This window comes from Candidatus Amarolinea dominans (assembly GCF_016704685.1).
Lineage (GTDB): Bacteria > Chloroflexota > Anaerolineae > SSC4 > Amarolineaceae > Amarolinea > Amarolinea dominans.
Window position 1 is genome coordinate 1 of record NZ_JADIZS010000001.1, and the last position, 57,671, is coordinate 57,671.

Below are 57,671 nucleotides of genomic sequence, written 5' to 3' on the forward strand. Positions count from 1 at the left end.
ATCCAGTTCGTGAGAGCGCCTTCGAAATCATCAGAGTAAGTGGTATTGGGTACCTGGCCTGCTTGCGGGCAGAGACACCCGTCGGTATTGTAGCCGGACACGGGCTCCAGGTTCATTCCCACGGCATCGGTTTGCATCCTGAACTTCCTGGCGATCGGCCGGTGTGATACCGGCCGTCCCGACCAGACTAAGGCAGGCCTGGTACAGCAAGGTTGTACAGATCGCCGTAAAGATGCCACCGGAGGCCAAGCGGTTAGTCTGCACATCGTAGTAGATTTTGTTTTTGGGCGATGCCGAGAGCCGTGACGGTTCGACCATTGAATGAGCCTCCATCGGTCATGAGAAAGACGGCCTTACTTTTGACGCCGCTGTTATAGTGAACGCCCCGTTATCACCAGTGCCGGTTTAGTAATAGACACTGGTCATCTTATCCAGATGCTTGAAAGGCGGGGATTTTGCATATTGCGGATGGCGCCACCGCCGCCAATATCTTCACCCAACAACCAGCGCACCGGCGCCGTGTCGTTACCGGCGCCATTGGTAAGATCAACGAACTCGCCCCTGAGATCAGAGAAGGACTCATTGATGGCGCCGGATTGGTAGTAGTAAAGAGGCCCGGATTCATGCTGGGTCACACAATGCCGATAATTCGTGTGCGAGCACGTCGTCGGCCAGTGCATAACCGACGGCGTCACCATACCCATCTGGCTTCCATTTCCAGAAACGCGTTGTTGTATGGGCATGCGCCTGGCCACGTCGGCGGGCAATAATGGACACTGGAGATCCAGCGACATGCCGGCGCCATTGATGCTATCCCGACCGTAGTAGCCTTATAGAAATCATACGTGTGCCCGGCGCGCCGCGAGCGCCCACCGCATGCGTATCGCCTCCGCTGCCCGTAGGATTGGACTCGTTGCACACCAGGGTTCCTGAAGTAGCGTCGAGCTGTGATTGGTGTTGCAAGTCAGGCGGTTGCGCGGTGTCCACCTGGTTGAAATGGGGCAGCACGATTCCGCGCTGGGCATCCACCAACGCAATTCTCGGATCGGCGCCAAGTCGTGAGTTGTCACCTCCAATTGCCAGACCAGAGATGTCATACCATTTCCGGGCGCCCTTAGGCATCGGATTGTAAATCCACAACGTTGGCGTGATCGTCACGAAGAGGTGTCCGTGGAGCAGAAGCCATATTCCTTGCCCAGGATGCCGAACGCCTTCATGGGCCGCGTCCAGCACTGATCGCAGGTTCTAATGACACCGCCGGTCCCAGCAGGATTTCGCCGCTGACCGAGTAGACATGGCTCTCTGCGTCCAACTCGACGATGATCTCTCCGGCCAGGATCGGAATGCCGGCATGAACTTGCTGAAAGCGTACAGAACAGCCCGTCTCGCTTGTACGCACGTGCCTGACATGCAGTTCTTGAGCCGGATCACTCCCAAACCAAACAACGTGCCGTACTGTTGCAGGAAGGTGAAACTTGGCAGCCACAGGCTCCACGATGACCTGGCCGTCAGGTGCGGCCCAGTCAGAAAATGAGCAGGATCGGTGCCGATAAACCGCAAGTAGCCGGTTTGCGGGTGTATGTCCAACCGGATGGTACCGTCGGTTTTGACGTTGCAGTTGCTCGACCCGCAGCGGATCGAAAGGGGATGCAGGCCCTGGACATACCCAGGCCACTGCGGTCATCGGGCGGTGGGCCTCCGGAACAGAGCGAGCCCGGTTCGACAGTGCCATCGTCAGCCCAAACAACCGGCGGGGCGCCTGGGACGACAAAATTCCGCAGGTGGGGAGAGTACAAACACCAGCGTAAGGACAACAGTCAGAATCACAGAATGGGTTTTCATCGCAAACTCCTTTTGATAGAACAAATTACGAAGGGTTCGTGAAGAGCAGGTTCCGCATTTTGCCGAGAAAACGCTGAGACACGAGAAGTCATATTTTCACGAACCCTAAACACACACCGTGACCACCCCACGGATCAGTTCTTGGGTGGCAATTCTCTCGGCGTGATGAGGCGGACGCCTTCGCCGATCAATACCTTCGCCAAAATGGGGGTAAGTCAAATGTGAACTAAACGGGCTTTCGTAGTAAAGTTGTTGTTGATAGTTTACGAAAATCACAACACAAGGACTAGCGAAAGCCCATGCCTGATATTGTAGCACGTTTAGAGTGTATCGAATCATTAGTGACGGCGACGACGCTGCGCCAACTCAGCCGCATCATTGCGGCAGTGTTGGCCATGACAGGGCGGGTGACCATGCTTGGCATCTCGCGCTGGGCCGGTGAAGGGGGCAGTTATCGCACGGTACAGCGTTTTTTCTACACGGTAGTGCCGTGGGCGACGTTGTTTTGGGCGTTTTTCCGCCAGCATCTATATCGGCCAGACGATGTCTACATCATGGTTGGCGACGAGGTGGTGGTGAGCAAAGCGGGGCACCACACCCACGGGCTGGATCGTTTTTTTGCGGGGGTATTCGGCCGTGTGATTCCCGGCCTGGCCTTTTTCAGTTTGGCACTGGTCAACACCAAAAAACGCCGCTCATCTCAGCTGCGGATCGAGCAAGTCGTGCGCAGCGAGGAAGAAAAAGCGGCTAACCGTGCCAAGACAGTCGCTAAGCAGACGCCCAAACCGGCTGAGCCGCGCAAGCCGGGCCGCCCCAAAGGCAGTAAGAACAAAGCGGCAACCGAAATCACCCTGTCGCCGGAACTGCTTCGCATCCAAGCCATGCTGGAAGCTCAACTCAAACTTATGGGCAAATTGATCCCTCTGACCTATCTGGCCCTGGACGGGCATTTTGGTAACCGTTTTGCCCTGCACATGGTGCAGCAGTGCAAGTTACATCTGATTTCTAAGCTGCGCTCCGACTCGGCCTTGTACTTACCTTATACTGGCCCCTACAAAGGGCGTGGGCCGCACCGCAAATACGGCGACAAGCTGGATTACCAGAACTTGCCAGTCGAGTACCTAAAACAAACGACCGTTGACGGCCAGATCGAAACTCGCATGTACCATATTCGATGCCTGCATAGAGAGTTTAGCCAGCCGCTTAATGTCGTGGTTATCCTGAAAACTCATCTGCAAACGCAAGCCTACGCCCATGTCACCCTGTTCAGCAGCGATCTCACGCTCGCCTACGACAAACTGGTTGACTATTATTGTCTGAGATTCCAAATCGAGTTCAACTTCAGGGACGCTAAACAGTATTGGGGCCTGGAGGACTTCATGAATGTCTCCGAAACCGCCGTCACCAATGCCGCCAACCTCTCTTTGTTCATGGTCAACTTCTCCCAGGGCTTACTGCGCAATCTCCACGACACAGACCCAGATTGCAGCGTCCTAGACCTTAAAGCGCACTATCGCGGTGCCAAATATGTGACCGAGACCATTAAAATGCTTCCCGAAAAGCCCGAGCCAGTTTTATTGGCCCGCATCTTCAGTAAACTAGCCGCCTTGGGCCGCATTCATGTCGCTCAACCTACCCCCAACTCGCCCTAGCTGGCGGTGCTCCCCGCCCACGCTCACCACCGCCTCGCACTCCGCCAGCACCTGCCGCGCCTCGTCCAGATCCGGGTAGCGCAGCTTCGCCATGATCTCCACGGCGCGGCGGGCGAAGGGCAACGCCTCCGCGGGATGGCCCTGGCGGAGCAGCGCCACGGCGATGCGCTGGCAGTCGAACCCCACCAACTCCGCCCGGCCGAGCTTCTCGGCCAGCGCCAGCGCCTCGCGGGCCAGCCGCTCGGCCTCGGGCCACTGCTCCCGATCGAGCGCCAACTCGGCCAGGTTGCCGGTGTAGGTGGCGACCCCTTCGCGGTCGTTGATCTTGCGCGCGATGCGCAGCGCTTCGCCGTAGTCGCGCTCCGCCGCGGCGTAGTCGCCCGCAAGCTGCTCGGCTCGGGCGAGACTGTTGAGGCCGATCGCCACGTCCTCGCTCTCCGCGTTGAGCGCGCGCCACAACGCCAGCGCTTCCTGGTACGCCGCAATCGCCGCGGCGTAGTCCTTCGCCAACCCGTGGCCGAGGCCGCGCAGGCGGATGGCGGAGGCGCGTTCGCGCGCGCCGGCGCGGGCGGCCTGCCAGTGTTCGGCGGCCCGGTCGGCCCAGTGCAGCACCTCCGCCGCCTGCCCGCGCAGATAGCACATGTATCCAGCCCCATCGGCGCGCCAGCCCGCCTTCGACCAATCCTGGGCCGCGACTGCCTTAGCTTCCGCCTGCTCGAACAAGGCCAGCCGCTCGTCCCAGCGGCCGAAGAAGTTCAGGAAGGTCGCGAGCGCGTCGCACAACGTTTGCAGGCGGTCGTTGGGGCCGGCCAGGAAGAGCGGCAGGGCCGCGGCGACCGTGGGCCACTCGGCCTCCAGCGCGGGGAAGCGCTCGTACTTCTGGTAGCCGTTCTCCAGCGCCAGCGCGTAGGCCCGGTCGGTCAGCCGGCCGGCGGTCGCGGCCACGGCCTCGGGCCGGCGGCGGCGCAGAAAGTGCGCGGCCAGCGGGGGCAGCAGGAAGGTCGCGCCGTCGGGGCTGGCGACGACCAGGGCGCGGTCGGCCAGGTCTTCCAGCGCGGTCAGCGCGGCCGGCTCAGCCAGCCCGGCCAGGTCGGCTACCCACGGCACCTTGGCCGGCTGGGTGAAGTGCGTCAGCGCGGCGAGGACTTTCGTCTCGCTCTCGCTGAAGCCCTCCACCAGGTCGCCGAAGATGTATTCCAGCGGGTCGTTGCCCGCCGGCGCGGCGCGCAGGAAATCGCAAGCCGCGGCCACGGTGCGGCACTGCCCCCGGCCCAACTGCCCGGCCGTCCACTGGATCAGCAGCGGGTTGCCGTGCGTCAGCTCGTAGAGCGCCTGCCGCTCGGCCGCGGTCGCACGCGCCAGGAGGCGGTTGCGCTTCGCCAACTCGTCCAGCAGCGAGAGCGCGTCAGCCAGCGCCAGGCGGTCCAGCCGGATGGCGCGCGCGTCCACGTCGCTGCGCCGCCGGCTGGTGACGATGGCTTTGTTGCCCTCCGGCAGGCGGGCCAGGAACTGGAAGACCCGCATGCGTTCGGTTTCGTTCAGCGTCTCCAGGTTGTCAATCACGATCAGCGCGCGCTGGCCCGCCAGCGCGCGGCGCACCGTGTTGGCGCGCTCGGCCGGGTCGCTCCTGGCGATGTCGGCCTGCCCCAGCTCGCGGGCCAACTCGGCCAGCAGCGCCATGTAGTTCGGCAGCATGAAGTCGGCCAGCGGCTGCTCGCCCGCGGGGGTCAGCTCGCGTACCTTGGCCGAGAGGAAGATCCTGGCCGCGAAATCTTGTGCGGGGGCCAGGTGGCCGGCGCGCACGGCCAGCGCGGTCTTGCCGATGCCGCCGGGGCCGTCAATCAGCGCGCCCCAGGTGCGCGCCTCGGGCGAAATCGCCTCGGCAATGCTCTGCAGTTCCGCTGCGCGGCCGAAGAAGTAGGGCTGCGAGGGTAAGGTGGAACGGAGGGGAGGCGGCGGCGAGGGTGGGACAGGCGGCGGGGATGCGAGCGCCGCACGTCGTTCCAACTTCAACCCCACCGTTTGCAGTGTGTGCAGCACGAACTGCGCGGCGTTGCGCGCGGCGGTCGCCTGCCGCGCGTCCTTGTCCATGCCCTTGTTGCCGTCCGCCCAGTCGCAGATGGCCTTGACGAGGATCCAATCCACCTTGCGGTCCTGGCAAGCTACGTACAATCCCGCGCCCTCCATCTCGCCGCCGATGGCTTCTCGCTCGAACTTGATGAGCTGGTCTCGAAAGTCAACGTTATCTACCAGCTTGTCGCCCGAAAGAACCAATCCAAAGCGCACCTTGAGCCCCTTGGAGGGTTCGTCTTCTTCATCTTCTTCATCTACCTGGTAGAGGTCAGCGCTCTGAAGCAGGTTGTACAAATCGGTGGAGGCGTGCGGCCGGTCGCCGCGCGGGATGATATCGATCCGACCCTCCTTGTCCACGCCAACGCGTTGCAAGTCGTACAGCATGAGTTGTTCAGAAACTAGAACATCGCCGATGGTCTGCTTCTTTTCGTTGACCCCGAAGGCGATACCGACCATGATCACCGCTGAAGGCGAAAGGGCTTCGATACCCTTTCCAATGGTCTCTTGGGAACCTCCTGGGCCGCTCGTCCCCTTCTGGGATTGCACCATGAACACGCGAACGTCGTTCACGATACCCAGGTCATGATAGACTCGGCCGTTAATCGTCTCGGGCCGCGCCTTCTGGCCAGTTGCTGTGAGAAACACCCTGAAGACGGCTTGAGCCTCGACTTCGGTGACAGTCACGAGCAACACATCAGCTTGCGGTGTCATGGCGTTCCCTCCTGGCACGACCAGTCCGCGCCGGCCGCCCACAGTGCCTTGAGCTCGGTCTTGAAGAAGTCATACCAGCGGCCGTCCTGCACGCGCAAGAGATAGCGCGGCATGGACTCCGTGGTTACGCGGAAGCAGTAATGCTCCAGGTAGAGCGCGCCGGCGCCGGTGTCGGGGTTGGCGGCCAGCGCGCCGTAGGCCAGCGGGTGTTGGATGGTGCGCACCTCGACGCGGCCGGGCGCGGCCTGGCGCAGGTCGCACAGCAAGTCCAGCACGTAGAGGATCTCCTGGCGCTTCTTCTCCAAGTCGCGGCGGGTGTAGCCGCGCGCGACGGCCATCTCCAGCCCCGCGCCGTCCGGGTGCACCAGCAGGACCCGGAGCCGGTGCCCGCGCTGGAGCTTGCGTTCGAGCAGCGGGTAGTTGCTGGTCACGGTGCGGTGCAGACTGACGCCCACCAGCCACAGCTCTTCAGCAGTTTCGAGATCGGACTTGTAGCTGGGCGGAAACTCCTCGCGGAAGAAGTCGTCGAGCGATCGCTCCCGCTGCTGCAGCAGCTCGTCCATGCGGTGGCGGTTGCCCAGGCTCGTGATCGCGAGCAGCGCCAGCACGGCCAGCGTCAAGGGCGCGAGCAAGGTCGTGGGGGCCACACCCACCAGGTTCAACACCACGAACGCGACCGCGGCCGCGATGGTCAGGTAGAGGTCAACGTTTTCGCCCTTGCGGAGGTCGTTCCAGATGCGGCGTAGGGTCAGCATGGCAACTCCTTTCGGTGTGGACACGGGTCGCGTCGGTAGACGGGGGTAGTTTACACCACGAACGGGGGAAACGCGAAATGTCCTTACGCCTGCTGAGCCAATTTCCGCTTGACGCGCCTGTAACGCGGCGCGATAATGACCCTGTGATGCCATCTGTGCACTTGGAACTGATTTGGAGGATAACAAATTAGCGCCATGACCCAAATGCCCGTTCTCGAAACCGCACGCCTCCTGGTTCGGCCTTTTGTGCTCGAAGACCTGCAGGACGTTTATCAACTCCTCGATGTTGAGTTGAGCCAGGCAGATCTCCGTACCGATAAGATGGAGACGCTTACCGAACGCGCCCAGTGGTTGCAGTGGGCGGTGCTCAATGACGCGCAACTCGCGCAGCTCCACCAGCCGCCGTATGGCGATCGCGCGGTGGTCCTCAAGTCAACGGGGCAACTGATCGGCGCTTGTGGCTTTGTGCCCTGCCTGGCCCCCTTTGAACAGTTGCCTGGCTTCGCCCCTGGCGACCGTTTGGGAGGCGCCAGCCTTTACTCAACGGAGTTTGGCCTATTCTATGCGATTTCCCCAGCCCATCAGCGCCACGGCTACGCAACGGAGGCCGCGCAAGCGCTGATCCATTATGCGTTCCGGTATCTGCGGCTCCGGCGTGTGATCGCGACGACGATGGATGACAATGTCGCTTCGATAGGGGTGATGAGAAAGCTGGGCATGCGGATCGAGAACAATCCGTCTCCCGAACCGCCGTGGTTGCAGGTGGTGGGCGTTCTTGAGAACCTCTGAATAGTGATCTGTGAGGTGAAAGGACATGGACACCAAGCTCATGGTACGATATGCCATCCGCGAGACCCTTGGTCTCCTCGGCATGGGCGTAGCACTGTTCTGGCCCGCCGGGCGGCTGGACTGGTGGCCGGGCTGGGCCGCGCTCGCGGTCATGGCCGCCTGGATCGCGGCGATGGCCATCACCCTCATCCGCCTCAACCCAGGCCTGCTGGCTGAGCGCCTGGGGCCGCGTAAGGGGGCAAAACCGTGGGACACCGTTATCATGAGCCTTCTGGGCCTGATTCAGTTAGCGCGCTACATCATCGCCGGACTGGATCAGCGTTATGACTGGACAGGCGGCTTGCCTGCGGCGGCGCAGCTTGCTGCGTTGGCCCTGTGTGTGCTGGGTTATGCCCTGGTGGTCTGGGCGACGGCTTCCAACGCGTTCTTCTCGCAGATTGTGCGCATTCAGTCTGAGCGCGGCCACACGGTCGTCCGTGGCGGCCCGTACCGCTACGTGCGGCATCCGGCCTACATCGGCGCAATTCTATTTGAACTGGCTGTGCCGGTTTTGCTCGCTTCCTGGCCGGCTTTGATCATCAGCGGCTTGAGCGTCCTCCTGCTCATCCTCCGCACGGCACTCGAAGACCGCACCTTGCAGGTGGAGTTGATCGGCTATGCCGGCTATGCGCGCCAGGTGCGTTATCGCCTGTTGCCGGGCATTTGGTAGGCGAGAGAGAAACGCTACGCTAACAAGGAGTGACCTATGTCATGGCAAACGCAACGCCTCGCCGATCCCCTCCCCTGGCTGCTAGACGCGGATACCCGCCGGCGCCCTACAAATTAGAAGACGAGCGGGGGGTGAATGCGGGGGGCTTCGCTCGGGGGGGGGGGGAGCAAAAGGGGGGGCGGAGGGGCGGCCAATCCATGGCTAGCGAACCACGAACACCCGGCAAACTCCGGGCGGGCTTTATCCCGCCAGCGGGCGGGCGTTCAAGAAGATCCGCCCCAAGAGGGGAAGGGCTCGGTGCAGTTCCCACTTGGCCAGCCATTGCCCAAGGACCTGATTCGCCGGATCGTCGAGTTCAGGGTCGAACAGAGCACCGGCAAGGCCTCGAAATAGGGCGCGATCACTCACATGCTACGGATGTTTGGAGCGCGAAGGCGTTTGGAGCGCGAAGCCACGAAGGTTCGCGAAGGACACGAAGCGCGAAGGCCCTCGCCGCGGCGCGTCTCTTCGCGCCCTTCGTGCCACTTCGCGCCTTCGTGATCCAAACGTGCGAGCCCTTCGTGATCGCCTTCGTGATCCAAACGCCCGCGCTCCAAACGCTCGCGATGAGATACGCGTCGCGTCGGCAGACAGGGATAGTTTACTCCACGAACGAGGAAATTGAGAAATGCCCTTTCGTCTGCTGAGCCAATTTTCGCTTGACGCGCCTGTGACGCGGCGCGATAATGGCCCTGCATACCAATGGAGCCCAAACATGAGAAACCTACTCGCCGCGGCGCGTCCCTTCGCGCCCTTCGTGCTTCGCGCCCTTCGTGCCACTTCGTGCCTTCGTGCTCCAAACGCCTTCGCGCCCAATGCACCCACCCTGCGGGCCTTGCGTGTCCTGCAGGCCGTTGCCTGAGTCAGGCGCCGGGGTAGCCGCTGCTGGCTGCGTGCGCCGCGCCGCGGGCCGCGGCCACCGTTTGCACGTAGCTGTCGGCTTTGAGCGCGGCCAGCGGATCGAGCGGCACATTCATTTCGGCCCGCACTTGCCGCAGGAGGGGACGCACATCGGTCTGGAACGCGTCCGCCAGGATCAGATGACTGCCGAGGACGTCGCCGGCCTCTTGCCTGGCGCGCAGGGCGGCATAATCCACGATCAGGGCTTTGGCCAGGGCCGTCTGGCAGTTGAGGATGCTGAGGAGCATGGCTTCCAGCTTCGGCTCGATGTTGTGGCTCTGGTCAATCATGTAGGCCACATTGGCTGCCCCTTCGCCCGCGCTGACCAGTTCGCTGAAAATGACGAACAGTTCCCACGGGTTGGTGCTGCCCACGATCAGATCATCGTCCCCGTACTGCCGCGCGTTGAAATGGAAGCCTCCCAGGCGGCCCTCGTCCAGCAGCAGCGCCACGATGTGCGCCACGTTGGTGCCCTGCGCATGATGCCCCGTGTCCACCAGAACTTCAGCCTGCGGTCCAAGCTTTTGGCAGAGCGCGTACGCCATGCCCCAATCGGCCAGGTCGGTATGGTAGAAGGCCGGCTCGAAGAATTTGTATTCAAGCAACATGCGGCTGCCAGGCGGCAGGTGTGGATAGACCTCGGCCAGCGTCTCTTGCAGCCGGTGTTTGCGTGCGCGGATGCTATCCTGCCCGGCGTAGTTCGTGCCATCGGCCAGCCACACCGACAGGATGTCGCTGCCGGTTGCCTGCATGATGGCGCAGCACTCGATCATGTGATCTCTGGCGCGCTGGCGCACGGCCGCTGAAGGATGGCAGACGCTGCCGAGCATGTAGACATCGTCCTGGAAGAGATTGGGGTTGATGGCCCCTAGCCTGATGCCGAGTTCGCCGGCAAACTGCCTCAGGGCCGCCCAGTCAGCGGCCGTATCCCACGGGATGTGCAAGGCGACGCTGGGCGCGATGCCGGTTAGTCGGTTCATGTAAGCCGCATCGGCGATTTTTTCTTCGACGGTGCGCGCGGCGCCGGGCTGGGCAAAGACCTTGAACCGTGTGCCGCTGTCGCCGTAGCCCCAGGACGGGGTTTCGATGTGCTGCTGTTTGAGTGCGGTTTTCACGCGGGCCAGATCAAGGCCGCGGCCGGCAAGCGTATCGGCGAGGGCGGCGTACCCGCTCTGTGATTCTGGCATGGCTGCCTCCTGTCCTTAGTCGAGGTGAAACACTTCTTCCAGTTCCAGCATCGCCTCGTTAGGTAGGGTAACTCGATCAACTGCGTGACCCGTGCCAGGAAACGCGCGGCCGGCGCGCCATCAACCAGGCGATGATCGAAGGTCAAACTGAGGCTCAGCCGGGTTCGCGCCTCGATGCGGTCGTCAGCAACCACCACCGGCTTGCGTAACAGACGGCCGATGCCCAGAATGGCAGCTTGCGGCGGCGTGATGATGGGCGTAAAGGTATCCACCCCATGCAAGCAGCAGTTCACTCGCCAGCGGTGCGCTGCCTGACTGGCCGGGCACGGACAAGGACGCTGATGAGGAACGGAAAATCGTGGTCTCGTTATGCATTTAGCGTTATCCTCAAACTGTAACCATTCCGGTCGGCGCAGGCCGACCTTGCGGCGGAACGCCCCGTAGCCCCGAATTCATTCGGCGGCGGCTCGCCAGCGGTGCGCTGCCTCGGCCGGGCACGGACAAGGCACGCGGAGGAGGAACGGAAAATCGTGGTCTCGTGGGGCGTTTGGGGTCTTCCCCAGCTGCTGCCCGGGCGGGGGCCGCGGGGGCGGGGGGGGGGGGGAGGGGGGGGGGGGGGGGGGGGGGGGGGGGGGGGGGGGGGGGGGGGGGGGGGGGGGGGGGGGCCTTGCGCCTGACCATGTGATCGGCCATCGCCTGGCGTGCGGCAACAGGATCATGCGCGGCAATCGCGTCATAGACCTGACGATGGCACTCCCAGGCCCGCTCTAACTCGCCCGCCACCTGAAAGGTGCGCCGGCGGCTCTCGCGTAACAAATCCGTAATGGACGACATCAGGATCAGGAGGACCGTATTTTGGCTCGCCTTCGCGATTTCAAGATGAAAACTGGTGTCGAACTCCACATGCTCCTCGACATTTTCTGCATGAGGTTGGGCGATGAGTGCGGCCATGGCCGTTAGGCCTGCCGGGGTCGCCCGTTCTGCGGCCAGTGCAGCCATTTCCGGTTCCAGGATGGTCCGCACTTCGTTCAACTGCTCGAAGGCCAGTTCGCCGTTCTGCAGCATGAACAGGCCAGCGTCCAGCACATTCCAATGCGTGCGCGGGTTGACGGTGGAGCCTCGGCCATGCTCCACGTTCAGAATACCCTTCGCGGCCAGGGTCATCAAGGCCTCGCGCACCGCCACGCGACTGGTTTGGAACATGTCGGCCAGGTCGCGTTCAGGAGGGAGCCGGTTGCCCTCTGCGTAGTAGCCCTGCGTAATGGCCGACAGGAGCTGCCGGCTGATCTGTTCGCTTAATTTTTCACGCCGTAACGCCCGAAAGGTCGGTTCACACGTGGTCATACGCGCCTCCAGCGCCAGCACAGAGCGCCCGAACGAACGGTGCGCTTCGTCATTGTGCGAGTGGTCTGCTGTTTGTGTTATCATGTGGTATTACCAATTATTAATGCCATTATACCTGAGCCGCTGCGACCTGCCAAGTCCTCCCCGCATTGGCCGTCCTTTGCGTTGTAGCCCCTGGCACGCTATAATGGCGCCGAACGAGCGACAAAGCCAGCCATCTGTGACTTGGCCGGCCTTGTATCCGTCTTCTTTGCGCCCTTCGCGCCCTTGCGCCCTTGCGCCTTTGCGTTGAATAACGATCCCTACCCATGTGTCTGACCAGTGCAGATCATGCCCCTACCGGCGCCGGTGATGAATGGGTACCCGATGGAGGTGAACGATGACCCAAGTCTTGATCGTGGATGACCAGGAACAGAATCTCTACCTGCTGCAGGTGCTGCTGGGGACGTATGGCTACGCGGTGCGGTCAGCCCGCAACGGAATCGAGGCGCTGGAGATGGCGCGCCGCGAGGCGCCGGACCTGATCATCACCGATATCCTGATGCCCGGCATGGACGGTTTCGGCCTGTGCCGCGCGTGGATGGCCGATGAGCATCTGCGCCGTGTGCCGTTGGTCTTCTACACCGCCACTTACACCGATGCGCAGGACGAGGCGCTTGCCCTGAGCCTGGGCGCGGCGCGTTTCATCGTCAAGCCGGCCGAGCCGGATGCCTTCGTCGAGGCGGTGCGCCAAGTGTTGGCAAATCACGCCGCGCAGCGGCTGGCCCCGGACGAGGAGCCGCGCCCGACCGATGAACCTTTTTATCAGCAGTACAATCATGCCCTGATCCGCAAGCTCGAAGCCAAGATGGTGCAGCTCGAAGAGGCGAACCGCGCACTGGAACGCGACATCGCCGAGCGCAAGCGGGCGGAGGCCGAACGCGAGCGACTGCTGGCGCAGGTGCAGGCGCAGGCCAAGCAAATCACGCAGATCGTCGAAAGCGTGCCAGACGGGATGCTGCTGCTCGATGCTGCGGGCCAGGTACTGTTGACCAATCCGGCGGCGCGGCGTGATCTGGCCGTGCTGACTGGCGCTGAGATCAGCGCCCGCGTCACCGCCCTGGGCGGCCGGCCGCTCGCCGAACTGATGGCGCCACCCCCATCGGGCCAATGGCATGAACTGCACGTCGGCACTCGCACCATCGCGCTGACGGCTCAGCCCATCAGCAGCGCCGCGGCGCCCGAAAGCTGGCTGTTCATCACCAATGACATTACGGAGCTGCGCGACCAACAGCGCTATCGCCAGATGCAGGAGCGCCTGGCCACCGTCGGCCAACTGGCCGCCGGCATCGCCCATGACTTCAACAATATCATGGGCGCCATCATGCTCTACGCCGGGCTGCTCGAGAAGGCGCCCGAACTGGCCCCGCGCCACCAGCGCTACGCCGCCACTATTCGACAACAGGCCGATCACGCTGCCAACCTCATTCGTCAGATCCTCGACTTCAGCCGGCGCGCGCCCATGGAACGCAATGCCCACGACCTGCTCTCGCAGGCCAAGGAACTCGTCAATCTGCTCGCACGCACCCTGCCGGAACACATCAAGCTCAGCATCCGCTACGACCGCAACGAGTACATCGTTCAGGCCGACCCCACCCGGCTGCAGCAGGCGCTGATGAACCTGGCGCTCAACGCCCGCGATGCCATGCCGCAGGGCGGCCGCCTGACTTTCACCCTTTCGACCCTGACGCTGGCGCCCGGCCAGCCAGCCCCGCTGCCCGACTTGGGGCCGGGGCCGTGGGTGCGTGTGGACGTGGCCGACACGGGGACGGGGATTTCGCCGGAGCACCTGGCGCGGGTCTTCGAGCCGTTCTTTTCGACCAAAGCCCCCGGCCAGGGCACCGGCCTCGGCCTGGCGCAGGTCTACGGTATCATCAAGCAGCACGAGGGCGCCATTGACGTCACCAGCCAGATGGGCGTGGGCACAACCCTTACGCTCTATCTGCCGCTCTGCGCTGAACCGGCGGCCGCACCGGCTCCCGCGTCCGCCATGGACCTCCCGACCGGCAGCGAAACGATCCTGCTGGTGGAGGACAACGCGGCCGCACGCGCAGCGGTGGGCGAGGCGCTGGAGGGGCTGGGCTATCGGGTTGTGTCGGCCGGGACCGGTCACGAGGCGTTAGCCGCGCTGGCTGAGCCAGGGCACGGCGTGGCCCTGGTGCTCAGCGACATGGTGATGCCGGAGATGGGCGGGCTGGAACTCTACCGCCGGCTGCGCGCCGCGCACCCGGCGCTCAAGCTGCTCTTCATGACCGGCCACGCGCTGGCCGAGGGCGGCTACGAGGAGTTGGCGCAGGCCGGGGTGCCCTGGCTGCAGAAGCCCTTTGCCGTGGCCGACGTGGCCGCCAGGGTGCGGGCTGTGCTGGACGCGTAAGACCCTGCACCACCCACACCCGATTGACCACTTTTAGTAACTGCTCACCCTGCAGGCCGATTTGGACAGGATGAACAGGATGTACAGGATTCTTGCTCTGCGGTGTGCAAAACTACCGCCACGAGAGTTCGAATATCCTGTCAATCCTGTGAATCCTGTCTGAATTCCAGGCAGACCCAGCAGTTACCACTATTAGGAGGTTGCCATGGACGCCACCCATCTGCGGATCATCATCGGAGACGACGAGCCGGCGGCCGCCGAGGCCATCCGTCGCGCCTTCGAGGCTGCCGACATCGCGGTCGGGATCGAGACAGCGGCGGCACGCTGGCGCATACCGGCGAAACAGCCGTGGCCGCGCGGCCGCCGGACATCGCACTGCTACCTGAACCTGCCGGATGGCGGCGATCAGGCGCGATTGACCACCCCGCCAGACACGCCAGCGGCGGCCTGCCCGGTGCGTGGTGATGTACCAGGTACCGGCCACGGAGAGCCCGCCGTGGGAGGTATGAAGGCCCCACGCTGGACTACGTGGTCGAATCCGGCCGATGGTTCGCCGCCATGCAGCCATTGCCGTGGCGTACCTTTGCGTGCGAGGAAGCGCCGATCCACGAGCGCAAGCGCGCGGAGGAGGCGTTGCGAGAATCCGAGACGCGTTTTCGCCTGTTGACCGAACTTGTCTCGGATTACGCGTACGAGCTCCGCATCCGGCCGGACGGAACCCCGCGGGGCGAATGGCTGACCGAATCATTCACCTCCATGTTTGGTTACTCGTTAGAGGAAAATCAAGCGCGCGGCGGACTCTTCAGCATCGTCCTGCCGGAAGATCTGCCAATTGCGACTGAGCATTTCCAGCGCGGCGGCAGGAAAGGCGGACGTGACGGAAATGCGTTTTCGTGACGCGCGGCGGCGAGACGCGCTGGTTGCGCGATTATGCGCCCGGTGTGGGACGACGCGGCAAAAGGTAACCCGCATTTTTGGCGCGGCGCAGGACATCACCGAACGCAAGCGGGTGGAGGAAGCGATGACGACCGAGCGGTCGCTGCTGCGCACCCTGGTGGACAACCTGCCCGACTCGGTTTACGTGAAGGACCTCGCCGGCCGTAAGACCCTGGCCAATCCGGCTGACATCCGCAAAATGGGCGTCGCCTCGGCGGCGGAGGCGCTGGGCAAGACCGACTTCGAGGTCTTTCCCCCTGACTTGGCCGCAACCTTCGACGCCGATGATCAGCATGTCATCCAGACGGGCCAGCCCGTGCTCAATCGCGAAGAGCGCTTCATCCTGCCGGATGGCAGCCAGGGCTGGCAATTGACTTCCAAGGCGCCGCTGCGCGACCGCGCCGGCCAGGTGATCGGCCTGATCGGCATCGGCCATGACATCACCGAGCGCAAGCGGGCGGAGGAGGCGCTGCGTGAGAACGAGGCGCGCCTGCGCCATCTTCGAGCGCGCCAATGACGCCATCCACGTGGATAACGCCGATGACCAAATCCTCCAGGTCAATCCGCGCATGGGCGAGCTGACGGGCTACAGCCGCGAGGAACTGCTCACGATGCGCGTTTCGGACCTGCAAGCGCCGGAAGTGCGCGGACAATCCGGCAACGTCGTCAGAAACGAACTGGCGCGTCACGGGCATGTCGCGTTCGAAAGCCTGAATCTCCATCGCAGTGGGCGGCGCATCCCCATCGAAGTCAGCGTCGCGTGCATCGAAAGCGCCCAAGGCGACTTGTATGTGTCCATCGTGCGCGACATCACCGAGCGCAAGCAGGCGGAGGCCGAGCGGGAACGGCTGCTGGCGCAGGTGCAGGCCCAGGCCGAACAGATCGCCCAGATCATGGACACCGTGCCCGAAGGCGTGCTGCTGCTGGACGCCGACGGCCAGGTGCTGCTGGCGAACCCGGCGGGTGTGCGCGATCTGGTGACGCTGGCCGGCGCGGCCGTCGGCGAGCGGCTCACCCACCTGGGCGACCTGCCCCTGGCCGAGCTGTTCGCTGCCGCGGAGCGCGGCGGGCCGTGGCACGAAGTCCGGGTGGGCCGGCACATCTTCGAGGCCATCGCCCGATCGGTCAGCGCGAACAGCCCTGCGGCGGGACATTGGGTACTGGTCATCAACGATGTAACGCAGGCGCGCGACCTCCGCGATCAGCTCCAACAGCAGGAACGGCTGGCCGCCGTCGGCCAATTGGCGGCCGGCATCGCCCACGACTTCAACAACATCCTGGCGATCATCGCGCTGCAGGCGCCGCTGATCGCCCGTGCCCCTGGCCTGGCCGAGCGCGAGCGTGAGCGCCTGGCTATCATCAGCGAGCAGACCAGCCACGCTACGCGGCTGATCCAGCAGCTCCTCGACTTCAGCCGCCGCGCGGTGCTGGAACGGCGGCCGCTCGACCTGGGGCCGTTGCTGAAGGAGCAGGTCAAGCTGTTGGCCCGCACTCTGCCTGAGTCAATCGAAGTGACCCTGGTGTGCGAGCCGGGCGAGTACGTGGTGCTGGCCGATCCTACGCGGCTGCAACAGATGCTGATGAATCTGGCGGTCAACGCGCGCGACGCCATGCCCGCGGGCGGCACGCTGCGCCTGACCCTGGCGCAGCAAGAGACGGCCCCGCGGCCCGACCTGCCGGCCGGCCCCTGGGTGCGGCTGGCGGTGACGGACAGCGGCACGGGGATCGCGCCCGAAACGCAGGCGCACCTCTTCGAGCCGTTCTTCACCACCAAGCCGCGCGGCCAGGGCACCGGCCTGGGGCTGGCGCAGGTCCACGGCATCGTCAAGCAGCACAACGGCGAGATCACGGTGGACTCAGCCGTGGGCCAGGGGACCACCTTCACCATCTACCTGCCAGCCGTGGCAGAGGCCGCGCCCGCGCAAAACCCCGCGCCAGCTCCAGCCGCGGCGGCCGGCGGCGACGCGCAGTTGATCCTGATCGTGGAAGATAACGATGTGCTGCTGGACGCCATGTCCGACATTCTGGAGATGATGGGCTATCGCGTGACCAGCGCGGGCAACGGCGTAGAGGCGCTGGCCGTGCTGGCGACGCGTGGCGACACGATTGCGCTGGTGCTCAGCGACCTGATGATGCCGGTGATGGGCGGTGAGGCGCTCTTGCGGGCCATGCGGGCGCGCGAGCTGACCATGCCGGTGGTGATACTGAGCGGGTATCCGCTGGAGGGCGAGCTGGTGGGGTTGAAGACGCAGGGCCTGGCCGGCTGGCTTCTCAAACCGCCGGATTTGGATGACCTGAAGCGGCTGTTGGCGCAGGCGTTGGAGAGTCCGGCTCCACGGATGGCTGAGTAGTTACGAAATCCGGCAGATTCTGCGCGGCGGCCGGCGCCACTGAATGATAAGACCGCCATTCCCCCATCCCCCCATCCCCCTATCAGGAGAAGAACATGAACGCATCGCAAGCACTCCATGCCGCGGGCCAGTCGGTATGGTACGACAACATCCAGCGCGGCTTGCTGGACAATGGTGTCATGGCCGGCATGATCGCCCGCGAGGAGATTCGCGGCGTGACCTCCAACCCGACGATCTTCATGAACGCGATCACGAAATCGGCCGACTACGCGGACGGGCTGCTCCCGCTGGCAAAGGCCGGCCTCAGCGCGCAGGAGATCTTCTGGCAGCTTGCGATCGCGGACATCCAGACCGCCGCAGATCTGTTTCGCCCGCTGTACGACCAGAGCGGCAAGGGAGATGGCTTCGTCAGCCTGGAAGTCAGCCCGTATCTGGCGCATGAGACGGACGCCACGCTGGCGGAGGCCAGGCAGCTTTGGCAGCGCGTGGACCGCCCCAACCTGATGGTGAAAATCCCCGCCACGAAGGCCGGCCTGCCCGCAATCAGCGCCGCGATTGCCGCGGGCATCAACGTCAATGTCACCCTGATCTTCTCCCGCACCCGCTATGCCGAGGTGATGGACGCCTACTTGCAGGGCCTGGAGCAGCGCGTGGCCGCAGGGCTGCCGCTCGACTCGATCAGCTCGGTGGCGTCGTTCTTCGTCTCACGCGTGGACAGCAAGATAGATGCCCGCCTGCGCGACCAGGACGCTCACCTGCGTGGAAAGGCCGCGATTGCCAATGCCCGCCTGGCCTATGCCGACTTCAAGGAGGTCTTCGCCGCCGAGCGCTTCCAGACCCTCGAGGCCCGGGGCGGCCGTGTGCAGCGCCCGCTGTGGGCATCCACCGGCGCCAAGAACCCGGCCTACAGCGATGTGCTTTACGTCGTGGAGTTGGTCGGCCCGCAGACGGTCAACACCATGCCGCCGCAGACCCTGGCCGCGCTGCTGGATCACGGCCGGGTGCGGCCCGCCAGCCTGGAAGAAGACCTGGACGCCGCCCGCCAGACCCTGGCCGAACTGCAGGCGCTGGGGATCGTGATGGACGCAGTGACGGACGAGCTTGAGGACGAGGGCGTCAAGTCCCCGCGGACGCGTTCACCGCCCTGCTGGCCGCGGTGGAAACGAGCCGCCAGGCTGCTCGTTGAAAATGCCTTCACGGGGTAACTGCTGGGTCTGCCTGGAATTCAGACAGGATGTACAGGATTGACAGGATAGGTGGCTCTGCGCGCCGATTGTTCTCCCCACCACCAAACGAACATCCTGTTCATCCTGTACATCCTGTTCATCCTGTCCAGGTCGGTCTTATTATCTGGCGGTGCAGTTCAGCGCCGCGTCACGAGACGCTTGAGGGCTTGCCAGGCGCTTTCCAGGTTCATTTTCGTGTTGAACTCGAATTCGCCTTCGTAGTCGAGCAGCAGGGGGATGATGGGGATGGTGAGCTTGAGCTTGTGTTTGACATCGAGGCCCGGCGCCTCGATCAGGTCAGCGGTCTGACGCACGCTCGCCAGCAGCGGTTGATCCTGGATGTGGACAGCCTCTTGCTTGAACTCCAGCAGGGCCGCGCTGACCGGAGCCAGCCAATAAGCCAACTCATCATGCGTCAACGTCGCGGCGTCGAGCAGATCGAGCAGCGCGGCGACCTCGGCGGCGTGCTGCTCGTCGAGGCGCGCCAGGATCGGGCCGATGATGCGCTGTTCGCTCAGGTCGAAGCGCATCAGCACGGCGCCGAAGCCCTGGCGCAACGTGGCGTCCACCTGCTGCACCTGCGCCTGCACCTGGGCCAACAAACCGCGCAGTTCCGCGGCGCTCATCGGCGCACCGGGCTGCTGTGCGGCGCGCGGTCACCAGGTGCGCGGTTTCCACGGCTGACCCGCCCGCGCCAAAGACATTGACCATCATGCCGTTGTCGCCGATGATGGTGTTGGTCGCCTGGCCGATGTGGATTCGATACTTGGACCCGGCTGCCGGCGCCGGCGCGTGCAGCCACTCGATGATGCGCGCCAGGTCAGCGGGCGCGGGGAAGTCGGCCGGCGCCGGTGCGGCCAGGGGAAGAAGGACCGGCTGGCCCGCGCCGCGTGGTCCTCCCAGGTGGCGCAGCACCCGGTGATCGCGCAGCGCGGCCGGCGTCAGCAGCGCGATCACCGGCGCGGACGCGGCGTCAGGGCCGGGTTCAACCACGGCGACGCCCAGGGTGGTCAGCAGGGCGGTCAGACGCGCCGCGGCGTCCTGACCATCAACGGATGCAAAGGCAAGCATAACGTTCATGCCTCACCCCTGGCCCCCTCTCCCGTCGTGGAAAAGCACGCGGAGAGGGGGCGGCCCCCGGCCCCTCTCCCGCGAGCTTCGTCGGGAGGGGGGGTGAGGCACCCGTCTGGCCCCCTCCCGTCGGGAAAGCACGCGGGGGGGCCGGTCGTCAGGAGAGGGGTGAGGGTCTGAACGCTTACAGGCAAGCACTACGTTCATACGCGTTTCCTGCGCGAGCGCGGCGCGGGCTTGGATTCCAGCCAGCCGGCGATGTCGGTCCACAGTTCGGGCGCCTCCAGGACCTCGGCAAATTGCTGCACCCACAGTCGAATCCGCTGGCGGTCCAGATTGGGATGACGTTCGATCACCGCCTGGATATCTTCCATATCTTGGCGGCGGTGCGCCACGGCTTTCATCCGGGGGGGCCCGGCGGCGGGGCCGGCGGGCCCGGGCCCGGGGGCGGGCCGGCCGGCCCCCGGCGGGGGGGCGCGCCCCCCCCGCGCCGGGCGGCGGGGGGGGGGGGGGCCCCGCGGGGGGGGGGGGGGGGGCGGGGGGGGGGGGGGGATGATCACGCCTTGTTGCGACCACGCATCCAGGACCAGTTGCACTGCAGCCAGGGCGTTCATCAAGGGTCGGACTGTCGCGGATGTAGTCATGGCAGACTCTCCTTTAGTTTGGTCCAGCGGGCGCGTACGCGGCCGAGCTCGGCCTGCGTGTCAGCCCCACGGACCAGCCAGCCCATCAGCGATGCAAAATCCCAGATCGCTTCAGTCTGCTGCCAAAGCAGATCGAGCGGCGCCGCGCGGCGTTCCTGGGCTTCGAACTCCGCCACCGCTTGCCAGCGATCGCGGAAGAGAAGGGCCTCGGCGCGCGTCAGACGCGGCGTCGGTTGGTCCGCGGCGGCGAGGGTTTGGGCTGTGGACATCGCTTCCTCCTCTGGGTATGCAAGCTGCGAATGTACAGACTGCGGAAGTCTAGCCTTGCGCGGCGGCCAGATCGCGGCGCAGAGCGGCCAGGCGCGGCGCGTCCGGCTCCAGCGCGGCCGCGGCTTCGATATCAGCCTGCGCCGCGGTGAAATCGCCCTGCTCGATCTGCACGCCGGCGCGGTTGCGCAGCAGCATGGCGTTGGTTGGATCGAAGGCGAGGCCGCGACTGTAGGCCGCGATCGCCTGCTCCGGATCATTGGCGTCTGTGTCATCGGCGTGGTGATTGCCCAGGACGTTGCAGGCCCGGCCGGCCTGCTGGCGCAACCCGGTCGCCAGGCCAGCATCGACCTGGCCGGCCAGGGGAATGGCCAGCCGCACAGGTCAATCACCGCGGTGTGGGATCGGACATCAATCTGCTCACCATGAGCTTGATTGTAGCTCTCCATCAGCACGACCAGCAAAATCGCCAGCCGGGTCACGGTCTCACGCTCTTGATCGGCCAGGGCCTGGCTGATCTGGCCGGCCAGGGCAAACAGCGCCTGCGCCTCGTGCAGGACGGGGTGGTCGGCCAGGGCCTGGGCCAGGGCCTGGTCGGAGTCAACCTCCCGCAGGGCGGAGAGGGCCAGTGCCAGCGGATCCTGGGCGGCTGCGTCCATCTCAATAGCCGCGGTGATGGCGGTCAACACCGCGCGGCCGATTTCCAGATACTGGACGTGTTGATAGACCTCGAACAGCTGCACGGCGTCCGCGGCGGCGGCCAGGGCCTGGCGCAGGCGGGCGCCGCGGTCTTCGCCGGGCAAGCTCGCCAAATCACTCAGCAGAACCGCCCGGTTGTTCTGGGTCTGAGCGTAGTCGAGGGGCACGTCGCGCCGCATGTGCAGGGCTTCGTCGTAGGCGGCCAGGGCCTGGCGCAGGCGGGCGCCGCGGTCTTCGCCGGGCAAGCTCGCCAAATCACTCAGCAGAACCGCCCGTTGGGGCACCGGCGCTGCGCGGCGGGCCGCGCGCCATCACCAGCAGAACCGCCCGGTTGTTCTGGGTCTGGCGTAGTCGAGGGGCACGTCCGCCGCATGTGCAGGGCTTCGTCGTAGGCGGCCAGGGCCGGGGGCGGGCGCGCGGTTCGCCGGGCAAGCTCGCAAATCACGCAGCAGAACCGCCCGGTTGTTCTGGGTCGCGAGGCAGGGGCAGCCGCATGTGCAGGGCTTCGTCGTAGGCGGCCAGGGCCTGGCGCAGGCGGGCGCCGCGGTCTTCGCCGGGCAAGCTCGCCAAATCACGCAGCAGAACCGCCCGGTTGTTCTGGGTCGTCGCGTAGTCGAGGGGCACGTCGCGCCGCATGTGCAGGGCTTCGTCGTAGGCGGCCAGGGCCTGGCGCAGGCGGGCGCCGCGGTCTTCGCCGGGCAAGCTCGCCAAATCACTCAGCAGAACCGCCCGGTTGTTCTGGGTCTGAGCGTAGTCGAGGGGCACGTCGCGCCGCATGTGCAGGGCTTCGTCGTAGGCGGCCAGGGCCTGGCGCAGGCGGGCGCCGCGGTCTTCGCCGGGCAAGCTCGCCAAATCACTCAGCAGTAGCCCGGTTGTCGGGTCGCGGCGAGGGGCGGCCGCGTCGGGGTCTAGGCGGCCAGGGCCTGGCGGGGGTCTTCGCCGGGCAGCTGGCCAAATCACGCAGCAGATTGCCCGGTTGTTCTGGGTCGGCGCAGTCAGGGGCACGTCGCGCCGCATGCAGGGCTTCGTCGTAGGCGGCCAGGGCCTGGCGCAGGCGGGCGCCGCGGTCTTCGCCGGGCAAGCTCGCCAAATCACTCAGCAGATTAGCCCGTTTCGGGGGCGGGGGGCACGGCAGGCGGGCTTCTAGGCGGCCAGGCGGCGCGGCGGTTCGCCGGGCAAGCTCGCCAAATCACGCAGCAGAACCGCCCGGTTGTTCTGGGTCGTCGCGTAGTCGAGGGGCACGTCGCGCCGCATGTGCAGGGCTTCGTCGTAGGCGGCCAGGGCCTGGCGCAGGCGGGCGCCGCGGTCTTCGCCGACGACCAGGGTGGCCGCGGCCTGCAAGGCGTTGCCGCGACTCAGCAGTGCCTGCCCCAGGGCGCGTGGGCTGCCGCTGTGCTGCGCCTGCGCCAACACCCGGTCCGCCCAGCGCAGATACTCGGCGCCCAGGTTCTGGCTACGCAGCAGGTCGGCGCAGTTACTCAACAAGGCCTGGGCCGTGTCCAGGCTCTCCTGCAGCGCCCAGGTGAAGGCGTGACGCAGGTTGGGCAGGTCAGGCGCCATGATGTAGTAACGTTGGGCGTCGTCGGCTGCGGCCATGGCGGCCAGGTAGTGGCGGGCGTGGCGCTCGGGCCAGCGGTCGCGCTCGGTCGCACCTTGCTGTTGCAGGGCGAAGCCGCGCAGGATGGCGTGCTGCCGCCAGCGCCCGCCCGCTTGCCGGCGCAGCAATGAGCGGGCGGCAAAAATGTTCAACTGCGCCTGGGCCGCGACCTCGTTCTCTTCCCAGAACGCTGCGGCCGCATCGGTGGCGAAGTTGGCCTCGTAGGCCAGACAGCCCACGGCGCGGAAGTGGCGCTGAAGGGTTGCACCGTCCGGCGCGCGCCCCAGCGCGTCGTAGCTGTAGCGCAGGACGATCTCCAGCCGCCGCACGCGCGTCAGGTCATCGTCCAGCGGCGCGCCGTCCAGCGCCAGCCCCAGGGTCATGTCTGCTTCCAAGCGCGCCACAAGGCCGGCCCATTCGTCCGGGCCGTGGCTGGCCAGGTCGCCGACGGCAATCTCCAGCGCCAGCGGGTGGCGGCCCACGGCCTGCGCCAGGCGGCCGGCCAGGGCCGGGGAGAGATCGGGAATGACCTGAGCAACCAGCCCCAGGGCATCCGGCACGCTGAGCACGTCCAGTTCCATGGGTCGCCCCACATCCCGGGCCACACGTTCGTCACGCGTCGTCACCAGCAGGTGAGCATCAATCGGCAGAGCCGCGCGAATGGGCGTCAGTGCCGCGCGCTCCCAGACGTTGTCGGCCACCAACAACAGGCGGCCGTGGTCGGCCAGCAGGCCGCGCACGATCTCCGGGGCAAAGTGGGCGCCGGCCAGAGCGGCGGCCGGGTTGGCGCCGGGAAGTTGCTGGGCAGCCACGAACAGGCGGTAGGCCTGCACGTCCATGCTGTACGCGTAGGCGGCCACCCGGCTCAACTCCGGCCCGACGCTTTCGGCCGTGGTCATGTCGGGCGTGAGCCGCAGCCAGAGCACACCGCCAGGGTAATCCGCGGCGTACGCTTCGGCGTACATGGCGGCAAGGGTGCTCTTGCCCACGCCGGGCAGTCCGTGCAGCGCACCGCTGACCCCGCGATCTACGCCCTTGCCGATCACGGCTGTGCTGCCCGCGGTTTCCAGCGCGCGGCGTAGGTCGGCCAACTCCGCGCGGCGGCCCACGGCGTTCTCGGTCAGATTGCGCTGGAATTCCTCAGGGCGGCGCCACTGCAACGGCACCACGCCGAACTGATTGATGGTGATGCCGTTGTCGCCGATGGTGCAGTTTTGGGCGCTGACGACTAGGTACTTGATCTGCTCGCCGTCGGTCGCCAGGGCTTGCAGCCCAGGGGGCGCCTCACGGCCAAGTGCAATCTGCGCCCCCTGGGAAGACGGCGGAGCTGCGCGCGCATGGCGGGCCAGCCGCGCTTCTTGCACCAGCGCCAGCCGCGGCGATGCGCGCCTCGGCCTGCGCGTCGCCCGCCTGGCGTGTCACATCCAGCAGCAGTTGCAGGGTCTCGCGGGCGTCGGTCGTGATGAGCAGGTTCTGGCTTTGCAGCAGCGCCGCAGCCTCATCGTCCTCCGCCTCCACGAACTCGCTCACCGCCTGGCCGAGCGGGCTGTGCTGCAGCCGTTCCAGCGCCTGCTCCTGCGCCTGCTGCCGGCCGCGTTGCCGGTTGAACTTGCACGCCGCCTCGATGCCCAAACGCCGGCAGGCCGCCAGCAGGCCGATGTGCTGCTCGATGTCGCGGTTGTCGGGGTTATTCATGCGCAGCAGGGCCAGCACGGCCGCGCCCTGCTCGCCCACCAGTTCGCCCGCGTGGTCGGTGAGGAAGGCTTGCGACGCCGGCCAGTCGGGCGTCTGGATCCAGGCGATCAGGCGGGCGACCAGCGCTCGTCCGCCCTCGTCGCCCAACGGGGCCAGTGTGCGACGGGCCGCCTGTGCGGCCGCGCGCCAGGCGCGCAAGGCATACAACCGGCGGCCCAAATCCGCGGCCTCCTCGCCGCTGACGGCCGCGATCCTGGCCTCGGCCGCCGCCTCCAAGCGGTCGAGATCCTCATCGGCCGTGCCCGCCACCAGCCCCATCAGGCCGGCGGACTCACTAGCCGTCTCGAAAATCAGCAGCAGCCGCTCGTCCGCGCTCATCGCGTTCATGGCGGCGGCCACGACGCGGGCGGCCGGCAGATCCTCAATGCGGATACGGCGCAGCCCATCCAGGCGTTGACGGATGGCCGTCGCTTCATCCCCCTCGGTCGCAGCCAGGTGCGCGGCGGCCGTGCGTTCCAGGTCGTCCAGGCCGGCCTCATCCTCCCCGACCGCGAAGCTGAGCATGGCCGCCAGGTCTGGCACGTGCATGAAGGCTTGAAAACGTTCCTGCGCCGCCGCGATCTCCGCTTGCCCCGGTGCGGCCATTGCGGCGGTATTCGTAGGCGATGATGGCTGCATGAATGCTCCTTGCCGTCCAGCGGCGGTGATGGCGGAACGGGGGATGAGGGTATTATAACACAGGGGTTGGTGTAGGTAGAGATCAGAGATCAGAGATCAGAGATCGAGTTTCGTGGAAGAAGGGAGTTTTCGAGTCTCCAGTCTCCAGTCTCCGGTCTCCTGTCTCCGGTCTCCTGTCTCCTGTCTCCGGTCTCCGGTCTCCAATCTCCAATCTCCAATCTCCAATCTCCGGTCTCCAATCCCCGGTCTCAAATCTCCGCCAACACCCTCTCCAGCACCCGGATCGCACGCAAGTATTCCTCGATGACGATGTGCTCCTCCGGCGTGTGATCGAGGCTGGCATCGCCGGGGCCGTAGGCCGCGATGGGGCAGTGCCAGGCCGGGGCGACGACGTTCATGTCGCTGGTGCCGGTCTTGAGGAGATAGCCGGGCTGGCCGCCTTCCCGGCGGATGCCGGCCAGCAGGCTGCGCACCAGCGGGCTGTTCTTGTCGGCCACCCAGGCGCGCTCCTGGCCGGAGAAGCCCAGGCTGCACACGGCCGGCCCCGCGCTGACCCCCTGCGCCAGCCCGGTCAGCTCGCGCTCCAGGCCGGGGATGTCGGCCTCTGGCGGCAGGCGCAGACCGACGCGCAGGTCGGCCCACTCGCTCAGGCCGTCGGAACCGCTCGCCATGCTGCGCAGGCTGGGCAGCAGTTGGCGAAACGGGCCTTCGCGCTCCTGGTTGTAGTTTTTCGTGTAGCCAATGACACCCTGCCACCAGTGTACGGCCTGTTCGTTGACCCCCAGGCGGTTGCCCGCGCTGTGACCGCAAGGCCAGGCGACGTGCAGATCGGCCAGCAGGCGTCCTTTGTAGCCCAACGTCACCCGCTCCCAGCCGCTCGGCTCACCGATCAGGCACGCGCTGGGGATGCCCTCCGCCAGGAAGCGGTCGCGGATGTGCCGCGCCCCTTTGCTGCTGGCCGCCTCTTCCTCGGTCGCGCCGATCACCACGAAGCGCACGCCAGCGCGGGGGCCGATCCGCGCCACGGCCGCGGTGAACGCCGCGAGCGGGCCTTTGGCATCCACCGCGCCGCGGCCAAACAGCCTGCCGTCCTCCATGCGCACGGCAATGCGCCCGGGCACCGTGTCCTGATGACCGAGCAGCACGATCGTGACCGCCGCCGCGGGATCGCCCATCTCGCCCACCGCGTTGCCGGCCTCGTCCACGCAAGCCTTCGTGTAGCCAAAGGCTATCATCTGGCCGGTCAGGAAATCGGCATGAAGCCCTTCAGCGCCCGACAGGCTCTCGATGCCGAGCATGTCGCGCAGGAGTTGGACAGCCTGTGTATCGTTCATAGTGCAAGTTCCCCATTTTGAGTTCAGATGCGGACTCCGTCTCCCCTTGCGAAGGCTGGCTGCTCCCCACATCGTCGGGCAAGCCGTAACCGATCTCGACCACAAAGGCTCCTTACCCGGCGGGCCTTCGCAAGGTTGGAGCATGTCTGCCAGCGTCGTCCGGCCAGGAGACCGAACGACAGCCTTCCTCTTCCCCCCTTCCTCTTCCCCCCTTCTCCTCTGGGGGGGGGGAGGGGCCGGGGGTTGAGGTGAGGCCGCCGCGCGGAGAGGAGAAGGGGCCGGGGGTTGAGGTGAGGCCGCCGCGCGGAGAGGAGAAGGGGCCGGGGGTTGAGGTGAGGCCGCTAATCTCCACCGAGCGCCGCCGCGACGGCATCCACGGCCTGATCCAGTTCCGCTGGCGTCATGACCAGGGGCGGCAGCAGCCGCAGGACCGTGGGGCCGGCCGGGAGCGCGAGCACGCCCAGGGCTTGCAGGCTTTGCAGGGTGGGCGTGACCCGTGTGCGCAGCTCGATGCCGACCAGCAGACCGCGTCCGCGCACCTGGCGCACCACCGGCAACGACGCCACACGCGTCTGCAATTGTTCCAGGAGATACGCGCCCTGCACCGCCGCCTGGCCAGGCAGATCGCCCTGTTCCAACACATCCAGCGTCGCTAGGGCCGCTGCGCAGGCCAGGGGGTTGCCGCCGAAGGTGGAGCCGTGACTGCCCGCGGGCAATGGGCCAAAGCGTTCGTGCAGCAGCGTCGCGCCCATCGGCACGCCGCCCGCAATCCCCTTGCCCAGCGCCATCAGATCGGGCGTCACCCCATCGTGCTGGCAGCCAAACCAGCGGCCGGTGCGCCCGAAGCCGGTCTGCACCTCGTCCACGATTAGCAGCGCGCCGACATGTTGACATAACGTCTGCACACTCGCCAGGTAACCGGGGCTTGGCGGCCGCGCGCCCCCTTCGCCCTGCACCGGTTCCACGATGACGGCCGCGGTCTGATCATCCAGGCTGGCGGCCAGCGCATCCAGGTTGTCGTAAGGCACGTGCTTGAAGCCCGGCAGCAGCGGCTCGAACGGCTCGCGGTACTTCGGCTCCCAGGTCGCGCTCAGGCTGCCAAACGTGCGCCCATGAAAGCCTCGCTGCATGGCGATGATGCCCGGCCGGCCGGTCAGCAGACGGGCGAACTTGAGCGCCGCCTCCACCGCTTCCGTGCCGGAGTTACACAGGAAGGCGCGCGTCAGACCCGCCGGCGCCAGCCCCGTCAACCGCGCCAGCAGCGCCGCCCGCCGGTCGTTATAGAAAATCTCCGGGCAGGTGATGAGCGTCGCGGCCTGCTGCGCCACCGCCGCCGCCACGGCCGGATGGGCATGACCGATCAGCGCCACCCCCTGGCCGCTCGTGCAGTCCAGGTAGCGCCGCCCCGCGTCATCCCACACCCACACCCCTTCCCCACGCACCAGCGTCAACGGCCGCTTCGGATAGCAGCCGCTCGTGTGCCGGTTTTCTATTTCGCTCCACATTCCCTCACCCATGCCCCATTACCCCCTCAATCCCGGAGATCGGAGATTTGAGACCGGAGACCGGAGACCACTCGCCTTCCACGTACCCGATCTCCGATCTCTGATCTCCAATCTTCCTCCTTCATCCTTCAATTTTCGTTCCTTCTCCGGCCAGCGCGGCGCGCAGAGGCTCCGGCCGACGACCATCGCCAATGACGACCTGGGAAACTCCGCCCTGCAGCGCCTCTTGCGCGGCCAGCACCTTGCGCTTCATCTTGCCTTTCGCATAGTCATGTGCGTTTCCCAGGTCAGCCAGGCTGAGGTTGGTGAGCAGGCTCGATTCGTCCGGGAAGCGGGCGAGCAGGCCGGGCGCGCTGGTCAGTAGAATCAGGGTATCTGCGTGCAGCGCGGCGGCCACCGCGGCCGCGGCGCGGTCGCCGTCCACGTTGATCGCCTCATGATTGAAACTGAGCGCGGGCGGGGTCAGCACCGGGAAGTAGCCGTTGTCCAGCAGCAGGGTCAGCAGCCCGCGATTGACCTGCTCCACCTTGCCGGTGAAGTCGTCGCGCAGCACCTTCTGACGGCCGTTCTCTACGATGCGCAGGACATCCTTGCGCGTCCCGCGCAGCAGCCCGCCGTCCAGCCCGCTCAAGCCCACCGCGTTGACCCCCAGCCCTTGCAGGCGTTCGACCAGCCCCTTGTTGATTTGCCCACAGTAGGCCATCTCGAAAATTTCCAGCGTGCGCCGATCCGTGCGCCGGCTGACATGGCCCGAAGTCGAAGTGACATACTGCGCCGGATGCCCCAGCGCCGCGGCCAGCTCGTCGGTCGTCTCCGCGCCGCCATGCACCAGCACCAACCGCTGTCCGGCTCGCAGCAGCGCCGCCACATCCTCGCACAGCCCTGCCAGATTCAACCCCTTGCCGCCGCCAATTTTCACGACAATCATGTTCACATCCTCAACGAAGACCGGAGACCGGAGACCGGAAAAACTCCCTTCTTCCACGAAACCCGATCTCTGATCTCCAATCTCTGATCTCCAATCACACCGGATGCAACCCTGTAAATCCCAACCCCGCGGTCTCGTCCCAGCCGGCCATCAGGTTGAGGCACTGCACGGCGCTGCCGGCCGCGCCCTTCACCAGGTTGTCGAGGGCAGCCAGGACCACCACCCGGCCGCTGACCGGGTCCAGCTCGAAGCCCACATCCACGTAATTGCTGCCGGCCAGGATCTTCGGCTCCGGGTAGCGGTACAGCCCCTGGCGCTCCTTGACGATGCGCACGAACGGCTCTTTGCCGTACGCGGCCCGGTACGCGGCCCATAACTCCTTGTCGCCGAGGCTGCGATCCCTGAGAAAGACATGCCCGGTCGCCAACACCCCGCGCACCATCTCCACCGCGGTGACCGACAGGTGAATGGGCGGCGCGGCGCCGGTCAGACTGAGCGCCTGGCGCACCTCGGCCGTGTGGCGATGGCCGGTCGGCGCAAAGCTGCGCACCACCCCCGCGCGCTCCGGGTGATGGCTCGACGGCCCCGCCTCCGCGCCCCCTTCGCTGGAACCGACCTTCACCTCCACCACCACATCGCGGGCAGGGTCGGCCAGGCCAGCCTTGAACAGCGGCCACAGGGCCAGGGTGGCCGCGGTGGCGTTGCAGCCGACGCCGCTGACGTACCGGGCCTGGCGCAGCGCGTCACGGTGCAGCTCCGGCAGGCCGTAGACAAAACGATCCAGCCAGGCCGGCGCGGCGTGTTCATGGCCGTACCAGGTGACATAATCCGCCGGGCTGCGCAGGCGGAAGTCCGCGCTGAGGTCAATGAGGCGCGGAGCCAGGCTGGTCCACTGCTCGATGCGCTGCTGCGCGGCGCCGTGCGGCAGGCAGGCGAAGAGCACATCTACCGGCTGCAGTTCGCTGGCCGCGGTGAACTTCAGACGGGTGCGGCCGCGCAGGTTGGGGTGCATGAAATGCACGAAGCGGCCGGCCTGGCGCTCCGAGGTGATCTGCGTCACCTCGACGTGCGGGTGGTCGAGCAGCAGGCGCAGCAGTTCGCCGCCGGTGTAGCCAGAGCCGCCCAGGATCGCGACCGTCAGGCGGCCGTTCACAGGGCCGCCCCGGGCGCGGCGCTGCGCCAGCCGTTGGCCGCGGCCCAGCCGTCACGCGCCACGGCCAGGGCAAAGTCTACGATGCGGCCTGGAATATCCACGCCCGTCGGCTCGATCGAGTTGCGGAACTCCATCGTGTAGTTCACCTCATTGATGAGCAGACCGCGGTCGGGGTCCTCGAAGACATCAATCGCCACCACGCCGCCGCCCACGGCCGTGGCCGCACGCACGCACAGGTCGTTCAGCTCTGGCGTCACCGGGCAGACGCTGGCCTGGCCCCCGCGCGCAGTGTTGGTGATCCAGTGCGGCGAGTGGCGATAGATCGCGCAGATCGTCTCGTTGCCCACGACGAAGGCGCGAATGTCGCGGCCCGGTTTGCGCACGTACTCCTGGATGTAAAAGATCGAATGGTGGTAGGTGCCGAGGGTCTCCTTGTGCTCCAGGATCGCCTCGGCCGCCTCGCGATCGTTGATCTTGCTCAGCAGACGGCCCCAGGAGCCGACGGCCGGCTTCAGCACCACCGGGTAGCCCAGGCTTTCGATAGCCTGCAAGGCCGATTCGGGCGTGAAGGCCACCAGCGTGCGCGGGGAAGGCACGCCGCAGCGAAAGAGCGCGCTGGTGGTCAACAGCTTGTTACCGCAGGTGTCGGCCACCTCGAAGGTGTTGACCGTCGGCACGCCCGCGTCGTTCAGGATGCGCAGCGCGTAGAGCGCGCGGCTGTGATTGATGCAGCGCTCGATCACCACATCGTAATCAAAGCCGTTGCGCCCCAGCTCGAAGATCACCTCGCGGTCGTCAATCGTCGCATAGCCGATGCCTCGTTTCTCCAGGGCGCTGATAATCAGCTTCTCCTCCACGCGCACGCGTGACAGCAGCACACCGATGCGCATGGCCTACTCCCCCCAATCCTCTTCGACTTCCGGCGCCAGGTCAACCGTCAACGGGCTGACGCTCAGCACTTCCAGCTCCACCCCGCACTCCGGGCACTGCACGATCTCCCCGGCCAGCACATCGCCGCCGATCTCGATCTCCGCGGCGCACTCAGGACACATCACGTTACTCATCTTGGAATCCTCCTCATTGTTTGCTCTTTAGATCAGAGATCAGAGATCAGAGATCGGGTTTCGTGGAAGAAGGGAGTTTTCCGGTCTCACGCCTCACTTCCAACCGCAAATCAACCGCCTTCTGGTTGCACCAGGTTCCCGTGCTCCGTCTCGTGTTCTCCGGTTCTCCCGCTCCGCTCTGCTCTTCCTCGCCCTAATCCCGGGTCTCCGGTCTCCGATCTCCAACCTCCTGACTACCGCCTGCGTCACCTCTGCAGTCGTGGCATTTCCGCCCAGGTCGGGGGTCAGCGGGCCGGACGCCAGCACCTGGTTGACGGCGTGTTCGATGCGGGCGGCCGCGTCCGCCTGGCCCAGGCTGCGCAGGAGCAGGGCGCCGGCGCGGATGGCCGCCAGGGGATTGGCGATGCCCTGCCCGGCGATGTCCGGCGCGGAGCCATGCACCGGTTCGGCCACGACAAAGCGCTCGCCCTGGTTGGCCGACGCGGCCAGGCCTAATCCGCCGGTCAGGCCGGCCGCCAGGTCGCTCAGAATGTCGCCGAACAGGTTGGTGGTGACGATGACATCGAAGTGCTGCGGCTGGCGCACCAGGCGGTAGGCCACGCTGTCCACCAACCCCTCCTCCACCTGAACATCGGGGAAATCGGGCGCCACGCTCAGGCTGGCCTCGCGAAAGAGGCCGTCGGTCACGCGCAGGACGTTGGCCTTATGCACCAGCGTCACCAACCCGCGACGCCGGCGGGCCTGCTCCAGCGCGACGCGCATGATGCGTTCGCTGGCGCGGCGGGTAATCACCCGTTCCGCAATCGCGGTGTCGCCCTCCAGCCGTTCACGGCCCGCGTACATCCCCTCCGTGTTCTCGCGCACGATCAGCAGATCAATGCCCGGCCAACTGCCAGGCGTCGGTGCGCTGACCAGCGGCCGCAGGTTGGCGAACAGATCGAACTGTTGGCGCATCTGCACGATGGGGCTGCGGTAGCCGGGCGCTGCGTGCGCTGGACTGCTCACCGCGCCAAAGAGCGCGCCGTCCACCGTTGCCAGGGCCTGCACGGTGGCTGCGGGCAAGGCGGACCCGGAGCGCACGAACGTTTGCCAACCGGCCTCCAGCTCCACGAACTCCACGGCAACCCCGCTGGCCTGCATCGCCGCGGCCGCGGCCGGCGTCACCTCCTGGCCGATGCCATCCCCGGGGATCAGCGCAATGCGCAGTGGCAAAGCGTGTGCCCGGTTCATGCCGCGCCGCCATCGGTGGCCAGGTGCGCCTTGAGGTACGGAATCAGGCCGCCGGCCGCGACAATGCCATGCACCGAGGGCGACAGCGGCGGGAACTCGAAATCGCCGGCCGCGCTGTGGATGACGTGGGCATCGAGATCAATCGCGATCTCGTCGCCGTGCTGCAGCGCATCCACGGCCGCGGCGCAGGTCAGCGCGGGCAAGCCGTTGTTCAGCGCGTTGCGGTAGAAGATGCGCGCAAAGCTGCGTGCGATCACCGCGCCCACGCCGGCATATTTCAGGCAGGTCGCGCCCTGCTCGCGGCTGCTACCACAGCCCCAATTACGGCCGCCGATCACCACATCACCGGGCCGCACGTTCTGCGCAAACGCCGGGTCCAGATCCTCCAGCGCATGGCGGGCAATCTCCAGCGGCTCGGTCAGGGTGTACGTGTACTTGCCCGGGAAAATCACATCAGTATTCACATCATCGCCGTATTTCCAGACACGGCCGCGAATTAACGTCACTTTTCTATCTCCTCTGGATGCACAATCCGCCCCGCCACCGCGCTGGCCGCGACGACGGCCGGGCTGGCCAGGTAGATTTCGCTGTCAGCCGTGCCCATGCGCCCCTTGAAGTTGCGGTTGGCGCTGCTGATGCACACCTCGCCGGGCGCCAGGATGCCCAGGTGATTGCCCATGCAGGGGCCGCAGCCCGGCGGGCCGATGACCGCGCCGGCCTCGATGAAGGTCTCGATGTACCCGGCGCGCAGCGCGTCGAGATAAATCTCGCTGGAGGCCGGGATTACCAGCAGCCGCGTCCCCGCGGCCACCCGCCGGCCGCTCAAAATGGCCGCGGCCTGCGCCAGATCTTCCAGCCGCCCGTTGGTGCAGGTGCCCAGGAACGCCTGCTGCACAGCCGTGCCCGCCAGCGCCGACACCGGCGCCACGTTGTCCACCGTATGCGGACAGGCCACGCTCGGCTCAACCGCGCTGGCATCGAACACATGCCGGCCGGCATACACCGCGTCCGAATCAGGGTAGAGCGCCGCCGCTGAGATTTGAGATTTGAGATTTGAGACCGGAGATTGGAGACCGGTTGGCTTGTTGACGGTGATTTCGGTCGTTGGAGACTGGAGACGGGACACTCCCGCCCACACGCCCTTCGTCCTCCACGTACCCGGTCTCTGGTCTCTGATCTCTGATCTCTGTTCTCTGACTGCCGACCGGAGACCGCTCGCCCTCCACGTACCTGATCTCTGATCTCTGATCTCTGATCTCTGACTGCCGACCGGCGACCTGAAACTCCAAATCACTCAACTCCCTTCCTCCACACACCTGATCTCTGATCTCTGGTCTCTGATCTCTGACCTCTGATCTCACCCTCCTCGCCGCCAGCCAGGCAAAAACCGCTTCATCCGGGGCCAGGTACGCGTTCTTGACGCCGAACTCGGCCATCATGTTGGGCAAGACCATGCGGCTTTCCAGGGACAGGGCCTCGATGGCTGGGCCGCTGATCTCCACCGAGGCGTAGAGTCCACCGTCCGCGCCCAGGCGACCGATGATGGTCAGGGCCAGGTCTTTGGCCGTGGCCCAGGCCGTCAGGCGACCGTTGACCACGATCTGGATGCTCTCCGGCACGCGCAGCCACAGTTCGCCGGTGGCCCAGATCGCGGCCATCTCGCTGCGACCCACGCCCGCGCCGAACGCGCCCAGCCAGCCAAAATGCGGAGTGTGCGAATCCGCGCCGAGCACCGTTTGTCCGGGCAGGACAAGGGCCTCTTCGCTCAACACCTGGTGGCAGATGCCGCGGCCGACATCGAAGAAATGGCGGATGCCCTGCTCGGCCACAAAGCGACGCACCTCCGCATGGTTCTGCGCATGCTGCGTCGTGGGCGCGGGCGCGGCGTGATCGAGCGTGATCGCCAGGCGCTCCGGGAAACGCACGCGGCTGACGCCGAGCTGGCGGAAGATGCGCAGGATGGCCGCGCTGTTGTCATGGCTCAGGGCCATGTCGGGCCGGGCATCCACCACCTGACCTGGCGTCACCGCCGCCAGCCCGGCCGCACGCGCCAGCGCTTTCTCTGCAAATGTTTTTCCCATCGGGGTTAGCCCACCAGCCCGCGCAGCCACAAATGAGCCAGGCCGCAGATCACCACACGATCCTTGATGATGCCGCTGCTGACCGCCTGCTTGAGCCATGCCACCGTGACCCAATGATTGACAACGATCTCGGCATCGTCCGGGTGTGAATGGCCCGTTGGCCGCAGGTTACGGCCGAGCGCCAAGTGACTGATGGCGTTGCCCAGGCCGGGGTTGTCCCAGCACGCGCCCAGGTATTCCAGCGATTCGGCCTCATAACCGCTCTCCTCGCGCAACTCACGCGCGGCGCAGGCCAGCAGGTCCTCGCCCACATTGGCCAGCCCGCCCGGCGCCTGCCAAACCACCTGGCCGACCGGGTGACGATACTCTTGCTGGAGCAGGATTTCTCCGGCCGCGTTCAAGCCGATGATGCCCACGCCGGCCACCTCTCGATGCACATTGGTGTACTCATAGGTGCGGCCATCCGGCAGGCGCACCGTGTCGAGGGTCACGTGCAGCCAGCGGTTCTGAAACGCGTCGCGCGAATCAACCAGTTGCCAGGAGGCGATCGGCGCCGGCGTGAGCGATGTGGCGTTGGCTGGGGTCATGCGGTCACCCTGTTGGGATTTCCGATTTCCGAGTTGGGGTTTGGGATTCGAACTATGGGGATTTTCTGATGCCAGGCGCGCAGCACGGCGTCCACATCCTCCAGCGCCATCGGTTTTACGTCGGCCAGAGCCTTGATGTGCGCGGTGGCCTCTTTGAGATCGTCGTCGGTCAACGCCAGTCCCAACTGCTCGGCCCGGCTCTTGACCGCGTTCCAGCCGGTGAGGCGGTGGGCGATATGCACGTAGCGGGTCAGACCAAAATCAGCCGGATCGAGGATTTCGTAGGTGGAGGGGTTGTTGAGAATGGCTTTGGCGTGAATGCCGGCCTTGTGCGTGAACGCGGTGAAGCCGGTGATGTAGTTATTGAACGGCACATCAATCCCGACGATACCCGCGACCAGGTTTTCAACCTCGCGCAGCATAGGCAGATTGTATTTGGTGACCAGGTTGCGGTCGGTGGCGTAGAGGCGGGCAATCATGCCGCCGAGAGGGGTGATGCCGTTGCGCTCGCCGATGCCGAGCACGGTGGTGTCCACATGCGTCACGCCGGCCTCCAGCGCGCAGAAAGCGTTGGCGATGGCGCAGCCGCTGTCGTTGTGCCCGTGGAACTCGATGTCGCAGCTAACCAGTTTGCGCAGCGTGCTGACCAAGTCGTACACCTGGCGGGGATTGGCGACGCCCACGGTGTCCGCGATGCCCGCGGTTGACGCCGATCTGATCCACGGCCCGGTAGATAGTCAGCAGGTCAACCAGGTCAGAGCGGAACGAATCCTCCGTACTGAAGCGGACCTGCACGCCCTGGCTCTTGATGAACTCGACCACGCTGATTGCCTGCTCGATGATGTAGGGGATGTCCTTGCCGTGGCTGAACTGGCGCAGGTAGGACGAGGTGCCGATCACCACGTCAATGCCGTCCACGCCGGTGTCAACGGCCACGCGTGCGTCGTCCATGTGGCAGCGGGTGTGGGTCAGGATGCGGGTGCGCCGCGGCAGGGCGGCGATTGTGCGGCAGTCCTCCAGGCTCTGCGGCGAGGCCAGGGGCGAGGTCAGTTCCAGGAACTCGACGCCGAACGCGTCCAGGGCCTGGGCAATTTCCACCTTCTGCGCGGTGGTGAAGAAGGCGTTGGCAAACTGCTCCCCCTCGCGCAGGGTGGACTCGATAATGGCAAAATTCGTGAGCGGCATGAGATTTTCTCCTCCGGTTTTGGGGCAATAAAAAAGCCGGCCCCAGGTTATCCTGGCAGCCGGCTTTGCTGTCCTGATTGACGAGCAAGCACCATCTACCAGACGTGGTCGTCCGGCTTCTTGGCCTTGCTCTGCTTGCAAACAAACTGAATCGTCATGGTCTTCATCCTATCTTGCGAACGGGCGGGAGTTTAGCATAGGGGAGGTGAGGTGTCAAATCAGGAAATTGGCCGCTCAGCCGCGACGCAGGCGTGTCAACGGTTTGAAGCCTTCGCCCAGGACCTCAGTGCTGGGGGTGATGACCATGAAGGCGTCAGGGTCGGCCGCGCTGACGATGCTGCGCAGGGCGCCGACTTCGCGGCGATGCACGACGGTGAAGAGCATGATGCGCTGATTACCAGTGAAGCCGCCCTGGCCGGTCAGAATGGTCACGCCACGGCCCAGGCGCTGCAGGATGGCCGTGCGCACGTCGTCCGGCGCCTGGGTGACGATGAAGGCCGTATGGCTGGCGTTGAAGCCCACGTCAACGACATCAATCACACGGGCCATAACCCACGCGGTGATCAGGGCGTAGAGCGCGGGGCCGAGGCCAAAGAAGATGGCGGCCATGCCCAGGATGAGCGCGTCCATGGCCAGCAGGGAGCTTGACATGCGGATGCCGTAGAAGTGCTCCAGCAACTTGGCAGGAAGTTCGGTGCCGCCGGAGGTCGCGCCGGCGCGAAAAACCAGCGCCTGACCGGCGCCGAAGAGCAGTCCACCGTAGGCCACGTAGAGCAGCGGTTCGCCCTGCACCGTCGGCAGGTAGGGGCGCAGGCCGTCAATCGCCAGGGAAACCAGCACGGCCGCCGCAAAAGTCTTGGGGCCAAGCTCAGCGCCGAGCAGCCAGACTCCCAGCGCGAAGAAGGGGACATTCAGGGCCAGCAGGGTCAAGCCGGTGGGCCAGCCGCGCAGGCGGTTCGCAAAGATGGCGATGGCCGTGAAGCCGCCGGGCACCACGTCATTCGGGTCGAGGAACACGTCCACGGCCAACGCCATCAAGAAACAGCCGAGCACGATGAGAATGGCATCGCGCAACAAGCGGTAATGAGGTTTCAAAGCGAGGCTGGCTCTCAGTGTTTACCGTTACTCGGCAAGGCCGGCACGTGCAGCATGAATTCGTCCAGAGATTCAGCCGCCAGCGCCAAGTCTACCATCTGCTCGAGCTGATCAAGATTCAACTGTTGCAACCTGATCTGGATGCTTGGCGGTGCAATCTGAAAACGTGCGCGCACCAGGCGCAAAAGCTGACGCAATGCGCCTTGCTGCATACCTTGCTGCATACCTTGCTGCATACCTTGCTGCATACCTTGCTGCATACCTTGCAGTATGCCTTGTTGCATGCCTTCGGCTAAACCCTGCTCCAGAATTTCCTGGTACCACGGCGATTCACGCAGGACGTTCATATCCCACCTCATGATTTGCTGTACAACCGGGATGTCGAATACGAAGCTGGCGAAAAAAGCCAGGAGCGGCTCTAAATCGCTCAGCTTTTCATCATGACGTAACATGTCCAATGCCCGGGCGACAATCTGCTGTTTGGCGCCTCCCTTGAGCACTGGCGTGAACGGAAGCAGCGCAGGTAACGGACGCTGCAAGACGATGTTGGCATCAACGGTCCACAGATTGATGACTCGGTAATCCTGTCGTGCGTGCAATCCCATGAATTCGGATTCGTAACGCTCGACTATCTTGTCGCTGTGACCTGGTGGTGGCAGGATGTTGATCAACACCGGAAACACCGGCAGCCCGAACGTTTCTTCCGCCAGGGCAGCGTAGGCCCGCATGCGCCGTGGCAGACTCGGCTTGTAGCGAATCTGCAGTTCTGTGAGCTGTAGAAACTCGCCATGCTCCGGGCTAAAGCAGCGTATCAGCACATCACTGGCTCGACTAATCCATTGGAACTCACTGGAGACAATCTCGCGTGCCGTGACATCACTGCGCTGCGTGACCCATTGCGCCCAGGCGTCTGGAGCCAGGCTGATCAGGCGTTTGCCACCAATGTCCGCTGTTTTGGGCATGATCCCCCTCGTGTAGTCGGCGCATGCTTCACGTTGACAAGAGAAGTATAAGGCGCTGGCAGCGATTCGTCAATCCTGCCGGGGCAGGTTTGCAGGAGCCGCTCGCTGAGCTTGCCGAAGCGACGCGGTGGGCGCCTCTTCGACAAGCTCAGACGGTATCCTCTTTTGGCACAAGACGGGGGGTGGCGGACCGCATGTGAGCGGAAAGTTAGTGAGATTGAGTCGCAGACCGCCTATGAGCCTGCTTACGCCGCTCAGGGCGTCTGCCTTACTCCGGGCACGCGGTGCCCCACATGGAGGCGACGGCCTGCACGTCGCGAATGTCGTTGACTTGATCACAGCCGCCGCTGGCGCGACAGTCCACATCGGCCGCACGCGTGTAGGCGCCGGTGGTCTGATACAGGCTCCAGGCGTTGGCCGTAAACGCGATGTCCACCACATCAATGCCGGTGGCGCCGCCCTCCGGGCATGAACAGTCGGGATCGGCCCAGTAGCAGGCGGTTTCGACCTGGCACGACCTGACCACGACATCGTCCAGGTTCCAGCCGTCCGGGCGACCGACGCTGGTGTCAGAGCCGAGACGGAAGCGGAACTTGACGGTTTGCCCGGCGTAGGGATTGAGGTCTACGATCGAATTGAGCCAGTCCTGCGGATCGCCGCACCAGGCGTTGACTGTGCCCAGGGGATTGCCGCTGCCGATCGGGCCGTTGTAGGGATCTGTCAACAGGCCGCTGGTGATCTGCGTCCAGGTGCTGCCGGCGTTGGTGGAGATTTCCAGGATGCCGCCGTCGTAGCAGCCGCCGGAGCGCGGTTCGAACGACTGGTAGTTCCAGAATTGGAGGCTCAGCGGATTTTGTCCGCTGGGCAGGGCGATGGACGGCGAGACCAGGCGCTGGTCGCTGCTGGTAGCCGGATCGGTGGCATGGAAGGCTTGCAGGCCGCTATGCACGCGCGTGCCCCACAGTGCCCAGGTGTTGCCGCTGCCGCCGGAACCGAGCGTCCAACCGTTGGGGCCGGTCTCGAAATCTTCACTGAGGAGCGTGCTGGGTACAAGGCCAGGGCCGCAGTCGCCGGGCGCGGCCACGGTGGTGAAAGTGAAGATGGTCGAGTAGGCGCTGACTCCGCAGGCGTTGTCAGCCCAAACGCGCCAGTAATAGCGTGTACTGGTGAACAGTGTGACCGATGGGGTGTAGCTGACGCCGGTCAGGCCGGTGGCTGAGGCGACGATGTTCGTGAAACCGGCGTCTTGTGCTACCTGGATGCTGTAGGTTGCAGCCTGCGACGCTGCATTCCAGGTGAAGGTTGGCTGGCTCGCCACGTTGGTGGCGTTGTTCGCAGGACTGACCAGGATGGGCGCGGGAGGCGCGGCATTCGCCACGTTGAGCAGCACGTTGCTGGTTTGCGAGCCGCCGTTATACAAGCCGGTAACGCCAATGGTGTAATTGCCCGTCGCAGCGCTGCCGGTGTTGCCAATGGTCAAGGTGGTGCTGCCCGGTCCGGCCACGGGGTTGGGGGCGAAGGTGGCCGTGGCGCCGAGCGGGTGGCCGAGGGCGCTGAAGGTCACGGCGCCGGCATAGCCGACGTTGATGGTGTAGTCCGCATTGGCCGGCGTGCAGATGGCCTGCGAGACGGGCGTGGCGCTGAACACCGAGAGCGTAAGGAAGACAGCGCTTACCGCGCCCCAGTTGTTGGCGGCGTCCTTGCCGCGCACGAAGATGGTGTGGCGACCGCTGTTGAGGCCGCTGGTGTTGATCGTGGCTACGGCGTTTTCAATCGTGCTGTTGAACGTGCCATCGGCGGGCGACATGGGATAGGCTACTGCGCCCGCCTGCCAGGGCGGTGTGTCAATGTAGTACTCGGCCGCGGCAACGGCCTGTGTCGGTTCGCTGCCGTTGCTGTTGTTGAAGCGGGTATCGTTGAGGGTCGCGGACAGGTTGACCGGGTCGCCGGTGGTGACGGTGACAGGGGCAGCCGCCACACCGAGGGCATCAGGTCCGGCGGCCGTCATGTACGGAGTGCGCGAGACCTTGGCCGCGTAGATCAGCGCCGGCATGTTGGTGGGCAGGATCGTGTTTTCGAAGGTGGAGCAGTCCTGGAAGAAAGAGGTTCCCAACTCGAAGGTGTACGATGCGATGCCCAGGTCGCCGTAGCTAAAATCGTCGGTGGTGCCATCGGTGGCATAGAGACCGATGGCCTGCTCAGGCAAATAGCTGTTGAAGTAGGCGAACTTGCGGCCCAGGGTTTGCAGGGCCGGGCCATTGGGCGCGACGGTGCTGGTGAAGCCCCACGGCCACAGGACCAGTTGGCTGTAACTGTGAATGTCCACGTAGACGCCGGTGGCGTCCGGCGGCGCCGGATCGGTGAGGAGGGGGCCGCGTTGATCGGGGAAGATGGCGCGCATGTAGGCTTGCGCGGCTTGAGTTTCAGGTTCCGAGGCTGCGCTGGGGCCGCGGTAGGTCTCGCTGCACTGGCTGCTGCTGGAGCCGCCGCAGCATCCCCATTGAAAGTTGAAATTGCGGTTGAGATCGGCGCCGCGACTCGTGCTGGTGGCGCCGCAATAGTTCTGATTGGTGTTCTTGCGCCACGAGAGGCCCGTCTCCGCCTGCTTGCGGCCATCGGGGTTGGTGTGCAGCATCAGATGCACTTCGTGGTAGTCCAGGATCCAGGTGACATCGGGATCTACGTTGTAGTTGGTCACCAGGTACTCGGCGAAACGTGTTGCCAGTTCGGCCGTGGTGTACTCGCGCGCATGAATGGCTGAGGTGATGAAGAGCTTGGGCTTGGGGCCAGGTACGGCAGAGTTGGTCAGGATCAGGACGTTCATGTCGTAACCGCCCAGGCCGGCGCTCTTTTGCCATGAGTTGCCGGCATCAACGAACGAAGCCAACTGCGGATAGTTCGTCACGATGCTCTGCGCGGTGGCGAAGGTCTCTTCGACAGTGCGGTAGCAGGGGTAGCCCGGAATGCCGTTGACCTGGTCGGGCGAAATTTCAGGCTTACGGTTGAAGTTGGCGGTTTCCAGCTCGTCAACCTGCAGGCGAAAGCCCAGGCGTTCGATCGCCGCGTATTCGTCCTGATCCACCGCGACCAGGACATATTTCTCTGTCGTGTTGTTGTATTCGAAGAGATCGAAATCGGCCAGTTGTTTGATCTGGGCCGCATCGTCATAATAGACGCGGGCGACCACAGGATTGGTGAATCCATCGCTGTGGGGAGGGACGACCGGGGCCGCGTGGGCAACCGGTAAGAGCAGGGAACAAAGGACGAGCGCGAGCAGAAGACGAAAGCCAGGTGAGCGTGCCATGCAAAAAAACTCCTCATCGAGACGTCAGATTCGTGATTGCTGCGGGAATGTCCTCAGTGAAGACAGCGGAGGTGCTGCCGTAGCCTGCCCATTATAGCACGCGGCGCACGCTGCGACCAAACCCTGGCGGACATTCTGTGAGCCAAGCAGCCCATTTGACAAGACGCGTCATTGCGTTTATACTCCCGCCCAGCGTAAAGAGTAAGTAGCCTGTCTTGAAGTGAGGTAGCCGTGTCGGTTAGAACCTTGTCCCTTACGACGATCGTCATTAGCACGCTCCTTGTCGGTGTAATTAGCCGGCCGGAGCGAATGGCGGTTGGGGGACAGACACGGTAGCAACGTACCTACCTTTGCAGTGTTGCAGAAGCCTTCCCACCGCCGGGAAGGTTTTTTGTTTCTCTTTGTTTTTTGATCCCAGCGCATCACGATCGAAGCCGTTCGTGTGCGCTTGACAGGCCAGGTCTCGCCCCCATGTGTGCCTTCTGAGTTTTTAGCGGCGATGATGCCCAACGGGTTGCAATGGCGCCCCTGACTACGGTGAGTCTCCTTATAGGGGGGCACGGTGGTCAGGGTTTTTTATTTGTGGCAGGTGCGGTGTACGCAGAAACTATGAGGAGATGATGATGAAACTGAGCGGTGCCCAGATGGTGTGGGAAATCATGATACGCGAGGGGGTGGATGTTGTCTTTGGTTATCCAGGCGGCGCCAATCTGCCCATTTACGATGCCATGGTGCAGTACCCCGTGCGGCATGTCCTCGTGCGCCACGAACAGTGCGCAGCGCACATGGCCGATGGTTACGCGCGCGCCACGGGCAAGGTAGGCGTCTGCATGGCCACCTCCGGCCCCGCGGCTACCAACCTCGTGACAGGGCTTGCCACCGCGCTGCTCGATTCGATCCCGCTTGTGGCGGTGACCGGTCAGGTGCCAACCACCCTGCTCGGCGGCGATGCCTTTCAGGAGACCGATGTGACCGGCGTCACCCAGCCTGTCACCAAGCACAACTACCTGGTGACCGACGTGCGCGAACTGCCGCGTGTGATGCGCGAGGCGTTTTACATCGCGCGGGAGGGACGACCCGGCCCGGTGCTGGTGGACATCTGCAAAGATGTGCAAAATGCTAAGGCTGAGTTCGAATACCCGGAGAAGATTTTCCTGCCGAGTATGACCCGCACACGCCGACCCGCGCCGCAGGCGATCGGCCAGGCGGCTGAAATCATCAATCGCGCCAGGCGCCCGCTGATCCTGGCCGGCCACGGCGTACAAATCGGCGGCGCAGAAGCGCAGTTGATGGAACTGATCGAAAAGGCCGAAATCCCCGTGGTCACCACCCTCTTGGGCATCGGCAGCATCAAGGAGACCAACCCGCTCGCCTTGGGCATGGGTGGAATGCATGGCGAGGCGGCCACCAACCTGGCGGTGCAGCAGTGCGATGTCCTGATTGCCATCGGCATGCGCTTCGATGACCGCGTCACCGGCCGCCTGGACAAATTTGCCCGCCAGGCCAAGATCATTCACTTCGAGCTGGACCCGGCCGAGGTCGGCAAGAATGTCAAGCCGGACGTGGCCGTGCTCGGCGATTGCAAGGAGACGCTGACCGAGCTGCTGCCGCACATCGAGCCGGCGCGTCACCCGGACTGGCTGCAGACGATCAAACACTGGCAGGATGAAACCCATCAGCGCGACATCGTGCAGGCCGAGGTGGATGAATTGATCCCACCCTATGTCATGCGCGCACTGTGGCACGCCACCAAGGGCAATACCTTCGTGGTTTCTGATGTGGGCCAGCACCAGATGTGGGAGGCGCAGTATTTTGTGCATGAGCGCCCGCGCCAGCTCATCACCTCCGGCGGCCTGGGCACCATGGGCTTCTCACTGCCCGCGGCCATGGGCGCCAAGGTTGCCTTTCCTGAGCAGTTGGTGTGGGCCGTGGTCGGCGATGGCGGTTTCCAGATGACGATGCAGGAACTGGGCACTATCGTCCAGGAAAACATCCCGATCAAGATTGCCATCATCAACAACGGCTTTCTGGGCATGGTGCGCCAATGGCAGCAGTTCTTCTACGAGAAGCGCTACTCCGCCACGCCGATCTTCAGCCCGGACTACGTTCAACTGGCCGCGGCCTACGGCATCCCCGCCCGCATGGTGGATCGCAAGGAAGATGTGGCCGCGGCCTTTGCCGAAGCCAATGCGCATGACGGCCCCTTCCTGATCGAATTCCGTGTCAAAGAAGAGGTCAATGTCTATCCCATGGTCGCGCCAGGCTCAGCCGTGGACGAGATGATCCGGCGCCCGATGGCGATTGTGCAGGAGTACAGCGGGGTGCAGCCGAGCTGGTGAGCGGAGATTAGAGACTGGAGATCGGAGAAGCAAGATGAAACACACATTGGTTGCGTGGATGGAAGATACGCCGGGCGTGCTCAACAGGGTCACCGGCATGTTTCGCCGGCGTAATTTCAACATCGAGAGCCTGGCGGTGGGCCACAGCGAGACGCAGGGCATCTCGCGCATGACTTTCGTGGTAGACGGCGATGAGCGCATGGTGGATCAGGCGGTCAAGCAGCTCGAGAAGGTCATCAACATCTACCGGGTGGAGAATATCAGCCAGGCGCCGGCCGTCATTCGTGAACTGGTGCTGGTGCGCGTGCGCGCCGAGGGCGCGACGCGTTCCGAGATCGTGCAGTTGACCGATATCTTCCGCGCCCACATCGTGGACGTGGCCCTCGATTCGATCGTGGTGGAGATGACCGGCCCCGAAAGCCGCATCAACAGCTTTTTGGACTTGATGCGCAATTTTGGCATCCAGGAGATGGTGCGCACCGGTCGTGTGGCGATGTCCCGCGGCCTCAACAGCGTCACCCGCGAAACGGAAGTCACACCGGGCTGGCGCCACACCAACGGCCACGCGCCGCAGTAGCGGATTGATTGTACGATTTTTTCTGAGGAGGAATGATGGCGAAGATTTTCTACGATGCCGATGCCGACCTGGGCCGGCTGGCGGGCCGCAAAATTGCGGTGATCGGTTATGGCAGCCAGGGCCATGCCCATGCGCTGAATCTGCGGGATAGCGGCTGTGATGTGCGGGTGGGGCTGTACCAGGGCAGCAAGAGCTGGGCGCAGGCCGAGGCCCATGGCCTGACCGTGCGCACCGTGGGCGATGCCTGCGCCGAGGCAGACATGATCATGATCCTGCTGCCCGACACGACGCAGGCCCGTGTTTATCGGGAGAGTATCGAGCAGGCTCTGGCGCCTGGCAAGACACTGATGTTCGCGCATGGTTTCAACATTCGCTTCAGTCAGATTCAGCCGCCCGATTTTGTAGATGTCAGCATGGTGGCGCCCAAAGCGCCTGGCCATCGCGTGCGCGAGGTCTTCGAAGAGGGCGGCGGCACCCCGTGTTTGGTGGCCGTGCAGCAAGATGCCAGCGGACATGCCCTGGCCGACGCCCTCGCCTACGCCAAGGCCATCGGCGGCACGCGCGCCGGCGTGATCCTGACCACCTTTGCCGAGGAGACGGAAACCGACCTGTTCGGCGAACAAGCCGTGCTCTGCGGCGGGGTCAGCGCGCTCGTCAAGGCCGGCTTTGACACCCTGGTTGGCGCCGGTTATCAGCCAGAAGTGGCCTATTTCGAGTGCCTGCACGAGCTGAAACTGATCGTGGACCTCTTCTATCGCGGCGGCCTGAGCTTCATGCGCTACTCGGTCTCTGATACGGCCGAACACGGCGATTACAGCGCCGGGCCGAAGATCATCACGGACCAAACCCGCGCCGCCATGCAGCAGATCCTGGCCGACATCCAGTCCGGCGCTTACGCCGAAGAGTGGATCGAAGAGAATGCGATGGGCCGTCCCTGGTTCAACGCCGTGCGCGCACGCGAGCGCGACAGCCAGTTGGAACAGGTGGGCCGCGATCTGCGCCGCATGATGCCGTGGATCAACCCACGCGAGGTCGTGCCCGGCCAGGGCGGGGCGTGATGGGGGCGGAGATCGGAGATTGGAGATTGGAGATCGGAGATTGGAGACGGCAGAACTGCCGCCTTCCACACACCCGGTCTCCGGTCTCTGATCCCTGATCTCTCTTTGGAGACTGGAGACTGGAGATTGGAGAGCACAGAGATGAAACCTGCTGTAGGAAACGATCAAATCGAACGGGATGTCATTCTGTTCTTCGATACGACGCTGCGCGATGGCGAGCAGTCGCCGGGCGCGACGCTCAATACGCAGGAGAAGCTGGAGATTGCACGCCAGCTCGCCCGTCTCGGTGTGGATATCATCGAGGCGGGATTTCCGGCGGCCTCGCCAGGCGACCTGGACGCGGTGCGTCAGGTTGCGCAGACCGTGGGCGTCGAAGCACGGCTGGACAAGTTCGGCCAGATGGCGCCGCCGCCGATCATCGCCGGGCTGGCGCGCGCCAGCCAGCACGACATCAACGCAGCCTGGGAAGCCGTGCGCCATGCCCAGCGGCCCCGCATCCACACTTTCCTGGCTACCTCACCCATCCACATGGAGTTCAAGCTCAAACTGACGCCTGAGGAGGTGATGGCAAAGGTGCATGAGATGGTTTCCTATGCCTGCAGCCTCTGCCCGGATGTTGAATTCAGCCCGGAAGACGCCGGCCGCTCCGACCCCCACTTCTTGTACAAGGTGCTTACCGTCGCCATCGCCGCCGGCGCATCCACCATCAACATCCCGGACACCGTGGGCTACACAACGCCGGCCGAGTATGGTCAACTGATTCGTGACATTCGTGCGCACACGCCAGGCGCCCGCCAGGTGGTCGTCTCCTGCCACTGCCACAATGACCTGGGCCTTGCCACCGCCAACACCCTCGCCGGCATCGAAAACGGCGCGCGCCAGGTCGAAGTGACGGTCAATGGCATTGGCGAGCGCGCCGGCAACACCTCGCTGGAAGAAATCGCCATGGCGCTCTACACCCGGCGCCAGGTCTTCGAAGTGGACACGAACATCGTCACCCAGGAAATCCACCGCTCTTCCGACATGGTCAGTCGTTACACGGGCATGGTCGTGCAGCCCAACAAAGCCATCGTCGGCGCCAATGCCTTCGCCCATGAGGCCGGCATTCACCAGGACGGCATGCTCAAGCACAAGCGCACCTACGAAATCATGGACGCCGACATGATTGGCCTCAGCCGCAGCCGCCTCGTCCTGGGCAAACACTCCGGCCGCCACGCCTTTCGCCTCAAACTCGAAGAAATGGGCTATCATCTCAGCGACGAGGACTTGGGCGAGGTCTTCTTCCGCTTCAAGGACCTGGCCGACAAGAAGAAGACCGTGACCGACAATGACATTCAGGCGCTTGTGGCCGACGAGCTCTACCAGCCGCCGGAGACCTGGGTCATCGAGAACGTCCAGGTCCAGTGTGGAACCGGCCTGATTCCCACAGCCGTCGTGCGTCTGCGCAACGCCCAGGGCGGCTTCGTGCGCACCGAGGCCGGCTTCGGCACCGGCCCGGTGGACGCCATCTACCAGAGTATCAACCATATCGTGGATGTGCCCAACAAACTGGTCGAGTTCAGTATTCAGGCTATTGATGAAGGTCTGGATGCCGTCGCTGACGTCACCCTGCGCATCGAGGCGCCGGAGCCGGTGGGCGCTGGCGAGTCCGCGCAGGGAGGGGCAGGGCGCCGTATCTTCAGCGGCCGCGGGGTGGACACCGATATCGTCGTCGCCAGTGCGCGGGCCTACATTCAGTCGCTGAACAAGCTGCTGGCCGCGCGCGAAGAACGTGCGTCGGACGTGGCGGTCTAGCGGAAGAGTGAGCAAAACATGAGCAAGCAGGAGTTGGACATGCAGACCGGGGAGTTGAGACCGGAGATCGGAGGGTGGAGACCAGAGACCGGCGATCATCCCATGCCAAAAACATCTGGCTCGCTTTACGATGCGCGTTTCGAGCATGATGCCTGCGGCATTGGCTTTGTGGCGCAGAAATCGGGCGCGGCCAGCCATCACGTACTTGAGCTTGCGCTGACCGCGCTCTGCAATCATGCCCATCGCGGCGCAGTTGCGGCCGATGGCAAGAGCGGCGACGGCGCCGGTGTCCTGACACAACTGCCCTACGATCTGCTGGCGCGCGAGGTGCTCAAGCAGGGTCTGCAGCCGCCGGCCCGCGGCGACCTGGCCGTTGGCATGGTTTTCTTGCCCCGCTACAACCTCGCACACCGCGCGCGCGCGCGCACTCTCCTGGAAGAGACGATCGCGGAGTATGGCCTGCTCAAGCTGCTCTGGCGTGATGTGCCGGTCAACGGCGACGCCCTGGGACCCTGGGCGCAAAACCTGCGCCCCTACATCGAGCAGGTCCTTGTCGCCCGACCCGCGCAGGTCGGCACGCATGAGTTCGAGCGCCGTCTCTACCTCGTGCGCAAGCGAGCCACGCAGCGCGCCTGGGCCGAGAGCATCAGCAATTTCTACATCCCATCCTTTTCATCCCTGACGGTGGTCTACAAGGGCCTCTTCGTCGCGCCGCAGTTGCCCAATTTCTACAGCGACCTGCACGACCCCGACTTCAAGACCGCCATTGCCGTTTTTCATCAACGCTACAGCACCAACACCTTCCCCACCTGGGAGCGCGCCCAGCCCTTCCGCCTGGTTTGCCATAACGGTGAAATCAACACCCTGCAGGGCAACACCTCCTGGATGACGGCACGCGAGGCCGATCTTGGCCGCTCCGACGTCTGGGGCCGTGATGCTAAAGTGCTGGCGCCGGTCATTTCCCCGCACGGCAGCGATTCGGCCATGCTCGACAACGCCCTGGATCTGCTCGTGCAATCCGGCCGCGACATTCGCCATGCCCTCATGATGCTGGCGCCCAAGGCCTGGGAAGGGACCGCCGATGTCACCCCGCAGCAGCGCGCCTTCTATCATTACCATGCCTGTCTGCAGGAGCCGTGGGACGGCCCGGCCGCGCTCAGCTTCACCGATGGCCGCATCGTGGGCAGCGCGCTCGATCGCAACGGCCTGCGCCCCGCGCGCTTTGTGATCATGGACGACGGCCTTGTCATCATGTCCTCGGAAGTGGGCGCGGTGCCGGTTGACGAAGCCCGCGTGGTGCAGAAGGGCCGCCTGCGCCCCGGCGAGATGCTGGCTGTGGACACCGCCAATGGCCTCATCGAAAACGACGCGACCATTGTCGCGCGCTTCGTCGAGCGCCAGCCCTACGGCCAATGGCTCGATCAGCACCTGGTCACCCTGGATCAGGTGTTAACCCACGCGCCCCCCCTCCCCCCAAACTTGGGGGCCAGGGGGCCGGCAGACGCGGTCGGCGACGACGGCGACGAAGAGAGGACGACCGCCGCCGCGCCAGATTCTACCCTGCCCCTGGCTGCTTTCGGCTACACGCGCGAAGAGCTCCTGGTCGTCTTGCGTCCCATGTGGAAGGACGGCCGCGAGGCGGTTGGCTCCATGGGCGATGACACGCCGGCCGCGGCCATGTCTGACGTCGCGCGCCCGCTGTTCCACTATTTCAAGCAGCGCTTCGCGCAAGTGACCAATCCACCCATTGATTCGCTGCGCGAAGAGATGGTCATGTCGCTCAGCCAACGCTTGGGGCGCCGGGCCGACCTGTTGAGTGAGACTCCGGCTGCGGCCAAATTGCTGGAGATCCCCGGCCCCATCCTGACCAGCAGCCAACTGGCTGCCCTCAAGCGCCTCGAGATGCGCGACCTGCGCCCCCCGACCTGGCATCACCTCAAACCCGCCACCCTGGACATGACCTGGGATGTGGCGGAAGGGCATCAGGAACTGCGGCCGGCCGTCGAACGCCTCTGCAACCAGGCCGCCGCCGCGGTCATCGCTGGCTGCACCCTGCTCATTCTCAGCGACCGCGCCGTCGAAGCCCAGCGCGCGCCAATCCCCTCCCTGCTCGCGGTCAGCGCCGTGCATCACCACCTGATCAAGCTGGGAGAGCGCATGCACTGCAGCCTCATCATCGAGAGCGGCGAACCGCGTGAGGTTCATCATTTCGCTGTCCTGTTGAGCTACGGCGCCAACGCCATTGTCCCCTGGCTGGCCTACGGCGCCATCGCCGAGGGCTTGCAGGCGGGGGGCCGCCATGCCACCGGGCTGAGCCAGGCAGCAGCCGAGCATAACTTCATCCAGGCCGTGGAGAAGGGCATCCTCAAGGTGATGTCCAAAATGGGCATCTCCACGCTCGATTCCTACTGCGGCGCGCAGATTTTCGAGGCCATCGGTCTGAGCGATGATCTGATCGCCAGCGCCTTCGAGGGCACACCCAATTTCCGCATCAGCGGCGTTGGTTACACCGACCTGGCCGAGGATGTCCTGACCTGGCACCGCAGCGCCTTTGCGACCCAGGCTGTGGAATTGGGCCAGGCGCCGCGTTCTGCGCACAATGGGCCTGGCAACGGCAATCTGGCGGCAGCCGAGGTCAAGCTCGAAAGCTATGGCTTCTACAAGGCCCGGCGGGGCGGCGAATATCACGCCTTCAACCCGGAAGTTGTGCGCGCCCTGCACGAGGTGGTCGGGCTGACCAAGAGCCGCGATCAGAAAGTCGGGCCGCGAGATGTGACATCACAGGTCTACCGCCGCTTCGCTGACCTGGTCGAGCGCCGGCCACCCACCGAGCCGCGCGACCTCCTGCGCATCGTCACCCGCGGCCGTCAGCCCATCGCGTTGACGGAGGTGGAGCCGGTCGCGGCCATCGTGCGCCGCTTTTCCACCGCCGCCATGTCCTACGGCGCCTTGAGCGCCGAGGCGCACGAGGCCCTGACCATCGCCATGAACCGCCTGGGGGGCGCCAGCAACAGCGGCGAGGGCGGCGAGGGCGAGGACCGCTACGGCACCCCCGCAGCCACCAAGATCAAGCAGGTCGCCTCCGGTCGTTTTGGGGTCACACCCGCGTACCTCATGGCCGCCGAGGAGCTGCAGATCAAGATGGCCCAAGGCTCGAAGCCGGGCGAGGGCGGGCAGTTGCCGGGCCACAAAGTCAGCGCCGACATTGCGCGCGTGCGCCACACCACCCCAGGGGTCGCGCTCATTTCACCGCCGCCGCATCATGACATCTACAGCATCGAAGACCTGGCGCAGTTGATCTACGATCTCAAGCAGATCAACCCGGCCGCCGCGGTCTCGGTCAAACTGGTGGCCGAGGCCGGTGTGGGCACCATTGCGGCCGGCGTGGTCAAGGGACATGCCGACATCGTGCATATCAGCGGCCACAATGGCGGCACCGGCGCCTCACCGCTGACTTCGATCAAGAACGCTGGTGCATCCTGGGAATTGGGCCTGGCGGAGGCGCAGCAGACTTTGCTCATCAACGGCTTGCGCAGTCGGGTCAGGCTGCGCGTGGATGGCGGCTTCAAGACCGGCCTGGATGTCGTGCTGGCCGCTTTGCTCGGCGCCGACGAGTTCAGTTTCGGCACCGCCGCCCTGGTGGCCGTGGGCTGCAAGATGGCGCGCGCCTGCCATCTCAACACCTGCCCGGTCGGCATCACCACTCAGCGGCCGGACCTGCGCGCCAGGTTCCCCGGCACGCCCGACATGGTGGTGGATTACATGACCCAAGTGGCCCAGGAGGTACGCGAGATCCTGTCCAGCCTCGGCGCAACCAGCCTGGATGAGATCATCGGCCATTCGGAGCTGCTGGAACAGGGGGTGACAGGGGCAGCCGCGCATCATCTCAATCTGCTGCCGCTGCTCTGGGTGCCTGACACCGGCTACGCCCGCCGCTTTGCGCCCAACGCTGAAGGTCATCCCGCCAGCCCGCCCGACGCCACGTTGGGAGACCGCCTGGCCGCGGATGCCCTGGCCGCGTGGGCTGAGCGGGAAAATGGCGAACTGGATGCTGTGGCAGAAAACCGTCCCTGTTATGAGATTCGCAATACCGATCGGACGGTGGGAGCGCGCCTGTCGGGCGCGTTGGCGCAGCGTTACGGCAACCAGGGTTTGCCCGCCGGCGCCATCGTCATCACCCTGACCGGCACGGCCGGACAGAGCTTCGGCGCGTTTGGCATCCACGGGCTGAGCCTGCGCCTCACCGGCCAAGCCAACGACTATGTGGGCAAAGGTCTGGGCGGCGCGGAGATCGTGATTCGCCCGCCGGCCGCGGCTACCTATGTCTGGCATCACAACGTGATCTTGGGTAACACCGCGCTCTACGGCGCGACGGCCGGCGAGCTGTATGCGGCCGGCCGCGCCGGCGAGCGCTTTGGGGTACGCAATTCGGGCGCCCGCGCCGTGGTGGAGGGCGTGGGCGATCACGGCTGCGAGTATATGACGGGCGGCGTGGTGGTGGTGCTGGGCAAGACCGGTCGCAACTTCGGCGCAGGTATGACCGGCGGCGCGGCGTATGTGTACGATCGCGACGACCGGCTGCCAGAACGTGCCAACACCCAGTTGGTCGCCTTGCGCCGCGTGGAGCGCGCCGAGCATGAGGCCGAGCTGCGTGATCTGCTGGAACGACACCTTGAACGCACCGATAGTCCACGCGCCACCGCCATTCTGACCGATTGGGAGAATCAACTGCCGCTCTTCTGGCGTGTGGCGCCACAAGAACAGGTGGCCGCGATCGAGGCCGCGAACGAAGGCGTCGTGGAAGAGGCAGAGACGGAACAGGGAATGGGGAACTAAGTTACATGGGACAAACATTGTTCGAGAAGGTTTGGAATCGCCATGTGGTGGTGCAGGATCCAGGAGCGCCGGCCGTGCTGTATGTGGATGCGCACCTGGTGCATGAGGTGACCTCGCCGCAGGCTTTTGCCATGCTGCGCCAGCGGGGCTTGCGGGTGCGCCGGCCAGAGCGGACCTTTGCCACGATGGATCATGCGATCCCCACACGGCCGATGAGAATGATGGACATAGCCCTGTGGCCGGCCGACGCCGCGCACCAGGTGCGCACGCTGCGCGAGAACTGCGCGGAGTTTGGCGTGACCTTGTTCGATATCGAGAGTGAAACGCAGGGCATCGTGCATGTCATCGGCCCGGAGCTAGGCATCACACAGCCGGGGATGACGATTGTGTGCGGTGACAGTCACACCTCCACGCATGGCGCGTTTGGCGCGCTGGCCTTTGGCATCGGCACCAGCGAGGTCGGCTACGTTCTGGCGACCCAGTGCCTGTTGCAGTCCAAACCAAAAACCTTCGCCATCAATGTGGAGGGCACGCTGGCGCCTGGCGTCACGGCCAAAGACATCATCCTCGCGATCATCCGTCAGGTCGGCGTGGGCGGCGGCACGGGACACGTTTTCGAGTACCGCGGCGCACTCATCCGCAGCCTTTCGATGGAACAGCGCATGACGATCTGCAACATGAGCATCGAAGGCGGGGCGCGGGCCGGCATGATCGCGCCGGATGAGACGACGTTTGCCTACCTGGCCGGCCGCCCGCTTGCGCCGCAGGGCGCCGATTTCGAGCGGGCCGTGGCACGCTGGCAGGACCTGGTCAGCGACGCCGATGCTGTGTTCGATCGGGAGGTGACGCTGCACGGTTCGCAGTTGGAGCCGATGGTGACGTATGGCACCAATCCGGGCATGGTTTTGGGGATCAGCGAACGCATTCCTGATCCCGCTGAGCTGGAGAGCGCAGAGGATCGTGCAAATTTGACCAAAGCCCTGGCCTACATGGGACTGAAACCGCGGCAGTCGCTGGCCGGTCAGCCGGTGGACTATGTCTTTATCGGCAGTTGCACCAATTCACGCCTGGAAGATTTGCAGGCGGCCGCGGCGGTCGTCAAAGGGCGCCGCGTGGCGGATGGCGTGGTCGCGCTGGTGGTGCCCGGCTCCAAGTGGATCAAGCAGGCGGCCGAGGCGCAGGGGCTGGATCGCATCTTCAGCGAAGCCGGCTTCGAGTGGCGCGGCGCGGGCTGCAGTATGTGCCTGGCGATGAATGAGGACAAGGTGCCGGCCGGCAAGTACTGCGCCAGCACCAGCAATCGTAACTTCGAGGGGCGCCAGGGCAAGGGCGCGCGCACCCTCCTGATGAGCCCCATCATGGCGGCGGCTGCAGCCCTGCATGGCTGCGTGGGCGATGTGCGCGATATTCTGTGAAAGCGGGGACCCATGAATAAGTTCAGTTCAGTCACGGCCACGGCCTGCCCGCTGCGTGCCGAAAACGTGGATACGGATCAGATCATCCCGGCGCGCTACCTGACCACCGTGACGCGCACCGGCTTGGGCAAGGGCTTGTTTGCCGATTGGCGCCTCGACGCCGATGGGCAGCCGCGGCCCGATTTTCCGCTCAACCAGCCGCAGCACGCGGACGCGACGCTGTTGTTGGCCGGACGCAATTTTGGCTGCGGCAGTTCACGCGAGCACGCGCCGTGGGCCATCATGGACGCCGGTTTCGTGGCCGTGATTTCGTCGTATTTTGCCGATATCTTCTATAATAACAGCCTGAAGAATGGCCTGCTGCCAGTGCTCCTGCAGCCGGCCGATCTGAGCGAACTGTTCGATCGCGTGGAGGAAGTGCCATCCACCCTGATCCGGGTGGATTTGCCGAGCCAAACCGTCACCGTGGACGACCAGGTCTACAGCTTCACCATTGATCCGTACCGGAAAGTGTGCCTGCTGGAGGGGCTGGACGATCTGAGCTACCTCCTGCGGCAGGAAGGTCACATTGCGGCGTATGAGGAAGGAGTTAGGAGTTAGGAAATAGGAAATAGGAGTTAGGAAATAGGAGTTAGGGGAGGAAAGGGGAGTAGGGTAAGGAAATAGGAGTAGGGGCGGGGAGCGGTGTCTCGCACCACGTAACACGCCTTACGCATCGGGAGGAGGAGAACACACATTGCACGCGAAAGTAGTTGTTTTGGGCGGAGATGGGATTGGGCCGGAGGTGACGGGGCAGGCTGTTCGGGTTTTGCGCACGGTGGGAGAACGGTACGGACAGTCGTTCGAGTTCGAGCCGGCGCTGTTGGGCGGCTGTGCCATCGACGCGACGGGGAGCGCCCTGCCGGAAGCGACTCTGCGCCTGGCCGCGGCGGCTGATGCGGTGCTGCTGGGCGCGGTGGGCGGCCCACGCTGGGATAATCCGCAGGCGGCGGTGCGACCGGAGCAGGGGCTGCTGGGGTTGCGTAAGGCGTTGGGGCTGTTTGCCAACCTGAGACCGGTTGCGGTGGCGCCGGCATTGATCGGCGCCAGCACTCTCAAGCCGGAAACCCTGGCAGGCGTGGATCTGCTGGTGGTGCGCGAACTGACCGGCGGCGCCTATTTTGGCCCGCGGCAGGAGGCGCAGCTCGACGCCGCCGGGGTGGAAACCGCCTTCGACACGATGATCTATACGCGACCAGAGATCGAGCGCGTGGTGCGCGTGGCAGCCCGCGCGGCGCAGAGCCGGCGGGGTAAGCTCACGTCGGTGGACAAGGCCAATGTGCTGGCCAGTTCGCGCCTGTGGCGGCGCGTGGCGACCGAGGTGGTGGCGCGTGAGTTCCCGGGCTTGATCTTCGATCATCTGCTGGTGGACGCGGCCGCGATGCACTTGATCCGGCGGCCGGCCACCTTCGATGTGATCGTTACCGAAAACCTGTTCGGCGACATCCTGACCGACGAGGCCTCCATGCTTTCTGGCTCCATGGGCATGCTGCCGTCGGCGTCCGTAGGCGCTGATCTCAACCCGTTCGGCTTGCCGCGGGGACTCTACGAGCCGATTCATGGCTCGGCGCCCGACATTGCCGGCCAGGGCGTTGCCAACCCCCTCGGCGCCATTTTGAGCGCGGCGATGCTTGTGCGCCACTCCTTGGGCCTGGAAGATGCCGCGCTGGCAATCGAACAGGCCGTGGCTGCGGTGTTGACGGCCGGTTATCGCACCGCTGATATTGCCGGAGCGGCCAAACCAGATTTTTGCCTGGGCACTGAAGCGATGGGAAACCAGGTGATGGACGCGCTGCGGCGCAAGGACAACGTATGACGGCCAGTATTCTGAAGCATGTGGACGCCCTGCTCATTGACCTGGACGGGACAGTTTATCAGTATGACCAACTGCTCCCCGGCGCCGGCGAGACCCTCGTCTGGCTGCGGGCGCGCGGCGTGCCCCTGCGTTTTGTCACCAACAGCACCATGCGCAGCCGCGCCAGCCTGGCCGCGCGTTTGCGCAGCTTTGGCGTGCAGGCTGAGGAGGGCGACATCCTCAACCCGGTCTCGGTCGCGGCGCATTACTTGCGCACGCGCGGCGCCAGCGCCCATCTACTGGTGCTGGACGACGCCCTGTCCGAATTCGAGGGCATTCACCAGGATGCTGATAACCCCGCCTTCGTTGTGGTTGGCGACCTGGGGGATGCCTGGTCGTTCCCGAAGCTCAATCACGCCTTTCGTCTGTTGCTGGAGAAAAATGTGGGCTTCATCGCGCTCGGCAAGAGCCGCTACTGGCGAGCAGCCGATGGCCTGCGCCTCGATTCCGGCCCGTTCGTGACGGCTCTGGAATTTGCCACCGGACGCTACGCACTGGTGATGGGCAAACCCGAACGGGCATTTTTCGAGCAGGCCATCGGCATGCTCGGCCTGGCGCCGGAGCGGATTGCCATGATCGGTGATGACATTGATGTGGATGTAGCCGGCGCCCGCAATGCAGGCATGCTCGGCGCGCTGGTCAAAACCGGCAAGTTCCGCCCTGAAGACCTGGCCAAAGGAATCTGGCCGGACTATGTTTTCAATTCACTGGCCGACGTACGCGATCTCTGATCCCCCACCATTCCCCCCACCTTCGAGGAACGCTCATGGCTAACCAAGTTCTCGTTTATGACACCACGCTGCGTGATGGGACGCAGGGGGAAGCGGTCAATTTTACATCGAATGACAAGTTGCGCGTGGCGCGCAAGTTGGACGAATTCGGCGTGCATTATATCGAAGGCGGGTGGCCCGGCTCGAACCCTAAGGATATTGAGTTTTTTCAGCACGCACGTCAGGACCTGCACCTGACCCACGCCCGCCTGGCGGCTTTTGGCAGCACCTGCAAGGCAGACACGGCCGCGGCCGACGATAGCCAGATTCAGTTGCTGCTTGAGGCGAACACGCCGGTGGTGACGATCTTTGGCAAGACCTGGGACCTGCACGTACTCGAGGTGCTGCGCACGACACTGCCCGAGAACCTGCGCATGATTGCGGATAGCGTTTGCCATTTGCACGGCCAAGCGCGTGAGGTCGTGTATGACGCAGAGCATTTCTTCGATGGTCTGGTTGCCAATCGTGAATATGCCCTGGCGACGCTGCAGGCCGCGCTGGATGCGGGCGCAGCCGCGCTGGTCCTGTGCGACACCAACGGCGGCCGCCTGCCCTGGGAAATTGAGGAGGCGGTGAAACTGGTGCAGGCCCGTTTCCCGCAAGTGGGCGCCGGGGTGGTGCTCGGAATTCATGCGCACAACGATGGCGGCGTGGGGGTGGCGAACTCGTTGGCGGCCATTCGCGCCGGCTGCACGCACGTGCAGGGCACCATCAACGGCTACGGCGAACGCTGTGGCAACGCCAATCTGATCAGCATCCTGGCTGATCTCGAATTGAAGATGGGATATGCCTGTCTGCCGCCCGGTCACCTGATGAAGTTGACAGAAGTAAGTAATTTTGTCTCTGAGTTGGCAAACCTGGTGCCCAATCATCGCCAGCCCTATGTGGGCATGAGCGCCTTTGCGCACAAGGGTGGAACGCATGTCAACGCGGTCGTCAAGGTGGAGCGCAGCTATCAGCACATTGACCCGACCGTGGTGGG

At 64.8% G+C, this 57,671-nt stretch carries 47 protein-coding genes and 2 pseudogenes (1 of these 49 running past the window's edge); 20 read left to right on the plus strand and 29 right to left on the minus strand.

Annotated features, from left to right (window positions below):
• Positions 1-422: 422 nt before the first annotated feature.
• Both IPF85_RS00005 and IPF85_RS00010 read right to left on the minus strand, forming a co-directional pair.
• Positions 423-794 carry a M4 family metallopeptidase gene (locus IPF85_RS00005; protein ID WP_343406006.1) on the minus strand — a complete coding sequence of 124 codons (372 nt, stop codon included), beginning with the start codon at positions 792-794 and terminating at the stop codon, positions 423-425.
• A gap of 419 nt (positions 795-1,213) precedes the next feature.
• A complete protein-coding gene (locus IPF85_RS00010) occupies positions 1,214-1,732 on the minus strand; it encodes a hypothetical protein (protein WP_343406306.1) in 519 nt (172 codons plus the stop codon).
• Positions 1,733-2,141: 409 nt separating this feature from the next.
• Here IPF85_RS00010 and IPF85_RS00015 point away from each other — a divergent pair, with 409 nt between their 5' ends.
• Positions 2,142-3,494 carry a transposase gene (locus tag IPF85_RS00015; protein ID WP_343406007.1) on the plus strand — a complete coding sequence of 451 codons (1,353 nt, stop codon included), beginning with the start codon at positions 2,142-2,144 and terminating at the stop codon, positions 3,492-3,494.
• Here the strand turns inward: IPF85_RS00015 and IPF85_RS00020 are convergent.
• Positions 3,441-6,278 carry a tetratricopeptide repeat protein gene (locus IPF85_RS00020; RefSeq protein WP_343406008.1) on the minus strand — a complete coding sequence of 946 codons (2,838 nt, stop codon included), beginning with the start codon at positions 6,276-6,278 and terminating at the stop codon, positions 3,441-3,443. The two genes, IPF85_RS00015 and IPF85_RS00020, sit on opposite strands and share 54 nt — an antisense overlap.
• Positions 6,275-7,033, minus strand: a complete 759-nt coding sequence (locus IPF85_RS00025; RefSeq protein ID WP_343406009.1) for a hypothetical protein — start codon at positions 7,031-7,033, stop codon at positions 6,275-6,277. The genes IPF85_RS00020 and IPF85_RS00025 overlap by 4 nt, the downstream gene beginning before the upstream one ends.
• 195 nt (positions 7,034-7,228) lie before the next feature.
• Between IPF85_RS00025 and IPF85_RS00030 the strand changes: the two genes are divergently transcribed.
• Entirely contained in the window at positions 7,229-7,822 is a 594-nt protein-coding gene (locus IPF85_RS00030) for a GNAT family N-acetyltransferase (RefSeq protein ID WP_343406010.1), read from the plus strand.
• Between the two features lie 25 nt (positions 7,823-7,847).
• Positions 7,848-8,531 carry an isoprenylcysteine carboxylmethyltransferase family protein gene (locus tag IPF85_RS00035; RefSeq protein WP_343406011.1) on the plus strand — a complete coding sequence of 228 codons (684 nt, stop codon included), beginning with the start codon at positions 7,848-7,850 and terminating at the stop codon, positions 8,529-8,531.
• 902 nt (positions 8,532-9,433) lie between these two features.
• Here the strand turns inward: IPF85_RS00035 and rhaI are convergent.
• The 3 genes from rhaI to IPF85_RS00050 form a co-directional block, all read right to left on the minus strand.
• On the minus strand, positions 9,434-10,657 hold the full coding sequence (gene rhaI, locus IPF85_RS00040; RefSeq protein WP_343406012.1) for an L-rhamnose isomerase: 1,224 nt from the start codon (positions 10,655-10,657) through the stop codon (positions 9,434-9,436).
• Positions 10,582-10,950: a 2-oxo acid dehydrogenase subunit E2 gene (locus IPF85_RS00045; RefSeq protein ID WP_343406013.1), complete on the minus strand. Its 369-nt coding sequence runs from the start codon at positions 10,948-10,950 to the stop codon at positions 10,582-10,584. The genes rhaI and IPF85_RS00045 overlap by 76 nt, the downstream gene beginning before the upstream one ends.
• A 94-nt stretch (positions 10,951-11,044) precedes the next feature.
• Positions 11,045-12,085, minus strand: a complete 1,041-nt coding sequence (locus IPF85_RS00050; RefSeq protein WP_343406014.1) for a FadR/GntR family transcriptional regulator — start codon at positions 12,083-12,085, stop codon at positions 11,045-11,047.
• A 295-nt stretch (positions 12,086-12,380) separates the two neighbouring features.
• Between IPF85_RS00050 and IPF85_RS00055 the strand changes: the two genes are divergently transcribed.
• The 5 genes from IPF85_RS00055 (at position 12,381) to tal (ending at position 18,906) form a co-directional block, all read left to right on the plus strand.
• The gene (locus tag IPF85_RS00055; protein ID WP_343406015.1) at positions 12,381-14,414 is read left to right on the plus strand and encodes a response regulator; all 2,034 of its coding nucleotides are present in this window, start codon (positions 12,381-12,383) and stop codon (positions 14,412-14,414) included.
• A gap of 528 nt (positions 14,415-14,942) precedes the next feature.
• On the plus strand, positions 14,943-15,311 hold the full coding sequence (locus IPF85_RS00060) for a hypothetical protein (protein ID WP_343406016.1): 369 nt from the start codon (positions 14,943-14,945) through the stop codon (positions 15,309-15,311).
• The gene (locus IPF85_RS00065; protein WP_343406307.1) at positions 15,298-15,867 is read left to right on the plus strand and encodes a PAS domain-containing protein; all 570 of its coding nucleotides are present in this window, start codon (positions 15,298-15,300) and stop codon (positions 15,865-15,867) included. The genes IPF85_RS00060 and IPF85_RS00065 overlap by 14 nt, the downstream gene beginning before the upstream one ends.
• The gene (locus tag IPF85_RS00070; RefSeq protein ID WP_343406017.1) at positions 15,824-17,701 is read left to right on the plus strand and encodes an ATP-binding protein; all 1,878 of its coding nucleotides are present in this window, start codon (positions 15,824-15,826) and stop codon (positions 17,699-17,701) included. Before IPF85_RS00065 ends, IPF85_RS00070 begins: the two co-directional genes overlap by 44 nt.
• Positions 17,702-17,796: 95 nt before the next feature.
• Positions 17,797-18,906 (plus strand): transaldolase, encoded by a 1,110-nt coding sequence (gene tal, locus IPF85_RS00075; protein WP_343406018.1) that lies wholly within the window; start codon positions 17,797-17,799, stop codon positions 18,904-18,906.
• A gap of 158 nt (positions 18,907-19,064) precedes the next feature.
• On the opposite strand, the gene IPF85_RS00080 is transcribed toward tal, so the two are convergent.
• Entirely contained in the window at positions 19,065-19,553 is a 489-nt protein-coding gene (locus tag IPF85_RS00080; RefSeq protein ID WP_343406019.1) for a hypothetical protein, read from the minus strand.
• Positions 19,554-19,719: 166 nt separating this feature from the next.
• Between IPF85_RS00080 and IPF85_RS00085 the strand changes: the two genes are divergently transcribed.
• Positions 19,720-20,178, plus strand: a complete 459-nt coding sequence (locus tag IPF85_RS00085) for a hypothetical protein (RefSeq protein WP_343406020.1) — start codon at positions 19,720-19,722, stop codon at positions 20,176-20,178.
• A 23-nt stretch (positions 20,179-20,201) separates the two neighbouring features.
• Here the strand turns inward: IPF85_RS00085 and IPF85_RS00090 are convergent, their stop codons facing one another.
• From IPF85_RS00090 to IPF85_RS00100, 3 genes are all read right to left on the minus strand, one after another.
• Positions 20,202-20,393: a hypothetical protein gene (locus tag IPF85_RS00090; protein ID WP_343406021.1), complete on the minus strand. Its 192-nt coding sequence runs from the start codon at positions 20,391-20,393 to the stop codon at positions 20,202-20,204.
• A gap of 245 nt (positions 20,394-20,638) precedes the next feature.
• Positions 20,639-20,911, minus strand: coding sequence for a hypothetical protein (locus IPF85_RS00095; protein ID WP_343406022.1), 273 nt, complete (start codon positions 20,909-20,911; stop codon positions 20,639-20,641).
• 49 nt (positions 20,912-20,960) lie between these two features.
• A complete protein-coding gene (locus IPF85_RS00100) occupies positions 20,961-21,290 on the minus strand; it encodes a tetratricopeptide repeat protein (RefSeq protein WP_343406023.1) in 330 nt (109 codons plus the stop codon).
• Positions 21,291-21,334: 44 nt separating this feature from the next.
• Between IPF85_RS00100 and IPF85_RS00105 the strand changes: the two genes are divergently transcribed.
• Positions 21,335-22,000: a hypothetical protein gene (locus tag IPF85_RS00105; RefSeq protein ID WP_343406024.1), complete on the plus strand. Its 666-nt coding sequence runs from the start codon at positions 21,335-21,337 to the stop codon at positions 21,998-22,000.
• A gap of 49 nt (positions 22,001-22,049) precedes the next feature.
• On the opposite strand, the gene IPF85_RS00110 is transcribed toward IPF85_RS00105, so the two are convergent.
• From IPF85_RS00110 to IPF85_RS00195, 18 genes and pseudogenes are all read right to left on the minus strand, one after another.
• On the minus strand, positions 22,050-22,460 hold the full coding sequence (locus tag IPF85_RS00110; protein WP_343406025.1) for a hypothetical protein: 411 nt from the start codon (positions 22,458-22,460) through the stop codon (positions 22,050-22,052).
• Between the two features lie 291 nt (positions 22,461-22,751).
• The gene (locus IPF85_RS00115; protein ID WP_343406026.1) at positions 22,752-24,569 is read right to left on the minus strand and encodes an NB-ARC domain-containing protein; all 1,818 of its coding nucleotides are present in this window, start codon (positions 24,567-24,569) and stop codon (positions 22,752-22,754) included.
• Positions 24,490-25,578, minus strand: a complete 1,089-nt coding sequence (locus IPF85_RS00120; RefSeq protein WP_343406027.1) for a hypothetical protein — start codon at positions 25,576-25,578, stop codon at positions 24,490-24,492. The genes IPF85_RS00115 and IPF85_RS00120 overlap by 80 nt, the downstream gene beginning before the upstream one ends.
• 248 nt (positions 25,579-25,826) lie before the next feature.
• Complete coding sequence (locus IPF85_RS00125; protein WP_343406028.1) at positions 25,827-26,912, minus strand: [LysW]-lysine hydrolase; 1,086 nt, start codon at positions 26,910-26,912, stop codon at positions 25,827-25,829.
• A 341-nt stretch (positions 26,913-27,253) separates the two neighbouring features.
• Positions 27,254-28,417: an aspartate aminotransferase family protein gene (locus tag IPF85_RS00130; RefSeq protein WP_343406029.1), complete on the minus strand. Its 1,164-nt coding sequence runs from the start codon at positions 28,415-28,417 to the stop codon at positions 27,254-27,256.
• 121 nt (positions 28,418-28,538) lie between these two features.
• On the minus strand, positions 28,539-29,345 hold the full coding sequence (locus IPF85_RS00135) for a [LysW]-aminoadipate kinase (RefSeq protein WP_343406030.1): 807 nt from the start codon (positions 29,343-29,345) through the stop codon (positions 28,539-28,541).
• A 94-nt stretch (positions 29,346-29,439) separates the two neighbouring features.
• A complete protein-coding gene (gene argC / locus IPF85_RS00140; RefSeq protein WP_343406031.1) occupies positions 29,440-30,498 on the minus strand; it encodes an N-acetyl-gamma-glutamyl-phosphate reductase in 1,059 nt (352 codons plus the stop codon).
• On the minus strand, positions 30,495-31,388 hold the full coding sequence (gene lysX, locus IPF85_RS00145; RefSeq protein ID WP_343406032.1) for a lysine biosynthesis protein LysX: 894 nt from the start codon (positions 31,386-31,388) through the stop codon (positions 30,495-30,497). The genes argC and lysX overlap by 4 nt, the downstream gene beginning before the upstream one ends.
• A 3-nt stretch (positions 31,389-31,391) precedes the next feature.
• Positions 31,392-31,562 (minus strand): lysine biosynthesis protein LysW, encoded by a 171-nt coding sequence (gene lysW, locus IPF85_RS00150; protein WP_343406033.1) that lies wholly within the window; start codon positions 31,560-31,562, stop codon positions 31,392-31,394.
• 93 nt (positions 31,563-31,655) lie between these two features.
• A complete protein-coding gene (locus IPF85_RS00155) occupies positions 31,656-32,792 on the minus strand; it encodes an isocitrate/isopropylmalate dehydrogenase family protein (protein WP_343406034.1) in 1,137 nt (378 codons plus the stop codon).
• A complete protein-coding gene (locus IPF85_RS00160; RefSeq protein ID WP_343406035.1) occupies positions 32,789-33,298 on the minus strand; it encodes a 3-isopropylmalate dehydratase small subunit in 510 nt (169 codons plus the stop codon). The genes IPF85_RS00155 and IPF85_RS00160 overlap by 4 nt, the downstream gene beginning before the upstream one ends.
• Positions 33,295-33,816: pseudogene (locus IPF85_RS00165) on the minus strand (aconitase family protein); the annotation flags it as partial. The pseudogene IPF85_RS00165 and the gene IPF85_RS00160, both read right to left, overlap by 4 nt.
• The gene (locus IPF85_RS00170) at positions 33,806-34,873 is read right to left on the minus strand and encodes an aconitase family protein (RefSeq protein ID WP_343406036.1); all 1,068 of its coding nucleotides are present in this window, start codon (positions 34,871-34,873) and stop codon (positions 33,806-33,808) included. The gene IPF85_RS00170 and the pseudogene IPF85_RS00165, both read right to left, overlap by 11 nt.
• A 5-nt stretch (positions 34,874-34,878) precedes the next feature.
• Positions 34,879-35,460 (minus strand): NUDIX hydrolase, encoded by a 582-nt coding sequence (locus tag IPF85_RS00175; protein WP_343406037.1) that lies wholly within the window; start codon positions 35,458-35,460, stop codon positions 34,879-34,881.
• Positions 35,457-36,645: pseudogene (lysS, locus tag IPF85_RS00180) on the minus strand (homocitrate synthase). The gene IPF85_RS00175 and the pseudogene lysS overlap by 4 nt, the downstream one beginning before the upstream one ends.
• Positions 36,646-36,879: 234 nt before the next feature.
• The gene (locus tag IPF85_RS00185; RefSeq protein ID WP_343406038.1) at positions 36,880-37,740 is read right to left on the minus strand and encodes a YitT family protein; all 861 of its coding nucleotides are present in this window, start codon (positions 37,738-37,740) and stop codon (positions 36,880-36,882) included.
• A 14-nt stretch (positions 37,741-37,754) separates the two neighbouring features.
• Positions 37,755-38,702 carry an Rpn family recombination-promoting nuclease/putative transposase gene (locus tag IPF85_RS00190; protein WP_343406039.1) on the minus strand — a complete coding sequence of 316 codons (948 nt, stop codon included), beginning with the start codon at positions 38,700-38,702 and terminating at the stop codon, positions 37,755-37,757.
• A gap of 268 nt (positions 38,703-38,970) precedes the next feature.
• The gene (locus tag IPF85_RS00195) at positions 38,971-42,006 is read right to left on the minus strand and encodes a M14 family zinc carboxypeptidase (RefSeq protein WP_343406040.1); all 3,036 of its coding nucleotides are present in this window, start codon (positions 42,004-42,006) and stop codon (positions 38,971-38,973) included.
• A gap of 623 nt (positions 42,007-42,629) precedes the next feature.
• Between IPF85_RS00195 and ilvB the strand changes: the two genes are divergently transcribed.
• The 10 genes from ilvB to cimA all read left to right on the plus strand — a co-directional run.
• The gene (ilvB, locus tag IPF85_RS00200) at positions 42,630-44,345 is read left to right on the plus strand and encodes a biosynthetic-type acetolactate synthase large subunit (protein ID WP_343406041.1); all 1,716 of its coding nucleotides are present in this window, start codon (positions 42,630-42,632) and stop codon (positions 44,343-44,345) included.
• Between the two features lie 34 nt (positions 44,346-44,379).
• The gene (gene ilvN / locus IPF85_RS00205; RefSeq protein ID WP_343406042.1) at positions 44,380-44,922 is read left to right on the plus strand and encodes an acetolactate synthase small subunit; all 543 of its coding nucleotides are present in this window, start codon (positions 44,380-44,382) and stop codon (positions 44,920-44,922) included.
• Positions 44,923-44,957: 35 nt separating this feature from the next.
• Entirely contained in the window at positions 44,958-45,980 is a 1,023-nt protein-coding gene (gene ilvC, locus IPF85_RS00210; protein ID WP_343406043.1) for a ketol-acid reductoisomerase, read from the plus strand.
• A 141-nt stretch (positions 45,981-46,121) separates the two neighbouring features.
• Positions 46,122-47,774 carry a 2-isopropylmalate synthase gene (locus IPF85_RS00215; protein WP_343406044.1) on the plus strand — a complete coding sequence of 551 codons (1,653 nt, stop codon included), beginning with the start codon at positions 46,122-46,124 and terminating at the stop codon, positions 47,772-47,774.
• A gap of 102 nt (positions 47,775-47,876) precedes the next feature.
• On the plus strand, positions 47,877-52,610 hold the full coding sequence (locus tag IPF85_RS00220) for a glutamate synthase-related protein (protein WP_343406045.1): 4,734 nt from the start codon (positions 47,877-47,879) through the stop codon (positions 52,608-52,610).
• A 5-nt stretch (positions 52,611-52,615) separates the two neighbouring features.
• Positions 52,616-54,025, plus strand: coding sequence for a 3-isopropylmalate dehydratase large subunit (leuC, locus tag IPF85_RS00225; protein ID WP_343406046.1), 1,410 nt, complete (start codon positions 52,616-52,618; stop codon positions 54,023-54,025).
• Positions 54,026-54,037: 12 nt separating this feature from the next.
• Positions 54,038-54,625: a 3-isopropylmalate dehydratase small subunit gene (gene leuD / locus IPF85_RS00230; RefSeq protein ID WP_343406047.1), complete on the plus strand. Its 588-nt coding sequence runs from the start codon at positions 54,038-54,040 to the stop codon at positions 54,623-54,625.
• A gap of 136 nt (positions 54,626-54,761) precedes the next feature.
• Positions 54,762-55,880 (plus strand): 3-isopropylmalate dehydrogenase, encoded by a 1,119-nt coding sequence (gene leuB / locus IPF85_RS00235; protein ID WP_343406048.1) that lies wholly within the window; start codon positions 54,762-54,764, stop codon positions 55,878-55,880.
• A complete protein-coding gene (locus tag IPF85_RS00240) occupies positions 55,877-56,650 on the plus strand; it encodes a TIGR01458 family HAD-type hydrolase (protein ID WP_343406049.1) in 774 nt (257 codons plus the stop codon). Before leuB ends, IPF85_RS00240 begins: the two co-directional genes overlap by 4 nt.
• 35 nt (positions 56,651-56,685) lie before the next feature.
• Positions 56,686-57,671 carry the 5' portion of a citramalate synthase gene (gene cimA / locus IPF85_RS00245; RefSeq protein ID WP_343406050.1) on the plus strand. Its footprint extends 811 nt past the window's final position, so only the first 986 of its 1,797 coding nucleotides appear in the window; the start codon lies at positions 56,686-56,688; its stop codon lies off the right edge, out of view.

Excerpts from the sequence above, each read along its gene's own strand:
- IPF85_RS00005 (WP_343406006.1), bottom strand. The coding sequence starts at position 794 with ATGTCGCTGGATCTCCAGTGTCCATTATTGCCCGCCGACGTGGCCAGG.
- IPF85_RS00010 (WP_343406306.1), bottom strand. The coding sequence starts at position 1,732 with ATGGCACTGTCGAACCGGGCTCGCTCTGTTCCGGAGGCCCACCGCCCG.
- IPF85_RS00015 (WP_343406007.1), top strand. The coding sequence starts at position 2,142 with ATGCCTGATATTGTAGCACGTTTAGAGTGTATCGAATCATTAGTGACG.
- IPF85_RS00020 (WP_343406008.1), bottom strand. The coding sequence starts at position 6,278 with ATGACACCGCAAGCTGATGTGTTGCTCGTGACTGTCACCGAAGTCGAG.
- IPF85_RS00025 (WP_343406009.1), bottom strand. The coding sequence starts at position 7,033 with ATGCTGACCCTACGCCGCATCTGGAACGACCTCCGCAAGGGCGAAAAC.
- IPF85_RS00030 (WP_343406010.1), top strand. The coding sequence starts at position 7,229 with ATGACCCAAATGCCCGTTCTCGAAACCGCACGCCTCCTGGTTCGGCCT.
- IPF85_RS00035 (WP_343406011.1), top strand. The coding sequence starts at position 7,848 with ATGGACACCAAGCTCATGGTACGATATGCCATCCGCGAGACCCTTGGT.
- rhaI (WP_343406012.1), bottom strand. The coding sequence starts at position 10,657 with ATGCCAGAATCACAGAGCGGGTACGCCGCCCTCGCCGATACGCTTGCC.
- IPF85_RS00050 (WP_343406014.1), bottom strand. The coding sequence starts at position 12,085 with ATGATAACACAAACAGCAGACCACTCGCACAATGACGAAGCGCACCGT.
- IPF85_RS00055 (WP_343406015.1), top strand. The coding sequence starts at position 12,381 with ATGACCCAAGTCTTGATCGTGGATGACCAGGAACAGAATCTCTACCTG.
- IPF85_RS00065 (WP_343406307.1), top strand. The coding sequence starts at position 15,298 with ATGCGTTTTCGTGACGCGCGGCGGCGAGACGCGCTGGTTGCGCGATTA.
- tal (WP_343406018.1), top strand. The coding sequence starts at position 17,797 with ATGAACGCATCGCAAGCACTCCATGCCGCGGGCCAGTCGGTATGGTAC.
- IPF85_RS00080 (WP_343406019.1), bottom strand. The coding sequence starts at position 19,553 with ATGAGCGCCGCGGAACTGCGCGGTTTGTTGGCCCAGGTGCAGGCGCAG.
- IPF85_RS00095 (WP_343406022.1), bottom strand. The coding sequence starts at position 20,911 with ATGTCCACAGCCCAAACCCTCGCCGCCGCGGACCAACCGACGCCGCGT.
- IPF85_RS00105 (WP_343406024.1), top strand. The coding sequence starts at position 21,335 with ATGAGCTTGATTGTAGCTCTCCATCAGCACGACCAGCAAAATCGCCAG.
- IPF85_RS00120 (WP_343406027.1), bottom strand. The coding sequence starts at position 25,578 with ATGCAGCCATCATCGCCTACGAATACCGCCGCAATGGCCGCACCGGGG.
- IPF85_RS00125 (WP_343406028.1), bottom strand. The coding sequence starts at position 26,912 with ATGAACGATACACAGGCTGTCCAACTCCTGCGCGACATGCTCGGCATC.
- IPF85_RS00130 (WP_343406029.1), bottom strand. The coding sequence starts at position 28,417 with ATGTGGAGCGAAATAGAAAACCGGCACACGAGCGGCTGCTATCCGAAG.
- IPF85_RS00135 (WP_343406030.1), bottom strand. The coding sequence starts at position 29,345 with ATGATTGTCGTGAAAATTGGCGGCGGCAAGGGGTTGAATCTGGCAGGG.
- lysX (WP_343406032.1), bottom strand. The coding sequence starts at position 31,388 with ATGCGCATCGGTGTGCTGCTGTCACGCGTGCGCGTGGAGGAGAAGCTG.
- lysW (WP_343406033.1), bottom strand. The coding sequence starts at position 31,562 with ATGAGTAACGTGATGTGTCCTGAGTGCGCCGCGGAGATCGAGATCGGC.
- IPF85_RS00155 (WP_343406034.1), bottom strand. The coding sequence starts at position 32,792 with ATGAACCGGGCACACGCTTTGCCACTGCGCATTGCGCTGATCCCCGGG.
- IPF85_RS00170 (WP_343406036.1), bottom strand. The coding sequence starts at position 34,873 with ATGGGAAAAACATTTGCAGAGAAAGCGCTGGCGCGTGCGGCCGGGCTG.
- IPF85_RS00175 (WP_343406037.1), bottom strand. The coding sequence starts at position 35,460 with ATGACCCCAGCCAACGCCACATCGCTCACGCCGGCGCCGATCGCCTCC.
- IPF85_RS00190 (WP_343406039.1), bottom strand. The coding sequence starts at position 38,702 with ATGCCCAAAACAGCGGACATTGGTGGCAAACGCCTGATCAGCCTGGCT.
- IPF85_RS00195 (WP_343406040.1), bottom strand. The coding sequence starts at position 42,006 with ATGGCACGCTCACCTGGCTTTCGTCTTCTGCTCGCGCTCGTCCTTTGT.
- ilvB (WP_343406041.1), top strand. The coding sequence starts at position 42,630 with ATGAAACTGAGCGGTGCCCAGATGGTGTGGGAAATCATGATACGCGAG.
- ilvN (WP_343406042.1), top strand. The coding sequence starts at position 44,380 with ATGAAACACACATTGGTTGCGTGGATGGAAGATACGCCGGGCGTGCTC.
- ilvC (WP_343406043.1), top strand. The coding sequence starts at position 44,958 with ATGGCGAAGATTTTCTACGATGCCGATGCCGACCTGGGCCGGCTGGCG.
- IPF85_RS00215 (WP_343406044.1), top strand. The coding sequence starts at position 46,122 with ATGAAACCTGCTGTAGGAAACGATCAAATCGAACGGGATGTCATTCTG.
- IPF85_RS00220 (WP_343406045.1), top strand. The coding sequence starts at position 47,877 with ATGCCAAAAACATCTGGCTCGCTTTACGATGCGCGTTTCGAGCATGAT.
- leuC (WP_343406046.1), top strand. The coding sequence starts at position 52,616 with ATGGGACAAACATTGTTCGAGAAGGTTTGGAATCGCCATGTGGTGGTG.
- leuD (WP_343406047.1), top strand. The coding sequence starts at position 54,038 with ATGAATAAGTTCAGTTCAGTCACGGCCACGGCCTGCCCGCTGCGTGCC.
- IPF85_RS00240 (WP_343406049.1), top strand. The coding sequence starts at position 55,877 with ATGACGGCCAGTATTCTGAAGCATGTGGACGCCCTGCTCATTGACCTG.